This window comes from Pseudomonas sp. Z18(2022) (genome assembly GCF_036346535.1).
Classification (GTDB): Bacteria; Pseudomonadota; Gammaproteobacteria; order Pseudomonadales; family Pseudomonadaceae; genus Aquipseudomonas; species Aquipseudomonas yamanorum_A.
The window spans coordinates 1-57671 of sequence record NZ_JAOTOA010000013.1 but is presented as its reverse complement, the minus strand read 5'-3'; the positions used below and the strand labels follow the sequence as shown (position 1 = coordinate 57671).

Annotated in this window: 52 protein-coding genes (1 of these 52 running past the window's edge); 22 read left to right on the top strand and 30 right to left on the bottom strand. The window is 61.8% G+C overall.

The features are described 5' to 3' along the window. From lysS to V3W39_RS22725, 10 genes are all read right to left on the bottom strand, one after another. Window positions 1-1036, bottom strand: partial view of a lysine--tRNA ligase gene (gene lysS, locus V3W39_RS22770; RefSeq protein WP_177047403.1) — the 5' portion only. It extends 464 nt beyond the left edge of the window; only the first 1036 of its 1500 coding nucleotides appear in the window; its start codon is at window positions 1034-1036; its stop codon lies off the left edge, out of view. Window positions 1037-1113: 77 nt separating this feature from the next. Then, window positions 1114-2209 (bottom strand): peptide chain release factor 2 gene (gene prfB / locus V3W39_RS22765; protein WP_177047404.1). Its coding sequence is split into 2 segments (ribosomal slippage): window positions 1114-2136 and window positions 2138-2209, totalling 1095 coding nucleotides; the frame shifts between segments, so codons are not numbered across the junction. Window positions 2210-2480: 271 nt separating this feature from the next. Further along, the gene (locus V3W39_RS22760) at window positions 2481-3482 is read right to left on the bottom strand and encodes a diguanylate cyclase (RefSeq protein WP_177047405.1); all 1002 of its coding nucleotides are present in this window, start codon (window positions 3480-3482) and stop codon (window positions 2481-2483) included. Between the two features lie 51 nt (window positions 3483-3533). Continuing rightward, the gene (locus V3W39_RS22755) at window positions 3534-4544 is read right to left on the bottom strand and encodes a chemotaxis response regulator protein-glutamate methylesterase (protein WP_330213374.1); all 1011 of its coding nucleotides are present in this window, start codon (window positions 4542-4544) and stop codon (window positions 3534-3536) included. After that, window positions 4541-6832, bottom strand: a complete 2292-nt coding sequence (locus V3W39_RS22750) for a hybrid sensor histidine kinase/response regulator (protein WP_259201212.1) — start codon at window positions 6830-6832, stop codon at window positions 4541-4543. The genes V3W39_RS22755 and V3W39_RS22750 overlap by 4 nt, the downstream gene beginning before the upstream one ends. Further along, the gene (locus V3W39_RS22745) at window positions 6829-7515 is read right to left on the bottom strand and encodes a chemotaxis protein CheW (protein WP_177115540.1); all 687 of its coding nucleotides are present in this window, start codon (window positions 7513-7515) and stop codon (window positions 6829-6831) included. The genes V3W39_RS22750 and V3W39_RS22745 overlap by 4 nt, the downstream gene beginning before the upstream one ends. Further along, entirely contained in the window at window positions 7512-8774 is a 1263-nt protein-coding gene (locus tag V3W39_RS22740) for a CheR family methyltransferase (protein ID WP_177115541.1), read from the bottom strand. Before V3W39_RS22740 ends, V3W39_RS22745 begins: the two co-directional genes overlap by 4 nt. After that, window positions 8774-9286 (bottom strand): chemotaxis protein CheW, encoded by a 513-nt coding sequence (locus V3W39_RS22735; protein ID WP_177130776.1) that lies wholly within the window; start codon window positions 9284-9286, stop codon window positions 8774-8776. The genes V3W39_RS22740 and V3W39_RS22735 overlap by 1 nt, the downstream gene beginning before the upstream one ends. Beyond that, the gene (locus tag V3W39_RS22730; RefSeq protein ID WP_177047411.1) at window positions 9286-10908 is read right to left on the bottom strand and encodes a methyl-accepting chemotaxis protein; all 1623 of its coding nucleotides are present in this window, start codon (window positions 10906-10908) and stop codon (window positions 9286-9288) included. The genes V3W39_RS22735 and V3W39_RS22730 overlap by 1 nt, the downstream gene beginning before the upstream one ends. 951 nt (window positions 10909-11859) lie before the next feature. Continuing rightward, a complete protein-coding gene (locus V3W39_RS22725; protein ID WP_330213373.1) occupies window positions 11860-12573 on the bottom strand; it encodes a tellurite resistance TerB family protein in 714 nt (237 codons plus the stop codon). A gap of 168 nt (window positions 12574-12741) precedes the next feature. Here V3W39_RS22725 and V3W39_RS22720 point away from each other — a divergent pair, with 168 nt between their 5' ends. From V3W39_RS22720 to V3W39_RS22680, 9 genes are all read left to right on the top strand, one after another. Further along, window positions 12742-13653, top strand: coding sequence for a LysR family transcriptional regulator (locus V3W39_RS22720; protein ID WP_003209548.1), 912 nt, complete (start codon window positions 12742-12744; stop codon window positions 13651-13653). Window positions 13654-13786: 133 nt separating this feature from the next. Further along, on the top strand, window positions 13787-15244 hold the full coding sequence (locus tag V3W39_RS22715) for a gamma-aminobutyraldehyde dehydrogenase (protein WP_177046928.1): 1458 nt from the start codon (window positions 13787-13789) through the stop codon (window positions 15242-15244). Between the two features lie 72 nt (window positions 15245-15316). Continuing rightward, the gene (ydcS, locus tag V3W39_RS22710) at window positions 15317-16468 is read left to right on the top strand and encodes a putative ABC transporter substrate-binding protein YdcS (RefSeq protein WP_177046930.1); all 1152 of its coding nucleotides are present in this window, start codon (window positions 15317-15319) and stop codon (window positions 16466-16468) included. A 194-nt stretch (window positions 16469-16662) separates the two neighbouring features. Then, on the top strand, window positions 16663-17697 hold the full coding sequence (locus tag V3W39_RS22705; RefSeq protein WP_177046932.1) for an ABC transporter ATP-binding protein: 1035 nt from the start codon (window positions 16663-16665) through the stop codon (window positions 17695-17697). A 1-nt stretch (window position 17698) separates the two neighbouring features. Continuing rightward, window positions 17699-18628: an ABC transporter permease gene (locus V3W39_RS22700; RefSeq protein WP_003209552.1), complete on the top strand. Its 930-nt coding sequence runs from the start codon at window positions 17699-17701 to the stop codon at window positions 18626-18628. Continuing rightward, a complete protein-coding gene (locus V3W39_RS22695) occupies window positions 18618-19427 on the top strand; it encodes an ABC transporter permease (protein ID WP_063032954.1) in 810 nt (269 codons plus the stop codon). The genes V3W39_RS22700 and V3W39_RS22695 overlap by 11 nt, the downstream gene beginning before the upstream one ends. A gap of 149 nt (window positions 19428-19576) precedes the next feature. Further along, window positions 19577-21001, top strand: a complete 1425-nt coding sequence (locus V3W39_RS22690; protein WP_177077449.1) for a gamma-aminobutyraldehyde dehydrogenase — start codon at window positions 19577-19579, stop codon at window positions 20999-21001. Window positions 21002-21179: 178 nt separating this feature from the next. Continuing rightward, window positions 21180-23042: an NAD(P)-binding protein gene (locus V3W39_RS22685; protein ID WP_330213372.1), complete on the top strand. Its 1863-nt coding sequence runs from the start codon at window positions 21180-21182 to the stop codon at window positions 23040-23042. A 307-nt stretch (window positions 23043-23349) separates the two neighbouring features. After that, window positions 23350-24975 carry a glucan biosynthesis protein D gene (locus tag V3W39_RS22680; protein ID WP_177046938.1) on the top strand — a complete coding sequence of 542 codons (1626 nt, stop codon included), beginning with the start codon at window positions 23350-23352 and terminating at the stop codon, window positions 24973-24975. Window positions 24976-25020: 45 nt separating this feature from the next. On the opposite strand, the gene V3W39_RS22675 is transcribed toward V3W39_RS22680, so the two are convergent. The 5 genes from V3W39_RS22675 to V3W39_RS22655 all read right to left on the bottom strand — a co-directional run bounded on the left by V3W39_RS22675 (window position 25021) and on the right by V3W39_RS22655 (window position 29694). Further along, window positions 25021-25206 (bottom strand): hypothetical protein, encoded by a 186-nt coding sequence (locus tag V3W39_RS22675; RefSeq protein ID WP_177046940.1) that lies wholly within the window; start codon window positions 25204-25206, stop codon window positions 25021-25023. Window positions 25207-25408: 202 nt separating this feature from the next. Next, entirely contained in the window at window positions 25409-25900 is a 492-nt protein-coding gene (locus V3W39_RS22670; protein WP_330213371.1) for an AAA family ATPase, read from the bottom strand. 80 nt (window positions 25901-25980) lie between these two features. Beyond that, the gene (locus V3W39_RS22665) at window positions 25981-27087 is read right to left on the bottom strand and encodes an NADH:flavin oxidoreductase/NADH oxidase (protein WP_330213370.1); all 1107 of its coding nucleotides are present in this window, start codon (window positions 27085-27087) and stop codon (window positions 25981-25983) included. Window positions 27088-27238: 151 nt separating this feature from the next. Beyond that, entirely contained in the window at window positions 27239-28948 is a 1710-nt protein-coding gene (gene recJ / locus V3W39_RS22660) for a single-stranded-DNA-specific exonuclease RecJ (protein WP_330213369.1), read from the bottom strand. Window positions 28949-29151: 203 nt separating this feature from the next. Then, a complete protein-coding gene (locus V3W39_RS22655) occupies window positions 29152-29694 on the bottom strand; it encodes a YaeQ family protein (protein ID WP_177046948.1) in 543 nt (180 codons plus the stop codon). A 147-nt stretch (window positions 29695-29841) separates the two neighbouring features. Here V3W39_RS22655 and V3W39_RS22650 point away from each other — a divergent pair, with 147 nt between their 5' ends. Together V3W39_RS22650 and V3W39_RS22645 are read left to right on the top strand one after the other, a co-directional pair. Next, on the top strand, window positions 29842-31041 hold the full coding sequence (locus V3W39_RS22650) for a CaiB/BaiF CoA transferase family protein (protein ID WP_177121214.1): 1200 nt from the start codon (window positions 29842-29844) through the stop codon (window positions 31039-31041). Continuing rightward, complete coding sequence (locus tag V3W39_RS22645; protein WP_177046952.1) at window positions 31041-31919, top strand: TIGR02285 family protein; 879 nt, start codon at window positions 31041-31043, stop codon at window positions 31917-31919. Before V3W39_RS22650 ends, V3W39_RS22645 begins: the two co-directional genes overlap by 1 nt. 171 nt (window positions 31920-32090) lie before the next feature. On the opposite strand, the gene V3W39_RS22640 is transcribed toward V3W39_RS22645, so the two are convergent. Beyond that, window positions 32091-32375, bottom strand: a complete 285-nt coding sequence (locus V3W39_RS22640) for a DUF3509 domain-containing protein (RefSeq protein WP_003209570.1) — start codon at window positions 32373-32375, stop codon at window positions 32091-32093. Window positions 32376-32676: 301 nt separating this feature from the next. Here V3W39_RS22640 and V3W39_RS22635 point away from each other — a divergent pair, with 301 nt between their 5' ends. Continuing rightward, entirely contained in the window at window positions 32677-32898 is a 222-nt protein-coding gene (locus V3W39_RS22635; protein WP_177046954.1) for a hypothetical protein, read from the top strand. 87 nt (window positions 32899-32985) lie between these two features. Here the strand turns inward: V3W39_RS22635 and thrC are convergent, their stop codons facing one another. The 9 genes from thrC to ffh all read right to left on the bottom strand — a co-directional run bounded on the left by thrC (window position 32986) and on the right by ffh (window position 41645). Next, window positions 32986-34395 carry a threonine synthase gene (gene thrC / locus V3W39_RS22630; RefSeq protein WP_330213368.1) on the bottom strand — a complete coding sequence of 470 codons (1410 nt, stop codon included), beginning with the start codon at window positions 34393-34395 and terminating at the stop codon, window positions 32986-32988. Window positions 34396-34462: 67 nt separating this feature from the next. After that, on the bottom strand, window positions 34463-35767 hold the full coding sequence (locus tag V3W39_RS22625; protein WP_003209580.1) for a homoserine dehydrogenase: 1305 nt from the start codon (window positions 35765-35767) through the stop codon (window positions 34463-34465). A gap of 126 nt (window positions 35768-35893) precedes the next feature. Then, window positions 35894-36625: a bifunctional protein-disulfide isomerase/oxidoreductase DsbC gene (dsbC, locus tag V3W39_RS22620; protein WP_003209582.1), complete on the bottom strand. Its 732-nt coding sequence runs from the start codon at window positions 36623-36625 to the stop codon at window positions 35894-35896. A 154-nt stretch (window positions 36626-36779) separates the two neighbouring features. Then, on the bottom strand, window positions 36780-37676 hold the full coding sequence (gene xerD / locus V3W39_RS22615; RefSeq protein WP_010176826.1) for a site-specific tyrosine recombinase XerD: 897 nt from the start codon (window positions 37674-37676) through the stop codon (window positions 36780-36782). A gap of 397 nt (window positions 37677-38073) precedes the next feature. Beyond that, window positions 38074-38424, bottom strand: coding sequence for a 50S ribosomal protein L19 (rplS, locus tag V3W39_RS22610; protein WP_003175895.1), 351 nt, complete (start codon window positions 38422-38424; stop codon window positions 38074-38076). Window positions 38425-38469: 45 nt separating this feature from the next. Beyond that, complete coding sequence (gene trmD, locus V3W39_RS22605) at window positions 38470-39180, bottom strand: tRNA (guanosine(37)-N1)-methyltransferase TrmD (RefSeq protein ID WP_237151084.1); 711 nt, start codon at window positions 39178-39180, stop codon at window positions 38470-38472. 43 nt (window positions 39181-39223) lie between these two features. Beyond that, on the bottom strand, window positions 39224-39760 hold the full coding sequence (rimM, locus tag V3W39_RS22600; protein WP_003175898.1) for a ribosome maturation factor RimM: 537 nt from the start codon (window positions 39758-39760) through the stop codon (window positions 39224-39226). Between the two features lie 5 nt (window positions 39761-39765). Then, the gene (gene rpsP, locus V3W39_RS22595) at window positions 39766-40017 is read right to left on the bottom strand and encodes a 30S ribosomal protein S16 (protein ID WP_003209587.1); all 252 of its coding nucleotides are present in this window, start codon (window positions 40015-40017) and stop codon (window positions 39766-39768) included. 251 nt (window positions 40018-40268) lie between these two features. Next, a complete protein-coding gene (ffh, locus tag V3W39_RS22590) occupies window positions 40269-41645 on the bottom strand; it encodes a signal recognition particle protein (protein WP_177046972.1) in 1377 nt (458 codons plus the stop codon). Between the two features lie 219 nt (window positions 41646-41864). Here ffh and V3W39_RS22585 point away from each other — a divergent pair, with 219 nt between their 5' ends. The 3 genes from V3W39_RS22585 (at window position 41865) to V3W39_RS22575 (ending at window position 45461) form a co-directional block, all read left to right on the top strand. Next, window positions 41865-42677 (top strand): cytochrome C assembly family protein, encoded by an 813-nt coding sequence (locus tag V3W39_RS22585; protein WP_026078135.1) that lies wholly within the window; start codon window positions 41865-41867, stop codon window positions 42675-42677. Window positions 42678-42689: 12 nt separating this feature from the next. Beyond that, window positions 42690-43928 carry a transporter associated domain-containing protein gene (locus V3W39_RS22580; protein ID WP_330213367.1) on the top strand — a complete coding sequence of 413 codons (1239 nt, stop codon included), beginning with the start codon at window positions 42690-42692 and terminating at the stop codon, window positions 43926-43928. 222 nt (window positions 43929-44150) lie between these two features. After that, complete coding sequence (locus V3W39_RS22575; protein WP_177046983.1) at window positions 44151-45461, top strand: MFS transporter; 1311 nt, start codon at window positions 44151-44153, stop codon at window positions 45459-45461. A 96-nt stretch (window positions 45462-45557) separates the two neighbouring features. On the opposite strand, the gene purT is transcribed toward V3W39_RS22575, so the two are convergent. The 5 genes from purT to V3W39_RS22550 all read right to left on the bottom strand — a co-directional run bounded on the left by purT (window position 45558) and on the right by V3W39_RS22550 (window position 48877). Beyond that, window positions 45558-46739 (bottom strand): formate-dependent phosphoribosylglycinamide formyltransferase, encoded by a 1182-nt coding sequence (gene purT, locus V3W39_RS22570; RefSeq protein WP_169387190.1) that lies wholly within the window; start codon window positions 46737-46739, stop codon window positions 45558-45560. A gap of 70 nt (window positions 46740-46809) precedes the next feature. After that, window positions 46810-47277, bottom strand: coding sequence for a hypothetical protein (locus V3W39_RS22565; RefSeq protein WP_003209599.1), 468 nt, complete (start codon window positions 47275-47277; stop codon window positions 46810-46812). 221 nt (window positions 47278-47498) lie between these two features. Further along, window positions 47499-47714: a DUF1289 domain-containing protein gene (locus V3W39_RS22560; RefSeq protein WP_177046985.1), complete on the bottom strand. Its 216-nt coding sequence runs from the start codon at window positions 47712-47714 to the stop codon at window positions 47499-47501. After that, on the bottom strand, window positions 47711-48235 hold the full coding sequence (locus V3W39_RS22555) for a gamma carbonic anhydrase family protein (RefSeq protein WP_177046987.1): 525 nt from the start codon (window positions 48233-48235) through the stop codon (window positions 47711-47713). Before V3W39_RS22555 ends, V3W39_RS22560 begins: the two co-directional genes overlap by 4 nt. Before the next feature lie 39 nt (window positions 48236-48274). After that, the gene (locus V3W39_RS22550; RefSeq protein WP_177046989.1) at window positions 48275-48877 is read right to left on the bottom strand and encodes a CoA pyrophosphatase; all 603 of its coding nucleotides are present in this window, start codon (window positions 48875-48877) and stop codon (window positions 48275-48277) included. Window positions 48878-49023: 146 nt separating this feature from the next. Between V3W39_RS22550 and V3W39_RS22545 the strand changes: the two genes are divergently transcribed. The 7 genes from V3W39_RS22545 to nagE all read left to right on the top strand — a co-directional run bounded on the left by V3W39_RS22545 (window position 49024) and on the right by nagE (window position 57538). After that, window positions 49024-49572, top strand: a complete 549-nt coding sequence (locus V3W39_RS22545; RefSeq protein WP_259196352.1) for an NUDIX hydrolase — start codon at window positions 49024-49026, stop codon at window positions 49570-49572. Between the two features lie 43 nt (window positions 49573-49615). Continuing rightward, entirely contained in the window at window positions 49616-50119 is a 504-nt protein-coding gene (locus V3W39_RS22540) for a L,D-transpeptidase family protein (protein WP_177114775.1), read from the top strand. A 263-nt stretch (window positions 50120-50382) separates the two neighbouring features. Further along, window positions 50383-51141 (top strand): GntR family transcriptional regulator, encoded by a 759-nt coding sequence (locus V3W39_RS22535; protein ID WP_076017517.1) that lies wholly within the window; start codon window positions 50383-50385, stop codon window positions 51139-51141. A gap of 10 nt (window positions 51142-51151) precedes the next feature. Then, complete coding sequence (gene nagA / locus V3W39_RS22530; RefSeq protein WP_330213366.1) at window positions 51152-52258, top strand: N-acetylglucosamine-6-phosphate deacetylase; 1107 nt, start codon at window positions 51152-51154, stop codon at window positions 52256-52258. After that, window positions 52239-53261, top strand: a complete 1023-nt coding sequence (locus V3W39_RS22525; RefSeq protein WP_330213365.1) for an SIS domain-containing protein — start codon at window positions 52239-52241, stop codon at window positions 53259-53261. Before nagA ends, V3W39_RS22525 begins: the two co-directional genes overlap by 20 nt. 36 nt (window positions 53262-53297) lie before the next feature. Continuing rightward, a complete protein-coding gene (gene ptsP, locus V3W39_RS22520) occupies window positions 53298-55805 on the top strand; it encodes a phosphoenolpyruvate--protein phosphotransferase (protein ID WP_177129098.1) in 2508 nt (835 codons plus the stop codon). A 74-nt stretch (window positions 55806-55879) separates the two neighbouring features. Next, on the top strand, window positions 55880-57538 hold the full coding sequence (nagE, locus tag V3W39_RS22515) for an N-acetylglucosamine-specific PTS transporter subunit IIBC (protein WP_442968422.1): 1659 nt from the start codon (window positions 55880-55882) through the stop codon (window positions 57536-57538). Window positions 57539-57671 lie beyond the last annotated feature (133 nt).

The window sequence follows — 57671 nt, the reverse complement described above, 5'->3', positions numbered from 1 at the left end:
GAGCCTTGTCGATGTCGTTCAGGTCGTCGGCGGTCAGCTCAGGGTTGTACTTGAGGATCGAGTCGAACACGGACAAACGTACGAACGGCTCGCCGAAGTGGAATACCTTGTCGCCGTACGGCACGTCGGTAGTCCCGAGAACAAGCTGCGCCAGCTCGCGGAACAGTTCTTCGGTGAGGTCCATGTTGTCTTCGTAGTCGGCGTAGGCCTGGTAGAACTCCAACATGGTGAATTCAGGGTTGTGACGGGTCGAGACGCCTTCGTTACGGAAGTTGCGGTTGATCTCGAACACTTTCTCGAAGCCGCCAACCACCAGGCGCTTGAGGTACAGCTCAGGCGCGATACGCAGGAACATTTCCATGTCCAGCGCGTTGTGGTGGGTTTCAAACGGCTTGGCCGCAGCGCCGCCCGGGATGGTTTGCAGCATCGGCGTTTCCACTTCCAGGAAGTCACGCTTCATCAGGAAGCTGCGGATGTGCGCGATAACCTGCGAACGCACGCGGAAGGTCTGGCGCACTTCTTCGTTGACGATCAGGTCAACGTAGCGCTGGCGATAGCGCTGTTCGGTGTCGGTCAGGCCGTGGTGCTTGTCCGGCAGCGGGCGCAGGGATTTGGTCAGCAGGCGCACGCTGGTCATTTCGACGTACAGGTCGCCCTTGCCGGAACGGGCCAGGGTGCCTTCGGCTGCAATGATGTCGCCCATGTCCCAGGTTTTCACCGAGGCCAGGGTTTCTTCAGACAGGGTTTTACGGTTGACGTAGACCTGGATGCGACCGGTCATGTCCTGGATCACCATGAACGAGCCACGGTTGAGCATGATGCGACCGGCAACCTTGACCGGGATTGCAGCCTCTGCCAGCTCTTCCTTGGTCTTGTCCGCGTACTGTTTCTGCAAGGCATCGCAGTAGTTTTCGCGGCGGAAGTCGTTCGGGAAGGCATTGCCCTTGGCGCGCTCGGCAGCAAGCTTTTCCTTGCGCAGGGCGATCAGGGAGTTTTCTTCCTGTTGCAGGGCCTGGTCGAGTTGTTGGTCGCTCATGTCTTTAATTTTCCATCAGGTTCGTTGTCCCCGACCTGCGGCCGGGGATCGCCGGCAAGCCGGCTCCTACAGTCTTTTTACAGGCCCGATTTCAGGCTGGCTTCCAGGTATTCGTCGATATCACCGTCGAGCACCTTGTCGCAGTCGCTGCGTTCGATGTTAGTGCGCAGATCCTTGATCCGCGACGCATCGAGCACGTACGAACGGATCTGATGACCCCAGCCGATATCCGACTTGGTGTCTTCCAGCGCCTGGGACGCCGCGTTGCGCTTCTGCATTTCCTGCTCGTACAACTTGGCCCGCAGCATTTTCATGGCGGTGTCCTTGTTCGCGTGCTGGGAACGTTCGTTCTGGCAACTGACCACGGTGTTGGTCGGTACGTGGGTAATCCGTACGGCCGAGTCGGTGGTGTTTACGTGCTGACCACCGGCACCGGAGGAACGGTAGGTGTCGATGCGCAGGTCTGCCGGGTTGATCTCGATTTCCACCTTGTCGTCGATCTCTGGCGAGACGAACACCGCGCAGAACGAGGTGTGGCGACGGTTGCCGGAGTCGAACGGGCTCTTGCGCACCAGGCGGTGCACGCCGATCTCGGTACGCAGCCAGCCAAAGGCGTATTCGCCCTTGATGTGCACGGTCGCGCCCTTGATGCCGGCGACTTCACCGGCTGACAGCTCCATGATGGTCGCGTCGAAACCGCGTTTGTCAGCCCAGCGCAGGTACATACGCAACAGGATGTTGGCCCAGTCCTGGGCCTCGGTGCCGCCGGAGCCGGCCTGGATGTCCAGGTAGGCGTTGTTCGGGTCCATTTCGTGGCTGAACATGCGGCGGAATTCTAGCTTGGCGAGGTTTTCCTCGAGACGGGCCAGCTCGGCGACGACATCGCCCACTGCGCCTTCGTCGTCTTCCTCGACGGCCATGTCCAGCAGGTCGCGGCAATCGCCCAGACCGGTGTTCAACTCGTCGAGGGTCTCGACGATCTGCGCCAGCGCAGCGCGCTCGCGGCCCAGTTCCTGGGCGTATTCAGGTTTGTTCCAGACAGCCGGATCTTCAAGCTCGCGATTGACTTCGGTCAGACGCTCATGCTTTTGATCGTAGTCAAAGATACCCCCGAATAGTTTCGGAGCGCTCGGACAGGTCCTTGATGGTGTTAAGGATCGGGTTGATTTCCATGGCGGGCAGCACTCGTTGGCGAACTTTTGAAAGCCGACGAGTATAACGACAAACGGCTGATAACGGCAGTCCGCTTGGCCGAAAAGGCGGGGTCGCATCCGCAAATACGCGTTCAAGAGCCCCTGTGGCGAGGGAGCTTGCTCCCGCTGGGCTGCGCAGCAGACCCTTGTAATGTCACTGTGGTGTGTCAGGCAATGCCCGGTTGATGGTTTGGGGCTGCTTCGCAGCCCAGCGGGAGCAAGCTCCCTCGCTACAGCAAGCCTTGCCGTCGTTACTCGATACCCACCTGATTGCGCCCATTGTGCTTGGCCAGGTACAAGCCCTTGTCCGCTGCCGAGATCAACTGCCGGCAATCGGTGCCCTGCACCGGGGTCATGGTCGACAGGCCGATGCTGATGGTCAGGCTCGCCCCTTCAGCCGGGCTGATGTGCGGGATTTTCAGCGCCGCAACCGCCTGGCGCAGCTTCTCGGCCACCAACCGTGCCCCACCCGGCGAGGTGTTCGGCAGCACCAGGGCAAACTCTTCACCGCCGTAACGCGCCGGCAGGTCCGAAGGCCGACTGCTGGCATCACGAATGGTCGCGGCCACCTTGCGCAGGGCCTCGTCGCCTTCCAGGTGGCCGAAGCTGTCGTTGTAGGTCTTGAAGAAGTCCACGTCGATCATCAACAGCGACAGCTGGGTCTGGTCACGCATGGCACGGCGCCACTCCAGCTCCAGGTATTCGTCGAAATGCCGGCGATTGGACAGCCCGGTCAGGCCGTCGGAGTTCATCAGCCGTTGCAGCACCAAATTGGTGTCCAGCAACTGCTGCTGGCTGACCCGCAGTGCGCGATACGCCGCGTCCCGCTGCAACAAGGTCATGTAGGAGCGCGAGTGGTAACGGATGCGCGCCACCAGTTCGATGTTATCCGGCAGCTTGACCAGGTAATCGTTGGCCCCGGCGGCAAAAGCCGCGCTCTTGATCAGCGGGTCTTCCTTGGTGGAGAGCACGATGATCGGGATGTTCTGGGTCGCCGGGTGGTTGCGGTATTCGCGCACCAGGGTCAGGCCGTCGAGGCCCGGCATCACCAGGTCCTGCAGGATCACCGTCGGCTTGATACGCACCGCCTGGGCAATGGCCTGGTGCGGGTCGGCGCAAAAATGGAAGTCGATATTGTCTTCATGGGCCAGGCCCCGGCGCACGGCTTCGCCGATCATGGCCTGGTCGTCGACGAGCAACACCATGGCGGCATTTTCGTCGGTCTTGAAGTCGTCCAGCTGTAAATCATTCATTTGCAGTCACCTGAATTACTACCTGCAGGCCAGGACAGCGTGTGATATCGGTCATTTTGCGAACACCTCCAGCAATCGTGGCGCAATTCTGTCCAATGGGCGAATTTCAACAGCCGCGTCGATCGCCGCTGCCGCTTTGGGCATGCCGTAAACGGCACAGCTTTGCTGGTCCTGCGCGATGGTCAGGTAGCCTTGCTGACGCATCGTTTTAAGTCCCTGGGCGCCGTCACGGCCCATGCCGGTCAGCAGCACGCCGACGGCATCGCCGTTCCAGTAACTGGCGACGCTCTCGAAAAATACGTCGATGGACGGCCGGTAGATCTCGTTCACGGGCTCGGCGGTGTAGGCCAGCGTGCCGTTCTTCAGCAGGCGAATGTGATGATTGGTGCCGGCCAACAGCACCACGCCGCTTTGTGGCGGCTCGCCTTCCCGGGCCAGGCGCACCGGCAGGCCCGAGGCACTGCTCAGCCATTCGGCCATGCCCGCGGCGAACACCTGGTCCACATGCTGCACCAGCACAATGGCCGGCGAAAAGTCCCGGGGCAAGCCCTTGAGCAGGGATTCCAGGGCAGCCGGCCCACCGGCAGACGAACCGATGGCCACCAGGCTCTGGCGTTTGCCCATGGCTCGCTGGGGCGCCGGCTCGGCCCGCACGCGGTTGCCGCGCTGACCAATCAGCCAGCCGATATTGAGGATCTTGCGCAGCAGCGGCGCAGCGGCGTCCTTGGGATTACCCACGCCCAGCGCGGGCGTGTCGACCACGTCCAGGGCGCCATGGCCCATGGCTTCGAACACCCGACTGACATTGGCCTGACGGTCGACGGTCACGATCAGAATGGCGCACGGGCTCTCGGCCATGATCTGCCGGGTGGCTTCCACACCATCCATTACCGGCATGATGAGGTCCATCAGAATCAGGTCGGGGGTGAGTTCGGCGCAACGCTGCACCGCTTCCAGACCGTTGTTGGCCACCCACACCACTTCATGGGCCGGCTCGAGACTCAGCGCCCGGCGCAAGGCCTCCACGGCCATGGGCATGTCATTGACGATCGCGATCCTCATGCCCGGGCGCCTCCAATCAGCTCCACTACCGCATCCAACAGCGCGTCGTCATGGAAGCTGGCCTTGGCCAGATAATAGTCGGCACCGGCGTCCAGCCCACGGCGGCGGTCTTCTTCCCGATCCTTGTAGGAAACAACCATCACCGGCAGCGATTGCAGGCGAGTATCTCGGCGCAAGAGTGTGACCAATTCAATACCGTCCATGCGAGGCATATCAATGTCAGTGATCAACAGGTCGAAGTCTTCGGAGCGCAGCGCGTTCCAGCCATCCATGCCATCGACCGCCACGGCCACTTCATAACCGCGATTAAGTAACAATTTGCGTTGCAGCTCACGCACGGTCAGTGAGTCATCCACCACCAGAATACGCTTGCGCGGGGCTTCCAGGGTTTGCTGGGTGCGTCGGGCGATGCGCTCCAGACGACCGGTATTCAGCAGTTTGTCCACCGAACGCAGCATGTCTTCAACATCGACGATCAACACCACCGAGCCGTCATCGAGCAAGGCCCCGGCGGAGATATCCTGGACCTTGCCCAGCCGGTCATCCAGGGGCAGCACCACCAGCGTGCGCTCGCCGATAAAACGCTCCACGGCAATCCCGTAGACCGCGTCGCGCTCGCGGATCACCACGACCTTGAGGGTTTCCTGATTGCCCTGCCCCGGCGGGCGCTGCAGCAATTGGCTGGCGGCCACCAGCCCGACATGCCGGCCTTCGTGCCAGAAATGCTGGCGGCCTTCCAGTTGCACGATGTCGTCGGGTTCCAGGTCGCACATACGCTCGATGTGGGCCAGCGGGAAGGCGTAGGCCTCTTCGCCCACTTCCACCACCAGGCTGCGCACCACCGACAGGGTCAACGGCACTTCCAGATGGAAACGGCTACCCTGCCCCGCCGTCTGCTCCAGCACCACCGCGCCGCGCAACTGGCGCACCATATGCTGCACCGCGTCCAGGCCCACACCACGCCCGGAGACCTCGGTGACCTTGTCCCGCAGGCTGAAACCCGGCAGGAACAGGAACGTCAGCAACTCCTCTTCGCTCAGGCGCAGGGCGGTTTCCACCGGCGACAAATGCCGGTCGACGATGGTGCCGCGCAGGCGCTCAAGGTCGACTCCGTTGCCGTCGTCGCTCAACTCCAGCACCAGCAACCCGGCCTGGTGCGATGCCCGCAGGCGGATCAAGCCTTCCGCCGGTTTGCCCGCCAGCAGCCGCTGCTCGGGCATTTCAATGCCGTGGTCGACGGCATTGCGCAGTAAATGGGTCAGCGGCGCTTCGAGCTTTTCCAGCACGTCGCGGTCGACCTGGGTTTTTTCGCCTTCGATTTCCAGGCGTACCTGTTTACCGAGGCTGCGGCCCAGGTCACGCACCATGCGCACCTGGCCGGCCAATACGTCGGCAAACGGACGCATGCGGCACGCCAGGGCGGTGTCATACAAGACCTGGGCGCGCTGCCCGGCCTGCCAGCCGAACTCATCGATCTCAGCGGTCTTTTCCGCGAGCAACGCCTGGGCTTCGCTCAGCAAACGGCGGGTGTCGGCCAGGGCTTCCTGGGCTTCCAGGCTCAGGTCGACGGTCTTGAGGTGGCCGTCGAGGTTTTCCAGGGCGCGGGCGCTGTTGCTCTGGATGCGCTTGAGGCGCTGCAGACTGGCGAGGTAGGGCTTGAGCCGCTGGGTTTCCACCAGGGATTTGCTGGACAGGTCCAACAGGCTGTTCAAGCGCTCGGCGGTGACCCGCAGTACACGCTCGCCGCCTTCGGTCATGCGCTTGTTCTGGCGTGGCAGCTCCGCGCTGACCGGCGGCGCGGGTTCGGGCTCCGGCGGCAAGGTCAGCAGCGCTTCCATCGACACTTCAGGTTCTGGCGCAGGTGCTGGCGGTGGCGCAGCGGGCGGCGCGATTTTCTGCGACGGGTCGAGCAAACGCTCCATCAGCGCCACATAGGCTTCAATGTCCGTCGGGCCCACGGTGTTGCCCGGCGTGGCGATGCGCATCAGCAAATCGGTGCCTTGCAGCAGTGCGTCGATATGCTCCGGCAGCAGGTACAGCCGGCTTTCCTGGGCGCTGACCAGGCAATCTTCCATCACGTGGGCGACGCTGACACCGGCGTCCACCCCGACAATCCGCGCCGCGCCCTTTAGGGAGTGGGCGGCGCGCATGCAGGCTTCGAGCTGATCGGCCTGGGTCGGGTTGCGCTCCAGGGCCAGAAGGCCGGCGCTGAGCACCTGGGTCTGGGCGTCGGCTTCCAGGCTGAATAGCTCCAGCAGCGAGGCGTCGCGCATCTGGTCGGGGGTCATGTGAGGCTCCGGGTCACGGCAGACAACAATTGCGCCTCGTCCAGCCAGCGCAGGCTGCGGCCTTTCCACTGCAACACGCCTTGGGTGTAGCGGGCGCTGGCCTGGGTGCCGGAGGCGGACGCCGCGTTCAAGGTGCGTTCATCAATGGCATGGATGCCGTCCACTTCATCCACCGGCACCACCACCGGGCCGTCCAGCGCCGCGATAATCAGCATGCGCGGCATGATTCGCCCGCCACTTGGGCCATTGCTGGCGCTGTCCAGCCCGAGCAATTCCACCAGGGACAGGCACGCCACCAGCGCGCCACGCACGTTGGCCACACCCAATAACGCGCGGGAGCGCTGGTGCGGCAGGGAATGGATCGGCTGCAACGGCGCCACTTCCACCAGGCAACGGGTGGCGATGCCCAGCCACTCTTCGCCGAGCCGGAACATCAGCAGCGAACGGGTGGCGACATCGCCCTCGACGTCCGGCGTCGCCACCGGCCGGTGATCGTCCTGCTGCAAGGCATAGCGGTCGAGCAGGCGCGTGGCGGCGGCGGAATACACCGAGCAATTGCGGCAGTGGATGTGTTCGGCCAGCAACGGGCAGGACTTGTCACCGTGGATGCCGATGCGGTTCCAGCAGTCGTCGATGGCCTGGGTGTCGGCCAGGGTCAGGTTCAGCGCGGGATCCAGGGTCATGATTTACGCTCACTGTCAGCGCGCTCGCTGCGCGCGGCACGGGCCTGCAAACGGCGGGCGCCGGCGACATCGCCCTGGGACTCGAGCAACGCGGCCAGGTGCATCAAGGCCTGCGGGTGCTGGGGTTCCAGGTACAAGGCTTTACGATAATAGCCCTGGGCTTCCAGGGCGCTGCCGGCCACATCGCTGAGCAGGCCCAGCCAGTAAAACACCTGGGCTGCCGGCGGGTGGCTGTGTAAATAACGCTCACAGGCCGCACGGGCTTCCAGGCTTTTGCCTTCATTGGCCAGGGTCGCGATCTGGCTGAGCAGATCGGCGGCGTCCGACTGTGGGGGCGGCGGCTTGATCGGCACCACTTGGGCGCCGACCGTGCTGAACGGCCGGGGCCGGGTCGGAATAGGCGCGGCACTGCGCTGGGGGATCGGCGCGGGCATCGGCACAAACACCGGTTCAGGCGCAGGTTCGGCATGACGACTGAAGGCAAACGACTGCGGCACCCCAATCGAACGCATGCCCAGGCGCCCCAGCAAACTGCCTTCGGCAGGCCCGATAAACAGCACGCCATCGACGTGGGTCAGGCCCTTGAGCACTTCAAACACCTGCTTCTGGGTCGGCTGGTCGAAGTAGATCAGCAGGTTGCGGCAGAACACAAAATCGTAGGCAGGCTCGTTGGCCAGCAGCCTGGGGTCCAGCAAGTTGCCCACTTGCAGGCGCACTTGCTCACGCACCCGCTCGGCAATGCAGTAGCCATCGCTTTGCTCGCTGAAGTGGCGCTCGCGGAACTCGATGTCCTGGCCGCGAAATGAATTCCTGCCGTACACCCCACGTCGGGCGCGCTCAACCGATAGCGGGCTGACGTCCATGCCCTGCACCTTGAACTGATGCGGCGCCAGGCCGGCGTCGAGCAAGGCCATGGCAATCGAATAGGGTTCTTCGCCGGTGGAACATGGCAGGCTGAGGATCCGCAGGGCGCGCATGTGCTTGATTTCGGCCAGGCGGGCCACGGCCAGCCGGGCCAGGGTGGCGAAGGATTCGGGATAACGGAAAAACCAGGTTTCGGGGACGATCACTGCTTCGATCAGCGCTTGCTGTTCGTCCGCCGAGGCCACCAACTGCTGCCAGTATTCGTCTGCCGTCTGCGCGTTGAGGGCCAGGCTGCGCTGGCGCACGGCGCGCTCGATGATCGCTTCGCCCACCGAGGCCACGTCCAGGCCGATGCGTTCCTTAAGGAAGTCGAAAAAGCGTTGATCGCTGCTCATCAACCCTCCTCGCCAGCGGCAAACAGCAGCGCCTGCACGTCGGCGGTCAACAGGTCGGCCACGCCGATCCACTGCATCAGCCCGCGCTCGTCTTCACGCACCGGGCCCAGGTACGGTGCCTGGCGGTTGTCCAGGCCATAAGGCTGGAACTGCGCAGGATCACACCGCAGGGTGTCCGTGGCTTGCTCAAGGATCAGCCCCAGCCAGCGTGCCGGGACAAGCGCATCCGGCTGATAATTGACCAGCACCAGGCGCGTGCTGGTGCGGGCCTGGGCCGGTGTGCCGAAGGTCAGGGCACTGAGGTCGATCACCGGCACCATCGCCCCGCGATGGGCAAAAATCCCCGCGACCCAGACAGGTGCATGGGCGATGGGCTTGAGCGGCAGGCGCGGCAGCACCTCGGCCACTTCCGTGGCCTTGAGGGCATACCGTTCGTTGCCGATGTGAAACACCAGGAACAGCGCTTTTTTCACTGCCGCAACGGCACCGCGTTTAGCCGCGAGGTCGCTCATCAGACTTTGAAACGCGACACGCCGCTGCGCAGGCCGACCGCGACCTGGCTCAGCTCATCGATGGCAAAGCTGGCCTGGCGCAAAGACTCGACGGTCTGGCTGCTGGCATCGCCCAACTGCACCAGCGCATGGTTGATCTGCTCGGCGCCGGTGGCCTGGGCCTGCATGCCCTCGTTGACCATCAACACCCGCGGCGCCAGCGCCTGCACCTGATGGATGATCTGCGACAGCTGCTCGCCCACTTGCTGCACTTCGAACATGCCGCGGCGCACTTCTTCAGAGAACTTGTCCATGCCCATCACCCCGGCCGACACCGCCGACTGGATCTCGCGCACCATCTGCTCGATGTCGTAAGTGGCCACGGCGGTCTGGTCGGCCAGGCGCCGCACTTCGGTGGCCACCACGGCAAATCCGCGGCCGTACTCACCGGCTTTCTCGGCCTCGATGGCGGCGTTGAGGGACAGCAGGTTGGTCTGGTCGGCCACCTTGACGATGGTGACCACCACCTGATTGATGTTGCCGGCCTTCTCATTGAGGATCGCCAGCTTGGCGTTCACCAGGTCGGCGGCGCCCATCACCGAGTGCATGGTTTCTTCCATGCGGGCCAGGCCTTGCTGGCCGGAACCGGCGGCCACCGATGCCTGGTCGGCGGCGGTGGACACTTCGGTCATGGTGCGGACCAAGTCCTTGGACGTGGCAGCGATCTCCCGGGAAGTGGCGCCGATCTCGGTGGTTGTCGCGGCCGTTTCAGTGGCGGTGGCCTGTTGCTGCTTGGAGGTGGCGGCAATCTCGGTGACCGAAGTGGTGACCTGTACCGAGGAGCGCTGGGCCTGGGACACCAGGGCGGTGAGCTCGGTCATCATGTCGTTGAAGCCGGTTTCCACTGCGCCGAATTCGTCTTTGCGTTCCAGGTTCAGGCGCTTGCTCAAGTCACCGGTGCGCATGGTTTCGAGGATATCGACGATGCGTTTCATCGGCGCCATGATCGCGCGCATCAGCAGCAGGCCGCAGAGGCCGGCGGCCAGGATCGCGAGGATCAGCGAGACACCCATGCTGATTTTTGCAGCGGACACTGCGTCGTCGATGGCGTTGGTGGCGCGGTCGGCGACGTTTTTGTTTTCGGTGATGATGTCGTTGAGCTTCATGCGGCCTGCGGTCCAGGTCGGGGTCAGCTCGGCGTCGAACAGCTTGCGGGCGCCGGCCACGTCGCGGTTCTGCAGGTGGTCGAGGACGCCAAACAGGGCCTTGTTGTAGGACTGGTGCAGGGCCTCGAATTTATCGAATTCGGCCTGATCGTCGCCGCCGTTGATGGTTGCTTTGTAATTGGCCATCTGGGTGAGGATGCGGGCTTCGAAAGACTTGAAGTCGGCCTTGTCGGCGTCGGTGAGGCCCTTGTCTTCCCGCAGGCCGATGATGTCGAGGGTTTGCAGGTAGCTGTCGACCCAGGCGCTGCGGATCATCGAGCTCAGGTACACCCCGGGGACTGCGTCGTCGCGGACCGATTCTTCGCTGAGTTCGATCTTCAGCAGGCGTGAGTACGAGACCACTACCATCAGCAGCATGATCGCGATGATGACCGCAAAGCTCGCCAAAATCCGTTGGCGCAAGGTCCAGTTCTTCACAGTAATTCCTCGAGGGCCATTCAAATGGAGGGGAGTATAGCTGAGCGGGTGCCATCATTAATCAATGGGTTGTGGGATCGGGGGGGGCTCGGGGTGAAAAGCTTTTCGGGAGGGGGGGCATATCCGTTGCTGCGGTAACGGCCGCTATTGGTTCCGCTCTTACAGCGGCTCACTTTTGAACAGCGCAAAAGTAAGCAAAACGCTCTTGCCCCACCACTCGGCACCTCGCTAATGCTCGGTGTGCCCGCACTCCGGCATTACTCCGCGGGCCGCCGCGACGGGGCGTCCCTGCCCCGTCGCGGCTAAACCGGCGTCCTGCCGGTTTACCCGCTCCGTAATACCTGCGTTCGGCCAGCGTGGTTTAACGGGGCGCCTAAGATCAAGATCAAAAGCCAGAGCACAGCGGCCTACAGGCCGGCTTGAGTGTGGTGAAGCAAAGGCAACATCAAAATCTAAAGCGAGCACGGTCCACTGTAGGAGCTGGCTTGCCGGCGATGGCATCACCTCGGTGTATCTGATGCACCGAGTCGCCTGCATCGCAGGCAAGCCAGCTCCCACAGAAAAGCAAAGCCACCCCGTAGCAGCTGTCGAGCGCCAGCGAGGCTGCGTGCTTTTGATCTTGATCTGCTTTTGATCTTGATCTGCTTTTGATCTTGATCTGCGGGCCCCGTTAACCATGATGGCCGCAAGTAGGCACGGTGGAGCGGGTAAATCGGCAGGGATGCCGATTTAGCCGCGACGGGCCAGGGACGGGCCGTCGCGGCGGCCCGCGGAGACGGGCCGGAGTGCGGGCATGCCGAGCCTAAGCGAGGCACCGAGTGGTGGGGCAAAGACCTTTTGGTTACTTTTGGGGCGTTTGCCAAAAGTGACCCGCTGTAAGAGCGGAACCCTAAGTAGCCGTTACCGCAGCAACGGATATGTACTCAATCAATCAATCAATCAATCAATCAATCAACCAGCCACCACCTGCCGAACCTGCTTCTCAAGCTCAACCTTCAACCCCGGCTCCAACTTAAGCTGCCGCGCCAACTCATCGAGATAAGCCTTCTCCATGAAGTTCTCCTCATCCACCAACATCACACTGGCGATATACATCTCAGCCGCCATCTCCGGCGTACTGGCCGCCCGGGCAACATCAGCCGGATCCAGCGGCTTATTCAGCTCGGCATGCAACCAATGCTGCAACTCCTGATCATTATCCAGCTTCACAAACTCCCCTTCGATCAACTCACGCTCACGCTCATCCACGTGCCCATCCGCCTTGGCCGCCGCCACCAACGCCTTGAGAATCGCCTGGCTATGCAGCTCAACCTGAGCGGCCGGCAAGCGATCAATCGTCTGCGGCTCACCCCGGGGCGCACTGGCCTGCTGCGCCTGCCAATTGCCGTAAGCCTTGTAGGCAATCACACCCAGCGCGGCCAATCCGCCGTACGTCAGCGCCTTGCCACCAAACTTGCGAGCTTTCTTGTTCCCCAACAAAAGCCCCATAGCGCCGGCTGCCAAGGCGCCCCCGCCCGCACCACCGAGCAAGCTGCCCAACCCACCGCTGCCGAGCAGGCCGCCAAGGGACCCTTTATCCTCACCTTTCCGCTGCCCGCCAGCCTTGTTCTGCAACATGTCCTGGCCAGATTTGAGCAGTTGATCAAGCAATCCACGAGTATTCATTAACAGCCTCCAGAAACGCAGGTTCATAGGACCAATAGGCCCCCAGCGTAAAACTAAGTGCCAAAAACCCCCGATCTAGAGTGCTTCCAGATGTAACGCCCCTACCCCTCAATTAAAACGATATACACTCGAACAAATCTATAAAAACACCCCACTGGTAATTCCAGCATGATGACCTTGCGTCAAATCCGTCATTTCATCGCCGTGGCCGAGACCGGCTCGATCTCCGCCGCCGCCCAGACCGCCTTCATCTCCCAATCCACCCTGACCCTGGCGATCCAGCAACTGGAGCAGGAAATCGGCGTCAACCTGTTCAACCGCCACGCCAAAGGCATGACCCTGACCCACCAGGGCCACCAGTTCCTGCGCCAGGCGCACCTGATCCTGGCCACCGTCGACAACGCCAAGCGCAGCCTGCAACAGAGCACCGACCAGGTAGCCGGGCAGCTGATCATCGGCGTGACCAGCCTGGTGGCCGGCTATTACCTGGCCGATCTGCTCACCCGCTTCCAGCGCGCCTACCCCAATGTCGAAATTCGCGTGATGGAAGACGAACGCCCCTACATCGAACACTTGCTGGTCAGCGGCGAAATCGACGTCGGCGTGCTGATCCTCTCCAATCTCGAAGACCGCCACGCCCTGCAGACCGAAGTGCTGACCCACTCACCCCATCGCCTGTGGCTACCGGCCCAGCACCCGCTGCTGGAACACGACAGCATCAACCTCGCCGATGTAGCCCGCGAGCCACTGATTCAGTTGAACGTCGACGAAATGGGCCACAACGCCCAGCGCATGTGGACCGGCGCCGGCCTGCAACCTCGCGTCACATTGCGCACAGCCTCGACGGAAGCCGTGCGAAGCCTGGTCGCCGCGGGCCTGGGCGTGTCGATCCAGCCGGACATGACCTACCGTCCCTGGTCGCTGGAAGGCGACATCATCGAGGCCCGGCCGATCGCCGATCTCAGCCAGACCCTCGACGTGGGCCTGGCCTGGCGCCGGGGCACGGCACGCCCGGCGCTGGTGGACCCGTTCCTGACGGTGGCGCGCGAACAGCCCCACCCACGCAAGCCATCTATTTAATCGAATGCTGCTTTCAGTATTTAGTATTTGTTGACCTCGCGCCTGACCTCTAGTCTCTGCTCATCCCATAAGAGAAGGTCAGGCGCCTCGTACGAGAACAGCCATGACCACACAAGAAAAGAGATCGCGAAAAATGTCTGGCGCGCCCACACCGCTGCTCACTGCGTTGCTGATCGACGGCGAACTGGTCGCAGGCGAAGGTTTTGTCGAGCCGATCATCAACCCGGCCACCGGTGAAATCCTCACCCACATCGCCGAAGCCAGCACCGAACAGGTTGAAGCCGCGATCCTGGCCGCCCACCGCGCCTTTGCCGGCTGGTCACGGACCACGCCCCAGCAGCGTTCGAACATTCTCCTGGGCATCGCCGATGCCATCGAAAAACAAGCCGACTACCTCGCCCGCCTGGAGTCGCTGAACTGCGGCAAGCCGTTGCACCTGGCGCGCCAGGACGACTTGAGCGCCACCGTCGATGTGTTCCGTTTCTTCGCCGGCGCCGTGCGCTGCCAGACCGGGCAACTGAGCGGTGAATACCTGCCGGGCTACACCAGCATGGTGCGCCGCGATCCGATTGGCGTGGTCGCCTCGATCGCGCCATGGAATTACCCGCTGATGATGGCCGCCTGGAAAATCGCCCCGGCCCTGGCCGCCGGCAATACCCTGGTGTTCAAGCCGTCGGAACACACGCCGCTGTCGATCCTGGCCCTGGCCCCCGCGCTGAGCCAACTGTTGCCGCGCGGGGTGATCAACATTCTGTGTGGCGGCGGCGAAGGCGTCGGCAGCCATTTGGTCAGCCACCCGAAAGTGCGCATGGTCTCGTTGACCGGCGATATCGTCACCGGGCAGAAAATCCTCCAGGCCGCCTCCAAGACACTTAAGCGCACCCACCTGGAACTGGGCGGCAAGGCCCCGGTGATCGTGTGCAACGACGCCGACCTGCAAGCCGTGGTCGAAGGCGTGCGCGCCTACGGTTATTACAACGCCGGCCAGGACTGCACCGCCGCGTGCCGCATCTACGCCCAGGCCGGCATCCACGACAAATTGGTGGCCGACCTCGGCGCCGCCGTCAGCAGCCTGCGGTTTGCCGGCAAGCGTGATGCCGACAACGAACTCGGCCCGCTGATCAGTACGCGCCAGCGCGACCGCGTGGCCAGTTTTGTCGAGCGTGCCCTCGGCCAGCCGCATATCGAACGCATCACCGGTGCCGCCGTGCATTCCGGCGCCGGGTTCTTCTACCAGCCAACGTTGCTGGCCGGTTGTAAACAGAATGATGAAATCGTGCAGCGCGAAGTGTTCGGCCCGGTGGTCACCGTGACCCGCTTCGATGAACTGGAACAGGCTGTGGACTGGGCCAACGACTCGGAATATGGCCTGGCCTCTTCCGTCTGGACCCAGAACCTGGACAAGGCCATGCAGGTTGCATCGCGCCTGCAATACGGCTGCACCTGGATCAACAGCCATTTCATGCTGGTCAGCGAAATGCCCCACGGCGGCTTGAAGCGCTCGGGGTATGGGAAAGATCTGTCCAGCGATTCGCTACAGGACTACAGCGTGGTGCGGCACATCATGGCGCGCCACGGCCAGCATCTTTAAAACAACAACTACGCTCATGCACCACCTGCTGCAAAAACTGCCCCGACCATAATTAAAGAAGAGGGAACCCCCATGTCTGCGCACAAGACCGCACTGCTCAGTGCCCTGACCACCGCGCTGCTGGCCAGTGTCAGCATCCAGGCCGCCGAACCGCTCAAGGCGGTGGGTGCCGGTGAAGGCCAGTTGGATATCGTCGCCTGGCCCGGCTATATCGAACGTGGCGAAAGCGACAAGAACTACGACTGGGTCACCGGTTTCGAGAAAGAGACCGGCTGCAAGGTCAACGTCAAGACCGCCGCCACCTCCGACGAGATGGTGAGCTTGATGGCCAAGGGCGGCTACGACCTGGTCACCGCGTCGGGCGATGCCTCGCTGCGGCTGATCGGCGGCAAGCGCGTACAGCCGATCAACACCTCGCTGATCCCCAACTGGAAGAACATCGACCCGCGCCTCAAGGATGCGCCGTGGTACGTGGTGGGCCAGCAGACGTACGGCACGCCGTACCAGTGGGGCCCGAACGTGTTGATGTACAACACCAACGTGTTCAAGACCGCGCCCACCAGCTGGAACGTGGTGTTCGACGCGCAGAACCTGCCGGACGGCAAGCCGAACAAAGGCCGCGTGCAGGCCTATGACGGCCCGATCTACATCGCCGACGCGGCGCTGTACCTCAAGGCCACCAAGCCGGAACTGGGCATCCAGAGCCCGTACGAGCTGACCGAAACCCAGTACAAGGCCGTGCTCGACCTGTTGCGCGCCCAGCAGCCGTTGATCCACCGCTACTGGCACGACACCACCGTGCAAATGAGTGACTTCAAGAACGAAGGCGTGGTGGCCTCCAGTGCGTGGCCGTATCAGGTCAACGGCCTGGTGAACGAAAAACAGCCGATCGCCTCGACCATTCCGAAGGAAGGCGCCACCGGCTGGGCGGACACCACCATGTTGCACACCGACGCCAAGCACCCGAACTGCGCCTACAAATGGATGGATTGGTCGCTGCAGCCGAAGGTCCAGGGTGACGTGGCCTCGTGGTTCGGTTCGTTGCCGGCGGTGCCTGCCGCGTGCAAGGAAAGCGAATTGCTCGGCGCCGAGGGTTGCAAGACCAACGGTTTCGACCAGTTCGAGAAGATCGCCTTCTGGAAAACCCCGCAGGCTGAGGGCGGCAAGTTCGTGCCGTACAGCCGCTGGACCCAGGATTACATCGCGATCATGGGCGGCCGCTAAGCCCTTGGGGCCGCTTCGCGGCCCAACGCAGCCTCGTACCTCGGCAGCTGCTACGCGACCTCAATAAAACATCGCCTGCGCTCGACAGCGCCTACGCCGAATGTAGGAGCTGTCGAGTGAAACGAGGCTGCGAATTTGCGCACCGCCTCGGATTTGATTTTTATCCAAAACGCGCCTTTTTGGAGCACCGCACCATGACGCTTGCAGTCCAATTCACCCACGTTTCCCGTCAGTTCGGCGAAGTGAAAGCCGTTGACCGGGTTTCCATCGATATCCAGGACGGCGAGTTCTTCTCCATGCTCGGCCCTTCCGGCTCGGGCAAAACCACGTGCCTGCGCCTGATAGCCGGTTTCGAACAACCGAGTGCCGGTTCCATCCGGATTCACGGCGAGGAAGCCGCCGGCCTGCCGCCGTATCAGCGCGACGTGAACACTGTGTTCCAGGACTACGCGCTGTTCCCCCACATGAACGTGCGGGACAACGTGGCCTATGGCCTGAAAGTCAAAGGCGTGGCCAAGACCGAACGCCTCAACCGCGCCGAAGAGGCCTTGGGCATGGTGGCCCTCGGCGGCTACGGCGACCGCAAGCCGGTGCAACTCTCCGGCGGCCAGCGTCAACGTGTGGCCCTGGCCCGCGCACTGGTCAATCGCCCTCGCGTTTTGCTGCTCGACGAGCCCCTTGGCGCACTCGACCTGAAACTGCGGGAACAGATGCAAAGCGAGCTGAAGAAGCTGCAACGCCAGCTCGGCATCACCTTCATCTTCGTGACCCACGACCAGACCGAAGCGCTGTCGATGTCCGACCGCGTGGCGGTGTTCAACAAGGGCCGCATCGAACAGGTCGACACCCCGCGCAACCTGTACATGAAGCCCGCCACCACCTTCGTCGCGGAATTCGTCGGCACCTCCAACGTGATTCGCGGTGAACTGGCGCAACGCTTGAGCGGTAACCCGCAGCCGTTCTCGATCCGCCCGGAACACGTGCGTTTCGCCGAAGGCCCGCTGGGCACTGGCGAAGTGGAAGTCAGCGGCCTGCTGCATGACATCCAGTACCAGGGCAGCGCCACGCGCTATGAACTGAAACTGGAAAACGGCCAGGCCCTGAACATCAGCCAGGCCAACAATCAATGGCTGGACACCACCGCCGGGCATCAGGTCGGCCAGTCCATCACGGCACGCTGGGCGCGGGAAGCCATGACGCCGCTGACCGACATCGCAGGCGAGGTGTGACATGAGCCTGGCCCTGTCCCAACCCCCGATGCGCAGGTTTTCCAACCTGCTGTACAAGAAGCCCAACCTGTACCTGTCGCTGCTGCTGGTGCCGCCGCTGATCTGGTTCGGCGCGATCTACCTGGGTTCGTTGCTGACCCTGCTGTGGCAAGGCTTCTACACATTTGACGACTTCACCATGGCGGTGACGCCGGACCTGACCCTGGCCAACTTCGCCGCGCTGTTCCAGCCGTCGAACTTCGACATCATCGTGCGCACCTTGAGCATGGCGGTCGTGGTGTCCATCGCCAGCGCCATCGTCGCGTTCCCCATCGCCTACTACATGGCGCGCTACACCACGGGCAAGACCAAGGCGTTTTTCTACATCGCGGTGATGATGCCGATGTGGGCCAGCTACATCGTCAAGGCCTACGCCTGGACCCTGCTGCTGGCCAAGGGCGGCGTGGCGCAGTGGTTCGTGCAGCACCTGGGCCTGGAGCCGGCGCTGCAATTCATCATGGGCATTCCCGGCGTGGGCGGCAGCACCTTGAGCACCTCGCACCTGGGGCGGTTCATGGTGTTTGTGTACATCTGGCTGCCGTTCATGATTCTGCCGATCCAGGCCTCGCTGGAGCGTTTGCCGCCGTCGTTGCTGCAAGCCTCGGCAGACTTGGGCGCCAAGCCGCGCCAGACCTTCATGCAGGTGATTCTGCCGCTGTCGGTGCCAGGGATTGCGGCGGGTTCGATCTTCACGTTCTCGCTGACCCTGGGGGACTTCATCGTGCCGCAACTGGTGGGCCCGCCAGGCTACTTCGTCGGCGGCATGGTGTACGCCCAGCAAGGTGCCATCGGCAACATGCCCATGGCTGCGGCGTTCACCCTGGTGCCGATCGTGCTGATCGCGGTTTACCTGTCCATCGTCAAACGTCTGGGGGCCTTCGATGCACTCTGAAAAAGCTTCATGGAGTCTCAAGATCGCGGCCTGGGGTGGGTTGGTTTTCCTGCACTTCCCGATCCTGATCATCTTCCTCTACGCCTTCAACACCGAAGAAGCGGCGTTCAGCTTTCCGCCCCAGGGCTTCACCCTGAAGTGGTTCAGCGTGGCCTTCTCGCGGCCGGACGTGCTGGAAGCGATCAAGCTGTCGCTGCAAATCGCGGCCATTGCCACGCTGATTGCGATGGTGCTCGGCACCCTGGCCTCGGCGGCGTTGTATCGCCGAGAGTTCTTCGGCAAGCAGGGCATCTCGCTGATGCTGATCCTGCCGATTGCGCTGCCTGGGATCATCACCGGTATCGCCTTGCTCGCGACCTTCAAGACGCTGGGCATTGAACCAGGGATGTTCACCATCATCGTCGGCCACGCGACCTTCTGCGTGGTGATCGTCTACAACAACGTGATCGCCCGTTTGCGCCGCACTTCCCACAGCCTGATCGAAGCCTCGATGGACCTCGGTGCCGACGGCTGGCAGACCTTCCGCTACATCATCATGCCCAACCTCGGCTCGGCATTGCTGGCCGGCGGCATGCTGGCGTTCGCACTGTCGTTCGACGAAATCATCGTCACCACCTTCACCGCCGGCCACGAGCGCACCTTGCCGCTATGGCTGCTCAACCAGTTGAGCCGGCCACGGGATGTGCCGGTTACCAACGTGGTGGCGATGCTGGTGATGATCGTGACGATGTTCCCGATCCTGGGTGCCTATTACCTGACCCGCGGCGGCGAAAGCGTGGCCGGTAGTGGCGGTAAATAATTGCCACTGACGAAACCGGATCCACTGTAGGAGCTGGCTTGCCAGCGATGGCGGTATCACCTGACACACCGCCATCGCCGGCAAGCCGGCTCCTACAAGTGACGCTGGTTTCGGCAGGGGAAACGATGCAGCTTTAAGAGGACTGAACCATGCAAACCAAACTGCTGATCAACGGCCAACTGGTCGAAGGCGAAGGCCCGGCGCAGCCGGTGTTCAACCCGGCACTGGGCCGGGTGCTGGTAGAGATCAAGGAAGCCAGCGAAGCCCAGGTCGACGCAGCCGTGCGCGCCGCCGACAGCGCCTTTGAAGGCTGGTCCCAGACCCCGCCCAAAGACCGCTCGCTGCTGCTGCTCAAACTCGCCGACGCCATCGAAGCCCATGGCGAAGAACTGGCCAAGCTGGAGTCGGACAACTGCGGCAAGCCCTACAGCGCCGCGCTGAACGACGAGATCCCGGCGGTCGCCGACGTGTTCCGCTTCTTCGCCGGCGCCAGCCGCTGCATGAGCGGTTCGGCCGGCGGTGAATACCTGCCGGGCCACACCTCGATGATCCGCCGCGACCCGGTGGGCGTGATTGCCTCCATCGCGCCGTGGAACTACCCGCTGATGATGGTCGCCTGGAAAATCGCCCCGGCCCTGGCCGCCGGGAATACCGTGGTGCTCAAGCCGTCGGAACAAACCCCGCTGACCGCGTTGCGTCTGGTGGAACTGGCCGCTGAAATTTTCCCGGCCGGTGTACTCAACCTGGTGTTTGGCCGTGGGCCGACCGTGGGCAGCCCGCTGGTGAATCATCCGAAAGTGCGCATGGTGTCGCTGACGGGTTCGATTGCCACCGGTGCCAATATCATTTCCAGCACCGCCGACAGCGTCAAACGCATGCACATGGAACTGGGCGGCAAGGCACCAGTGATCATCTTCAACGACGCCGATATCGACGCGGCGGTTGAGGGCATTCGTACCTTTGGTTTCTACAACGCCGGCCAGGATTGCACCGCGGCCTGCCGGATTTATGCACAGGCCGATATCTACGATGCCTTCGTCGAAAAGCTCGGCGCGGCCGTCGCCAGCATCAAGTACGGTTTGCAGGATGACCCGGCCACCGAGTTGGGCCCGCTGATCACCGCGCAGCATCGCGACCGTGTCGCCGGCTTTGTGGAGCGTGCCGTGGCGCAATCCCACATCCGCCTGATCACCGGCGGCAAGGCGGTGGAAGGCAACGGGTTCTTCTTTGAGCCGACGGTATTGGCCGATGCGCAGCAGGACGATGAAATCGTGCGCCGCGAGGTGTTCGGGCCAGTGGTTTCGGTGACGAAGTTTAATGACGAGGCCCAGGTATTGGGCTGGGCCAATGATTCGGACTACGGCCTGGCCTCATCGGTGTGGACCGCCGATGTCGGCCGCGCCCACCGCCTGGCTGCCCGCCTGCAATACGGCTGCACCTGGGTGAATACCCACTTCATGCTGGTCAGCGAAATGCCTCACGGCGGTCAGAAACTGTCTGGCTATGGCAAGGACATGTCCATGTATGGCCTGGAGGACTACACCACCGTTCGCCATGTGATGTTCAAGCACTGACCCATAACCCCTGTCGAAGCGAGCTCACTGTGGCGAGGGAGCTTGCTCCCGCTGGAGTGCGCAGCGCTCCCAGGATTTTTGGGGCCGCTACGCAGCCCAGCGGGAGCAAGCTCCCTCGCCACAACGGCCCGCCCCCACAGGGGATCTCCTCATAACAATAAATAATTCGCAGGTTCCCATGGATATCACCCGCCGCGACTTCCTCAACGGCGTCGCCATCACCATTGCCGCCGGCATGACGCCCCTGCAACTCCTCCAGGCCGCTCCCGATGGCCGCTACTACCCGCCCGCCCTCACCGGCTTGCGCGGCAGCCATGTCGGCTCATTCGAAATCGCCCACCAGATGGGCTGGGAAAAGAAGGCCTTCGACACCGATAAACTGCCCATTACCGAAGACTACGACCTGGTGGTGGTCGGCGGTGGCTTGAGCGGTTTGTCGGCGGCGTGGTTCTACCGTGAGAAGCACCCGAAGGCGAAGATCCTGATCCTGGAAAACCACGACGACTTCGGTGGCCACGCCAAGCGCAATGAATTCCAGGCCGGTGGCCGGATGATCATCGGTTACGGCGGCAGCGAAGCGTTTCAGTCGCCGAATCATCTTTACAGCAAAGAAGTAAACGGACTGTTGAAGAAACTCGGGGTAAACATCAAGCGCTTCGAGACCGCGTTCGACCGCCAGTTCTACCCGGGCCTGGGTTTGTCCCGCGGGGTGTTCTTCGACAAGGAAAACTTCGGCGAAGACAAACTGGTCACCGGCGACCCGACACCGATGGTCGCCGACGACATCGCCCCGGACCAACTGCACGCGCGCTCCATCAGCGACTTCATCAATGACTTCCCGTTGCCGCAGGCCGACCGCCAGGCGCTGATCGCCCTGCACGTCGCGCCCAAGGATTACCTGCCGGGCAAATCCGCCGAGGAAAAGGAAGAATATCTCGCCGCCACCAGCTACCGCGATTTCCTGCTCAAGGACGTGGGATTGTCGGAAGGTGCGGTGAAGTACTTCCAGAGTCGCACCAACGACTTCATGGCCTTGAGCATCGATGCCGTGGCGTCGGCCGATGCCTACAGCGTGGGTTTCCCGGGTTTTGGCGGGATGAATCTCGCGCCCATCAGCGAAGAAGCTGCAGCGGAAATGGAAGAGCCTTACATCTACCACTTCCCCGACGGCAACGCCTCGCTGGCACGCTTGCTGGTGCGCAGCCTGATTCCGGCCGTGGCGCCCGGACACACCATGGACGACATCGTGCTGGCACCGTTTGACTACGCCAAGCTCGATCAACCCAAGACACCGGTGCGGGTACGCCTTAACAGCACGGCGGTGAGTGTGCGTAACGTCGGTGACGGCGTGCACATCGGCTACAGCCGTGGCGGCCAACTCGCACAGGTGCGTGGCAAGCGCTGCATCCTGGCCTGCTACAACATGATGGTCCCGTACCTGCTGCGGGACCTGCCGGCGCCACAGGCCCAGGCCCTGAGCCAGAACGTGAAGTACCCGCTGGTTTATACCAAAGTGGTGGTGCGCAACTGGACGTCGTTCCAGAAGCTGGGGGTGCATGAGATCTACGCGGCCACCCAGCCCTACAGCCGGATCAAGCTCGACTACCCGGTGAGCATGGGCGGTTACGAGCACCCGCGTGACCCGACGCAGCCGATCGGTTTGCACATGGTGTACGTGCCCACCAGCCCCAACAGCGGCATGAACGGCCGCGACCAGGCCCGCGCCGGGCGGGGCAAGCTGTACGGGCAGACGTTTGAACAACTGGAAGCGCAGTTGCGAGATCAACTGCAACGCATGCTCGGCCCGGGCGGTTTCAACCACCAGACCGACATTCTGGCGATCACTGTCAACCGTTGGTCACACGGTTATGCGACCTTCTCCAACAGCTTGTTTGACGATGCCGATGAAAGCGAAAAACTGAAGAACCTGGCGCGCAAGCCGGTGGGGCATGTGAGCATCGCCAACTCGGATGCGGCGTGGAGTGCGTATGCCCATGCGGCGATTGATGAGGCATATCGGGCGGTAGGTGAAGTGGGCTGAAACACCCATCCCTGTAGGAGCTGGCTTGCCAGCGATGAGGCCCTCACCCCTTGTGCTGTCAGTGCGAGCGCCATCGCTGGCAAGCCAGCTCCTACATTTAGTCCAGGTTCAGTCCATGGAAACGTCTTGTTTCATATGCAACGCCATCAACCCGCCATCAATCATTTTTCCTTCCGCACCGAACCGCTTAAGCTATTTGGCATCTGTTTAATGTCCGTTGCGTTTGGCCGAAGGCATGTCCGAACCGTTTTTCTTGATCCAGCACGTGCCAGGAACGGCGCGGGATTGTTCACGACAGGTTGTATTTATGCACCGTAGGAATTTGCTCAAAGCGTCCATGGCCATTGCGGCTTACACCGGTCTGTCGGCCAGTGGCCTGCTGGCCGCTCAAGCCTGGGCGGGCAATCGCGCTGCCGATGGCGAGGCTCAGGCTTTCGATTTCGAAGCCCTGAAGATCCAGGCCAAGCAACTGGCCAGCAATCGCTACCAGGACACCAAGCAGGTGCTGCCGCCGACCCTGGCGACCATGACCCCGCAGAATTTCAATGCCATCGGCTACGACGGCAAGCATTCCCTGTGGAAAGAGTTGAACGGCCAACTGGACGTGCAATTCTTCCACGTCGGCATGGGTTTCAAGACGCCGGTGCGCATGTACAGCGTCGACCCGAAAACCCGCCAGGCCCGCGAGGTGCACTTTCGCCCTTCGCTGTTCAACTATGAAAAAACCACGGTGGACACCAAGCAGCTGACCGGCGACCTGGGTTTCTCCGGCTTCAAGCTGTTCAAGGCCCCGGAACTGGACCGTCACGACGTGCTGTCCTTCCTCGGCGCCAGCTACTTCCGGGCGGTGGATTCCACCGGCCAGTACGGCCTTTCCGCACGCGGCCTGGCCATCGACACCTACGCGAAAAAGCGCGAGGAGTTCCCGGACTTCACCAAGTTCTGGTTCGAAACCCCGGACAAGGACAGCACCCGTTTCGTGGTCTACGCCCTGCTGGACTCGCCGAGCGCCACCGGTGCCTACCGCTTCGATATCGACTGCCAGGCCAACCAGGTAGTGATGGCTATCGACGCCCATATCAATGCGCGTACCGCTATCGAACAGTTGGGCATCGCCCCGATGACCAGTATGTTCAGTTGCGGCACCGTTGAGCGGCGGATGTGCGACACCATCCACCCGCAAATCCACGACTCGGATCGCCTGGCCATGTGGCGCGGCAATGGCGAGTGGATCTGCCGCCCGCTGAACAACCCGGCCACCCTGCAATTCAACGCCTTTGCCGACACCGACCCGAAAGGCTTCGGCCTGGTGCAGACCGACCATGAGTTCGCCAGCTACCAGGACACCGTGGACTGGTACAGCAAGCGTCCAAGCCTGTGGGTAGAACCGACAACTGCGTGGGGCGAAGGCTCGATCGACCTGCTGGAAATTCCTACAACCGGCGAGACCCTGGACAACATCGTGGCCTTCTGGACCCCGAAAAAGCCCGTGGCGGCCGGCGAGTCCCTGAACTACGGCTACAAGCTCTACTGGAGCGCCCTGCCGCCGGTCAGCACGCCGCTGGCACAGGTCAACGCGACCCGTTCAGGCATGGGCGGCTTTACCGAAGGCTGGGCACCGGGCGAGCATTACCCCGAGGTGTGGGCGCGGCGTTTTGCCGTGGACTTCAACGGCGGCGGGCTGGATCGGTTGCCTGAAGGCACCGGGATCGAACCGGTGGTGACCTGCTCCCATGGTGAGGTCAAAGACTTCAGTGTGTTGGTGCTGGATGCCATCAAGGGCTATCGGATTCTGTTTGACTGGTACCCCACCAGCGACAGTGTCGAGCCGGTTGAACTGCGACTGTTCATCCGCACCCAGGACCGCACCTTGAGTGAAACCTGGCTGTACCAGTACTTCCCACCCGCGCCAGACAAGCGTAAGTACATCTGATAGCGAACGTTCCCACGCGTGCGTGGGAATGCCCCTTCGGCGTGCTCAGAACCGCGAAATACTTTTCATCGCCCCAATCAAGTACCGCATCGCCACCTGATCACTCTCGGTGAGGGCGCGGTACTGCTCCAGCAATTGCTCCTCGTCCGAACTCAAGCGCCTGCCTCGCAACGACAGCCTTCGGGCCAGAAAGGACGATAAAACCCCCGCTACACCATAAGACTTGGCCATGGACTGTCTCCTCGTGTCAGTCAACTGCTCCTGGTTGCCCATAACCTTGTCCCGCGATGTGCGATGCCAGCGACGGCCCCACAGACTGACTTCCTGGGCCAGAAATCAGACTTACTGTAAGCGTAGAAACTATCTTGCCGGGCGTGAGAGTTTTTTAGAGTAATCACTTAAAAAACTGCTTACAGGGCAATGACCTACAGCCTTATCCCACATTATTTTGCGACGCCTCATGGCGAATGACGCTGAACCCCTCTTCTACACGGGGCGCTTCGAAATAGCCGGTGATCAGGTCAAACTGGGCGTCACTGGTTTCAAATGCGTGGGTGCCGGCGGCATTGCGCGCACGCAGACGTGCCTTGCAGACCGCGTCCGGCACATCCAGGTAATGCAATTGGTGGTCAACGCCTGCGCCTTCGAACAAGGAGCGCATCCAGCGGCGACTGGCCAAGGTGTTGGCGGGAAAATCCAGCACCACCGAAACACCGGCTTTGAGCAAGGAAATGATATGCGCCGTCAACGCATCACGCAGGAGGCCAGTGCAGCGCACATAGTCGCCAAGGGCCTGGATCTGCCCGGGATAGAGCCGAGCCAGCCACTCATCCTCGCTGATCAATACCGCCTGGGGTCCCTGGGACAATTGCTGGGTCAGGGTCGATTTGCCGGATGCGATTTTGCCGCAGATCAGGTGCAACATAGGTTTCTCCGGTGTGAGGCCAATAAAAAACCCGCCGGATCAACGGCGGGTTTTCATGTTTACCACGATTGCCGTACAGATCAATCCCGCAGATCCGACTCATGAATCGGCTGGTCCCTGTGGGTCGCCCGCTGGTATTGCGCCGGCCAGATCGCCTTGCGCCCACCGAGGTCATCGTCGGCATGCAGTGGCCAGTAAGGATCACGCAACAGTTCACGGGCGAGGAAAATGATATCGGCCTGGCAGGTGCGCAGGATGTGCTCGGCCTGAGCCGGCTCGGTAATCATGCCCACGGTGCCGGTGGCGATCCCTGACTCTTTGCGCACACGCTCGGCGAAGCGGGTCTGGTAACCGGGGCCGGTAGGAATTTCCGCATTGGCGGCGGTGCCACCGGAAGAGACGTCGATGAGGTCCACGCCCAGATCTTTCAGGCGACGCGCCAGTTCCACGGTTTCATCCGGGTTCCAGCCGTCTTCGACCCAATCGGTGGCCGACACCCGCACAAACAGCGGCAGCTCCTGCGGCCAGGCTTCACGCACCGCCGTGGTCACTTGCAGCACCAGGCGGATACGGTTTTCGAACGAGCCGCCGTACTGGTCTTGGCGTTGGTTGCTCAGGGGCGAGAGAAACTGATGCAACAGGTAGCCATGGGCCGCATGGATTTCCGCCACTTTAAAACCGGCGGTCAGCGCTCGCTTGGCGGCCGCGACAAAGTCAGCGATCACTTGCTGGATCTGCCCTTCGTCCAGTTGCTTGGGTGAGGTGTGCTGCGGGTCGAAGGCAATGGGCGATGGACCCACCGGCACCCAGCCGCCGTCTTCCGGCTTGACGCTGCCGTGCTTGCCGATCCACGGCCGGTGCGTACTGGCCTTGCGCCCGGCGTGGGCCAGTTGGATGCCCGCCACCGCGCCCTGGGCGTTGATAAAACGGGTGATGCGTTGCAGGGGTTCGATCTGTTCGTCGTTCCACAGCCCAAGGTCTTGGGCGGTGATGCGGCCATCGGCGGTCACGGCGGTGGCTTCGGTGAAGATCAGCCCGGCGCCGCCGACGGCACGGCTGCCGAGGTGCACCAGGTGCCAGTCATTGGCCAGGCCATTGACGCTGGAATACTGGCACATCGGCGACACGGCGATGCGGTTGAGCAGGGTCAGTTGGCGCAGGGTATAGGGTTCAAGCAGCAGACTCATGGGGCACCTCTTTTATGCAGTGGGCAGGCTCCAGGGTTCTGTTTGAACGGTCGACGAAAAACCCGTCCCCGGCGGGCTGAAATAAGACAAGGTCACAAGACCGATCACACAGTGCTTAGAGACTAGTCGACAACAGAGGATTGCACAGGGTTCAGCGCGGCTCGATGTGGGCAATCATCAATTGCACGGTTTCCTGGCCACGGAACTCGTTCACGTCGAGCTTGTAGGCCAGTTCCACCCAGCGAATGGTGGGGTTGGGCCAGATTTCACGGTCGATACCAAACGCGATGCCATCCAGTTTCACCGAACCGCATTCACTCTTGAGCACCACTTTCAGGTGACGCTCGCCGACCACCCGCTGCTCCACCAACTGGAACACCCCGTGGAACAACGGCTCGGGGAAATGCTGGCCCCACGGCCCGGCGTTGCGCAGGGCGCGGGCCAGTTCCAGGTGAAATTCTTCAACCGCCAGGGTGCCGTCGGACAGCAGCCGGCCCGTCAGGTCTTCTTCACGCAGTTGCCGGCGCACTTCGGCGTCAAAGGCTTCGGCGAACAGCGGGAAATTGGCCTCGGGCAACGTAAGACCTGCCGCCATGGCGTGACCGCCGTACTTGGCGATCAGTGTCGGATGCTGGCTGGCCACCACGGCCAGCGCGTCACGGATATGGAAGCCCGGCACAGAACGCCCGGAGCCCTTGAGCAAGCCGTCGCCGGCATCGGCAAAGGCGATGGTCGGGCGGAAGTAGCGCTCTTTCATCCGCGAGGCGAGGATGCCGATGACGCCCTGGTGCCATTCCGGGTCGAACAGGCACAAGCCATACGGCATCGACTCCACCGGCAAGTCCTTGAGCTGGGCCAGGGCCTCGCGCTGCATGCCTTGCTCGATGGATTTACGGTCCTGGTTCATGCCATCCAGTTGCGCGGCCATTTCCCGGGCAGCGGCGAAATCCGTGGTGAGCAGGCATTCGATGCCCAGGCTCATGTCATCCAGGCGACCGGCAGCGTTCAGGCGTGGGCCGAGGATAAACCCGAGGTCGGTAGAGGTGATGCGGGCGTGATCGCGCTTGGCCACTTCGAGGATCGCCTTGATCCCGGGCCGTGCGCGACCGGCGCGAATGCGTTCCAGGCCCTGGTAGACGAGGATGCGGTTGTTGGCGTCCAGCGGGACCACGTCGGCCACGCTGCCCAGGGCAACCAGATCCAGCAGTTCGCCGATGTTCGGCTGCGGCTTGTTCTCGTACCAGCCCAGGCTGCGCAAACGCGCGCGCAGGGCCATCAGTACGTAGAAGATCACGCCGACACCGGCCAGGACCTTGCTGGGAAATTCACAGCCCGGCTGGTTCGGGTTGACGATGGCGTCGGCCGCCGGCAATTCATCGCCCGGCAAGTGGTGGTCGGTGACCAGCACCTTGAGCCCCGCCGCTTTCGCCGCCGCCACGCCTTCGACGCTGGAGATGCCGTTGTCCACGGTGATCAGCAGCTGTGGCTGGCGCTGCAGGGCCACGGCGACGATTTCCGGGGTCAGGCCGTAGCCGTATTCGAAGCGGTTGGGCACCAGGTAGTCGACATGCGCGGCACCCAGCAAGCGCAGGCCCAGGGTGCCCACGGTGCTCGCGGTGGCGCCGTCGGCGTCGAAGTCACCCACGATCAGGATCCGCTGGCGCTGCTCCAAGGCCGTCACCAGCAGGTCCACGGCGGCATCGATACCCTTGAGCTGCTGATACGGGATCAGCCGCGCCAGGCTTTTATCCAGCTCGGCTTCCGATTGCACCCCGCGTGCGGCGTAGAGACGGGTCAACAACGGTGGCAATTCACCGAGGAATGGCAGGACGGCGGGCAACGGGCGAGGATCGATACGCATGGGGTGACGGAAGCTTCTCTTTAATACAGCGTTGAAAATTAATGCTGAAAACAGCGGTGGTCCCTTGTGGGAGCTGTCGAGCCCCGGCGAGGCTGCGATAGGGTCACCTCGGTGTACCTGTCAGACCGCAGCGCCTGCATCGCAGCCTCGCTAAAGCTCGACAGCTCCCACACTCGACCAGCGTCCAATCAGTTATCGACGTTTCAGTCGCGCTCGCCGACCAGCCATTCCAGCTGGACTTCGTGCTGGCCACGGTCGTCGGTCACGAAGATAGTGCCCTCGCTGATCATCACGTCCCACTTGATCACCCGTGGCATGTCCTTGGCCAGGACTTCCAGGATTTCCTGGGGGACGGCGGCGATGCTCACGTTTTTCAGGTTTTTCGCCACCGGCACCACTTTGCCTTCCCAGACGCGCAAGCTGCCGTAGGCCAGCAACGTGGTGCGTTCGGTACGGCGCGAACACCAGGTCAGGCGGTCGGCATCCGGCTGGCCGACTTCGATCCAGTGCAGGACGCGATCATCCAGGCTTTTTTCCCACAATGCCGGCTCGTCTACATCTGACAGGCCACGACCAAAAGACAACTGCTCGTTGTAGAAAAGGGCGTAGGCCAGCAAACGCACGGTCATGCGCTCTTCGGTTTCCGAAGGATGGCGGGCAATGGTCTGCTTGACGCTCTCGTACACCGAACGATCGAGGTCGGTGAGGTTGAGTTCAAACTTGTAGGTCGTGGACGGCTGGGCCATGAACGGACTTCTAGAGACAGGGAAAGGCGGCAAGTCTAACCGATGGCGAGGTGATTCAACGAATCCTGCGCTGCATCATCCTTATCACTGCGCCACTCGCCTATGTTAAAAGGCATCACATCCCCGTACCGCGCTTGAAGGATCCTCATGTCGTTTACCGCCAAACCGCTTGCCGGCCTGAAAGTCATCGAACTCGGCACCCTGATTGCCGGCCCGTTCGCGTCCCGCATCTGCGCCGAGTTCGGCGCCGAGGTGATCAAGGTCGAATCCCCCGACGGCGGCGACCCGTTGCGCAAGTGGCGCAAGCTGTATGAAGGTACTTCGTTGTGGTGGTTTGTGCAGGCGCGCAACAAGAAATCCCTGACCCTGAACCTGAAACACCCGGACGGCCTGGCGATCCTCAAGCAGTTGCTGGCGGATGCCGACATCCTGATCGAGAATTTTCGCCCTGGCGTGCTGGAAAAGCTCGGCCTGAGCTGGGAAACCTTGCACGCCCTGAACCCGAAACTGGTGATGGTGCGCCTCTCGGGCTTCGGTCAGACCGGGCCGATGAAGGATCAACCCGGGTTTGGCGCGGTGGGTGAGTCCATGGGCGGCCTGCGCTATATCACAGGCTTTGAGGATCGCCCGCCGGTGCGCACCGGGATCTCCATCGGCGATTCAATCGCGGCGTTGTGGGCGGTGATTGGGGCGCTGATGGCCCTGCGGCATCGCGAGGTCAACGGTGGCGTGGGGCAGGTGGTGGATGTGGCGCTTTATGAAGCGATCTTCGCGATGATGGAGAGCATGATCCCGGAGTTCGACGTCTTCGGCTTTATCCGCGAGCGCACCGGCAACATCATGCCGGGCATTACGCCCTCCTCGATCCACACCAGCCAGGACGGCAAGCATGTACAGATCGGCGCCAATGGTGACGCGATCTTCAAGCGGTTCATGTCGGCCATTGGCCGGGAGGACCTGGCCAATGACCCGGCCCTGGCCAGCAACGATGGCCGCGACAGCCGTCGCGATGAGTTGTACGGGGTGATTGATCGCTGGGTCAATTCGCTGCCGCTGGAGCAAGTGGTCGAGCAACTGAACAAGGCCGAAGTACCCGCCAGCCGCATCTACAGTGCTGAAGACATGCTGGGCGACCCGCAGTTTCTCGCCCGCGAGATGTTCCTCAAGGCGCAGCTCCCCGGCGGCAAGGACTTCAAGATGCCGGGCATCGTGCCCAAACTTTCAGACACCCCGGGCAGCTGTGAATGGGTCGGGCCGCAGTTGGGCGAGCACAACGCCGTGGTGCTCAATGAATTGGGCTACGACGCTGCGGCCATTACGCGCCTGCGCGAGGATGGCGCAATCTGATGGCCCGGCGCTTCATCATTCGACTCTGCCTCCTGGGCTCGCTGCTCGGGGGGTGGCCGCTGTCGAGCCAGGCCCAGGAAACCCTGATCTGGCTGTTGCGTGACCTGCCGCCGGTGACGATTTTCGAAGGCCCGCAAAAAGGCCAGGGCGTGCTCGACCAACTGCTGCCGATACTCGCCGACCATATGCCGGAATATAAGCACCAGATTCTCCACGTGAACCGTGCGCGGGGCATGCAAATGCTCCGCGACCCCGGCACGCTGACGTGCGACCCGTCCCTGCTGTGGACGGCAGAGCGCGCGAAAACCATCGTTTTTTCCACCCAGGCCTTTGCGTCAGCGAGCAATGGGGTAACGATCCGCCAGAGTCAGCGGGCTCTGCTGGCGCCGTTTGTAGTGGATGGCCTGTTTGACCTGGAGGCGTTTTTGAATGCCCGGGATGCCCGCCTTGGCATCATCGCCGAACGCAGCTATGGCCCCATCATCGATGAAGCGCTGAAGCACGCCAGCACTCACAAGCTGGCACCGCACTACGGCAATGACGCCCTCGGCAGCCTGCTGCAAATGCAACGCAAGGGACGACTGGAAGCGGTGCTGGGTTACGGGACAGAAGTTCGCTATCAGGCGCTGCAACAGGGCATTGATCCCCAGGACCTGATCTTCTACCCCATCAAAGGCACCGCGCCCTATCAACTGACCCGCATTGCGTGCACCGACAACGCAGCGGGCCGCAAGGCCATCGAGCGGATCAATCATGTGCTGCACGAGATACCACAGGAGCAACTGCGACAGTCCTACGCCTCCTGGCTCGACCCGGTCATGCGTGAGCAGTACCTGAAAGACAACCCGACGTTTTTCCAGGATGCCCCTCTCCCCTGACAAATCGCGGGCAAAAAGAAACCCCGAGCAGTGGGGAGACAACTCGGGGTTAATAAGGGCCTAAAAAGACCAGTAACAACGAGCCACAAGCACCGGAGCACAATGCTTGATCTCGCTGTTACAAAATCTGACTCGCCTTGCCGTAGGAAGGTTCCCAACAAAAATAAATCTTCATGCGCAGGCAATCGGCCGGGTCAGGGCCGCGTTGCGCAGAGCCGCCATGACCGAGGGCTCCAGGCGTCCTTCGGCAATCATCAGGTCGCGGTGCAGACAGTCCACCACATCCACTAACGCACGCTTGTCGGTCAATTGCGCCTGGTCGACTTCACGCTCGACCACGATGGCACCCGCAGGATTCTTTACGGTTACCAGGCATTCGCCCTGCACACCCGAGGTGGTCAGCGTGACCTGGTAAGGGCTCAGTGCTTCACCGAGCAATAGGCTGATACTTTCCATCTCGATCACCACTCAATAGTTCGGGAACAATCGTGTAAACGGGAGCTGCATCTATCCTAAGTGACTATTTGCGTCGTAGGAAAGTTCGCTTTTTCGTCTTTCAAGGGTTGCCGGGGATGACGTGACCAGCATGCGCTTGCAACATGACAACCAGAAAACGGCGGCACATAACTGCTTACTCAATGGGTCGCTGTTTTGGCGCTGCTGCGAGAGGTGAATCCTATACTCGATGAGCGCTGACCACTTTGCCCTGCAGGCAAAAGTGCATGTCGAAGGGCCCTTATTGCGAAGGATAAAGACGATGTTGGAACAGAACGAACAACAGGCAACGATAGAGAAAATGCACGCTGATGTATCACGCATCTATGCTGAAATATCACGGATCTACGCCGAACAACGCAAGCTGAACGCGGAAACCCATAAGATAACCCGTGAAAACTTCTGGTACCCCATGGGCGTCGCAATGGCTGTTGTTGCGACAATTTCCTCGATCACAGCAATGGCAATCAAACTGTTCCTATAACCGCCAGGCCTTCAAGAAACGAAAAACGCCGCTGACCCAAGGATAGGAAAGCGGCGTTTTTGTGTGCGCCGAAGCGCAGCGCGTTCTTTACAACGGCTTGCCACGATTCCCGTGCTGGCTGACAAACGCCTGCACAGCTTTCAGGTCATTGGCCAACACTGTGCAACGCTCTTCACGCTCAAACAGGTCGGTGAGGTGCGGTGGCAATTCCAGCGCCTTGCCAACACCGGCCTTCTCCACCGCTTCCGGGAATTTGACCGGGTGCGCAGTGCCGAGAATCACCATTGGGATGTCCAGGCTGCGACGGCATTCGCGCGCGGCCTTGACGCCAATGGCGGTGTGCGGGTCCAGCAGCTCGCCGGTCTGGGCGTAGACTTCGGCGATGGTCTCGCAGGTTTCTGCGTCGTCCACGGCCAGGGAATCAAACAGCTTGCGGGTTTCGGTCCAGCGCTCTTGCTCGACGCTGAAGCCGCCACCTTGCTTGAAACTGTCCATCAGGCCGGCCAGTGCCGCGCCATTGCGACCGTGCATGTCGAACAGCAGGCGTTCGAAGTTCGACGAGACCATGATGTCCATCGACGGCGACAGCGTGGCGTGCAGGGTTTCCTTGACGTACTGGTTGCCGCTCATGAAGCGGTGCAGGATGTCGTTGCGGTTGGTGGCGACGATCAACTGGTTGATCGGCAGGCCCATGTTGCGCGCCAGGTAACCGGCGAAGATGTCGCCGAAGTTGCCGGTTGGCACCGAGAACGACACCGAACGCGCCGGGCCGCCCAGCTGCAGGGCTGCGTGGAAGTAGTAGACGATCTGGGCCATGATCCGCGCCCAGTTGATCGAGTTCACCGCTACCAGGCGCGTGCCCTTGAGGAAGCTCTGGTCGGCGAAGCTGGCCTTGACCATTTCCTGGCAGTCATCGAAGTTGCCTTCGATGGCGATGTTGTGGATGTTCTCGCCGAAGATGGTGGTCATCTGCCGGCGCTGCACTTCCGACACACGGTTATGCGGGTGCAGGATGAAGATGTCGACGTTTTCGCAGTGCTTGCAACCTTCGATCGCCGCCGAGCCGGTATCACCGGAGGTGGCGCCGATGATCACCACGCGCTCGCCGCGCTTTTCCAGCACGTAATCGAGCAGGCGACCCAGCAGTTGCAGGGCGAAATCCTTGAACGCCAGGGTCGGGCCGTGGAACAGCTCCAGCACCCATTCGTTACCGTTCAGCTGGCGCAACGGCGCGATGGCGCTGTGGGAAAACACTCCGTAGGTTTCTTCCAGGATCTTCTTGAAGTCGGCATCCGGGATGCTGCCAGTGACGAACGGGCGCATGACCCGGAATGCCAGCTCGTGATACGGCAGGCCGGCCCAGGAGGCGATTTCTTCCTGGGTGAAGCGTGGCAGGTTTTCCGGCACATACAGGCCGCCGTCAGTGGCCAGACCGGCCAGCAAAACGTCTTCGAAATTCAGGGCCGGTGCCTGGCCGCGGGTGCTGATATAACGCATGACTGGCTCCTCTAGAGCATGCTTGAACAAGGGCCGCCGAACGTGTGGGGCCCTTGCCGCAAAACGATTAGTTCAGGTGTTCGACGCGAATCCGCACCACCGGCCCAACCACACCCTGCAACGCTTCAAGCGCGGCAATGGCATCGTTGATGTGCTGTTCCAGCACGCGGTGGGTCAGCAGGATCATGGGCACCAGGCCGTCTTGTTCTTCGACTTCCTTCTGCATGATCGATTCAATGTTGATGCCGCGCTCCGACAGGATGCTGGCCACCTGGGCCAACACGCCCGGATGATCCTTGGCCTGGATGCGCAGGTAGTAGGCGCTTTCGCAGGCTTCGATCGGCAGGATCGGGTGGGCCGACAGCGAGTCCGGCTGGAAGGCCAGGTGCGGTACGCGGTTTTCCGGGTCGCTGGTCATGGCGCGAACCACGTCCACCAGGTCGGCGATCACCGACGAAGCCGTAGGCTCCATGCCGGCGCCGGCGCCGTAGAACAGGGTCGAACCGGCAGCATCACCATTGACCATCACGGCGTTCATCACGCCATTGACGTTGGCGATCAGGCGGTCAGCCGGGATCAGTGTCGGGTGCACACGCAGCTCGATGCCGGCCGGGGTGCTGCGCGCCACACCGAGGTGCTTGATGCGGTAGCCCAGGGCCTCAGCGTAGTTCACGTCGGCCGTGGTCAGTTTGGTGATGCCTTCGGTGTAGGCCTTGTCGAACTGCAGCGGGATGCCAAAGGCGATGGACGCCAGGATGGTCAGCTTGTGGGCCGCGTCGATGCCTTCCACGTCGAAGGTCGGATCAGCTTCGGCGTAACCCAGTGCCTGGGCTTCGGCCAGCACGTCTTCGAAGGTACGACCCTTCTCGCGCATTTCGGTGAGGATGAAGTTACCGGTGCCGTTGATGATGCCGGCCACCCAGTTGATACGGTTGGCGGACAGGCCTTCACGGATCGCCTTGATCACCGGGATGCCACCGGCCACGGCCGCTTCGAACGCCACGATCACGCCCTTCTCGCGGGCCTTGGCGAAGATTTCGTTACCGTGCACGGCGATCAGCGCCTTGTTGGCGGTAACCACATGCTTGCCGTTTTCGATGGCCTTGAGCACCAGCTCGCGGGCCACGGTGTAGCCGCCAACCAGTTCGATGACGATATCGATTTCAGGGTTGGTGGCGACTTCGAAGACATCGTTGGTAATCGCAATACCGGTCGTTTGGAACTGAGGCTTTGGCGTACGCGTGGCAATTTGTGCCACTTCAATCCCACGCCCTGCACGGCGGGAAATTTCTTCAGCGTTACGCTGAAGTACGTTGAAGGTGCCGCCACCGACGGTCCCTAACCCACAGATGCCTACTTTGACCGGTTTCACTGAAGAACTCCCCATGAAACGGCCGACTCAAGGTCGGCCGTGAAAACAGCCGCACAACTGCGGCTCTCTATTAATGACCCACCGAATGGTCGGCGAATCATGATCGTCAAGGCTCGACGATAGTGCTTACTTTGCGTTCAGTGCCAGTTTGGCAACTTGCGGCGCAGGCTGGTAGCCCGGAATCACCTGACCATCAGCCAAAACGATGGCCGGCGTACCGTTCACGCCAATCGACTGGCCGAGGGCGAACTGCTTGGAAACCGGGTTGGCGCACTTGGCGGCCTTGATTTCCTTGCCATCGACCATCTTGTCCATGGCGGCTTTCTTGTCGGCCGAACACCAGACGGCCTGCAACTGCTCGTCACCCGGAGAACCCAGGCCCTGGCGCGGGAACGCTACGTAGCGCACCTCAACACCGAGCTTGTTCAGCTCAGGCACTTCGGCATGCAGCTTGTGGCAGTACGGGCAGGTGGTGTCGGTGAAGACGGTGATGTGGGTCTTGGTTTCGCCGATGGCCGGGTACACCACGGTTTCAGCCACCGGGATGCCGTTGATCAGCTTGGACACGCCCAGGCGCTCGGCTTTCTCGGTGAGGTTCACCGGCTTGCCATCTTTCAACTGGAACAGGTAGCCCTGGACGATGTACTGGCCATCGGCGCTGGCGTACAGCACGCGGCTGCCCTTGAGTTTGACTTCATAAAGGCCGGCCATCGGGCTGGCATTGATGCTTTCTATCGGGGTGTCGAGCTGGAGGGCTTCCAGGCTCTTGCGGATAGTCTTCTCGGCGGCGTCGTCGGCGACGGCAAAGGTTGAGACCAACGCAATGGCTGCGATGGCAAAAATCTGGGTCAAGCGCATGGGAACTCCTGAAGGCAGATGCAGGGACGGGAGCAGGAACACCGATCTTCAAACACGGGTTTGGGCCGTCCCCTTTGCGAACCGGCAAAGCCTACCACAGTTGGGCCGCAGGGCAGCCAGTCGCGGGGAAATTGGGCTTTTTCCGATGGGTTTTTCATCCACGGGGATGGTGCTTGGCGTGCATGTCCTGCAAACGTGCGCGCGCGACGTGGGTGTAGATCTGGGTGGTGGACAAGTCGCTGTGCCCCAGCAGCATTTGAACCACGCGCAAATCCGCACCGTGGTTGAGCAAATGCGTGGCGAAGGCATGGCGCAGGGTGTGGGGCGACAGCGACTTGCCGATGCCGGCAACCTTGGCCTGGTGCTTGATGCGATGCCAGAAGGTCTGGCGGGTCATCTGCTCGCCACGCTGGCTGGGAAACAGCACATCGCTGGGGCGACCGTTGAGCAACTCGCTGCGGGCGTCACGCATGTAGCGCTCGATCCACACGATCGCCTCCTCCCCCATGGGCACCAGGCGCTCCTTGCTGCCCTTGCCCATCACCCGCAACACACCCTGGCGCAGGTTGACCTGCTCCAGGGTCAGGCTGATCAGCTCGGTGACGCGCAGGCCGCAGGCATACAGCACTTCCAGCATGGCGCGGTCGCGCTGGCCGATGGCTTCGCTCAGGTCGGGTGCTGCCAACAGGGCTTCGACGTCGGCTTCCGACAGGGATTTGGGCAATGGCCGGCCCAGCTGCGGCATGTCGATTTGCAGGGTTGGGTCGATGGCAATCAGCTTTTCCCGCAGCAGGTAGCGATAAAAGCCACGTACACCCGAGAGAAACCGCGCAGTGGAGCGAGGTTTGTAGTTCTGCTCCAGGCGCCAGGACAAATGGTCAAGGATCAGCTCACGACCGGCGTTGAGCAGCTCCAGGTTTTTCTCCTGCAGCCAGCCATTGAACAACGCCAGGTCGCTGCGGTAGGCCTGACGGGTGTTGTCCGACAGGCCTTTTTCCAGCCAGAGAGCGTCGAGGAAGCGGTCTATCTGGGGGTGATCGATGGCGGGCATGGGGGCTCAAGCTGGGAAGGTGGCGATGTCGGGTAGATCCTATCGCAGCACAGGCATCTACACATCAATGAAGGCGGGCAAATAATCTATGGCGAGGGAGCTTGCTCCCGCTGGGGCGCGAAGCGGCCCTGATTGACCATTGAAGTCCAACAGAAAGACTTCTATTGCAGGTTTCAGGACTGCTGCGCAGCCCAACGGGAGCAAGCTCCCTCGCCACAAAAGCGACTCGATTCAGGATCAGTCGGCAAACCCTGGATGGCCTTTTCTCGGACAGGTCGGCACGGCGCTGGATTTCTTCGAGGCGGGTGGTCATGAACAGGTACCAGGGAAATAGACAAATTTCAGGCAACAAAAAAGCAGCCCGTAGGCTGCTTTTTTCTGCATCGGGAAGCTGGACTTAAGCCAGTTTTTCCTTGATGCGAGCTGCTTTACCGGACAGGTCACGCAGGTAGTACAGCTTGGCTTTACGTACGTCACCGCGACGTTTAACGGCCATGCTGTCGATTTGCGGGCTGTAGGTCTGGAAAGTACGCTCTACGCCAACACCGTTGGAGATTTTACGAACAGTGAAAGCACTGTTCACACCACGGTTACGCTTGGCAATTACCACGCCTTCGAACGCTTGCAGACGCGAACGGTCGCCTTCCTTCACTTTCACCTGAACGACAATGGTGTCGCCCGGGGCAAAGGTAGGGATCTCTTTGGTCATCTGCTCTGCTTCGAGTGCAAGGATGATTTTGTTAGTCATGCTGTGCTCCTAAGGTAAGTCGTCGGACCTACCATCGATACGTTGTTAACTATCGTCCCGCGCGAGGATGTATTCCTCGAGCAGCTTCTTCTCTTCTCCAGAAAGCGAGCGGCTTTCCAGAAGATCGGCGCGTCGTTCATAGGTCCGCCCGAGGGACTGCTGTAAACGCCAACGCCGGATGTGTGCGTGATTGCCACTTAGCAATACGTCGGGAACACGCTGATCCGCATACACCTCCGGTCGGGTGTAGTGCGGGCAATCCAGCAAACCATCCGTGAAGGAATCTTCCTCCGCGGAGTCCGCATGCCCTAAAGCTCCAGGCAGCAGTCGTGTAACCGCATCTATCAGGACCATCGCCGGCAGCTCGCCGCCAGACAGGACATAGTCCCCAATCGACCACTCTTCATCGACATGAGCATCAATAAAACGCTCGTCAATGCCTTCATAGCGACCGGCAATCAGGATTAATGCTTCCAGATTCGCCAACTCGCGTACCGCCGACTGATTCAGCTGACGGCCTTGAGGGGACAGGTAAATTACCTTCGCCTTCTCCCCGGCGGCTGCCTTGGCCTGAACCAACGCGTCTTCCAGGGGCTTGATCTTCATCACCATGCCCGGGCCACCGCCAAATGGGCGATCGTCCACAGTGTGATGTCGATCCGTCGTGTAGTCTCGCGGGTTCCAACAGGTGAGCTGCAAGAGCCCCTGTTTCACCGCCCGACTGGTGATGCCGTACTCGCTGATGGCGGAAAACATCTCGGGAAACAAACTGATCACTTCAACGCGCAGGTTAGCCACGTTAGAAGTCCGCGTCCCATTCCACCTTCATCTCGCCCGCTGCCAGGTCGACGGCCAACACGCATTGCTCGGTATAGGGCAACAGGCGTTCGCGATCATCCAGGCTGCCAGCGCAAGGCTTGACCACCATTACATCATTGGCGCCGGTTTCCAGAAGATGATCGATTTTCCCGAGCAATTGCCCGAGTTGATCAATAACCTTCAGACCTTCCAGCTGGTACCAGTAGTACTCGCCGTCGGTCAATTCAGGGAACAGGTTGCGTGGCACGCAGATCTCATAACCGGCCAGAAGACGAGCTTCTTCACGATCATCAAGACCCTTGAGCTTTGCGACCAGGAACTTGTCGCTCCCGCGTCCACTGACCAGCTCTACCTGTTTCACACTACCTTCGCGCTTGAGCGTCCAGGTCTTGTACTGCAACAGGTTTTCAGTCGGATCAGTAAAGGAATACACCTTCACTTCGCCGCGAACGCCATGAACAGAGTAAATCTTGCCGATAACGATCAAATCATCAGCAACCGCTGGCGTCGCGTTCATATTGCTCAGGCCGCAGCCTTAGATGCATCCTTCAACAACTGAGCAACGCGCTCAGAAGGTTGTGCACCAACGCTCAGCCAGTAGGCTACGCGCTCTTGGTTCACGGACAGACGGACTTCTTGACCACGAGCGATCGGGTTGAAGAAGCCTACTTGTTCCTTGTGAGAGCCGTCACGTGGGTTGCGGCTGTCAGTTACGGTCAAGTGGTAAAACGGGCGCTTTTTGGAGCCGCCAAGGGCAAGACGGATTGTTAGCATGTGAACATCGTTCCTGTAGTCGGTGCTGCAAATCTAAATGCACAGCGGGCATAGGTGCCCGAAAGGCCGCATATTCTAAGGAATATCCGGACTTTTGCAAATGTCTTTTTCTGGCGCCTATCAGCGTGCCATTCAGATCTGCTATAGAGCCGTCGGTTAAAACGGCAAGTCAGCTCCCGCCAATGGCGGGTTTGCTGGAGATCCCGCATCCCTGCGGGTCGGAGCAGGAGCAAAGCTCCCGCTCGAATTCTTTACATTTTCGGCATGCCGCCGCCGGGCAACATACCGCCCATGCCGCGCATCATCTTGGCCATTCCGCCTTTTGCGGAGAATTTCTTCATCATCTTCTGCATCTGCTTGTGCTGCTTGATCAAGCGACCGATGTCCTGCACCTGGGTGCCGGAACCCATGGCGATCCGACGCTTGCGCGAACCGCTGATCAGCTCAGGGTCGCGGCGCTCGGCCGGGGTCATGGAATTGATGATGGCTTCCATCTGCTTGAATTGCTTCTCTGCCGCACCCTGGGCATTGCCCATTTGCGCCAGGTTCACGCCACCCATGTTCGGCAGCTTGTCCATCAGGCCGCCAAGGCCGCCCATGTTCTTCATCTGTTGCAGCTGGTCGCGGAAGTCTTCGAGGTCGAAGCCCTTGCCCTTCTTCAGCTTTTTGGCCAGCTTGTCGGCCTTGTCCTTGTCGAGGGTCGCTTCCGCTTGCTCGATCAGGCTGAGCACGTCGCCCATGCCGAGGATACGCGAGGCGATCCGCTCAGGGTGGAACGGCTCGAGCGCTTCGCTCTTCTCGCCCATACCGATGAACTTGATCGGCTTGCCGGTAATCGCACGCACCGACAGCGCGGCACCGCCACGGGCGTCGCCGTCGACCTTGGTCAGGATCACACCGGTCAGCGGCAGCGCATCACCAAAGGCCTTGGCGGTGTTGGCCGCATCCTGGCCGGTCATGGCGTCGACCACGAACAGGGTTTCTACCGGGTTGATCGCGGCATGCAGCGCCTTGATCTCGCCCATCATCTCTTCATCGATGTGCAGGCGACCGGCGGTATCGACGATGACCACGTCGATGAATTTCAGCTTGGCTTCTTTAATAGCGGCCTGGGCAATGTCGACCGGCTTCTGGCTCAGGTCGGACGGGAAGAAGGTCACGCCCACTTCACCCGCGAGCATTTCCAGCTGCTTGATGGCGGCCGGACGGTAAACGTCCGCAGACACCACCATCACCGACTTCTTCTTGCGCTCTTTAAGGAAGCGCGCCAGTTTGCCTGCGGTGGTGGTTTTACCCGCACCTTGCAGACCGGCCATCAGCACCACGGCCGGCGGTACGGCGCTGAGGTTCAGGTCTTCGTTGGCCGCGCCCATCAGGCTTTCGAGTTCGGCCTGGACGATCTTCACAAACGCCTGGCCCGGCGTCAGGCTGCGGGACACTTCGGTGCCCACCGCGCGCTCTTTGACCGAGTTGACGAAGTCCTTCACCACCGGCAAGGCGACGTCGGCTTCCAGCAACGCCATGCGCACTTCACGCAGGGTGTCTTTAATATTGTCCTCGGTCAGCTTGGCCTTGCCGGTGACATGGCGCAGCGTCTGCGAGAGACGGTCAGTCAGATTTTCAAACATGCGCGATCCTTTCAGGCCCTATGTTAGACCGAGGTAATGGCGGCCCAGGCTGTGGTAAATCGCTATTAAAAACAGCGCTCGGCGAGCCTGCGGCGTGGGCAGGTCGCGGATTATAGCGAAGACTGTCGCCATGCACACCCGCTGTCTGGCCTGAGAGTCTTTCGTGTTACGCGGGTGTATGCCAAACTCAGCGCCTTTCGGGCCTGCTTAACAGGATTTATGCTCCCTTTGTCACCCAGTTTGCTACCCAGCCTCGCCGCCGCCATCTTGTATGCCGCTGCGACCCTCTATCAGGGCACTCGTCTGGCCCAAGGCGCCAAGGCCGACAAACGCCTGTTGGTAGGCCTTGGCGTTCTCGCCCTGCTGGCTCACGCCGCCAGCCTGTTCACGCATTTGATGACGCCGGTGGGCCTGGGCCTGGATTTCTTCAGCGCCGCCAGCCTGATTGCCGCCGCCGTGATCGCACTGACCCTGATGGCCTGCTACCGGATCCCGGTGGAGAACCTGCTGGTGCTGTTGTTCCCGCTTGGGGTGCTGACAGTGCTGCTGGCGCAATTCACCCCGACCGGCACCGTGCAGGTCATTGACGAAGAGCCGGGCATCCTCGCCCACATCCTGCTGTCGATCCTCGCCTACGGCATGTTCACCATCGCGGTGTTCCAGGCCTTGCTGCTGCTGTTGCAAGACCACCAGCTCAAGCACAAGCACCCGTCCGGGCTGATCAAGAACTTCCCGCCGCTGCAAACCATGGAAAGCCTGCTGTTCGGCTTCCTCTGGGCCGGCTGGACGCTGCTGTCGCTGTCTCTGATCTCCGGCTGGCTGTTCGTCGAGAACCTGTTCGCCCAGCACCTGGTGCACAAAACCCTGCTGGCGTGCCTGGCCTGGGTAGTGTTCAGCGTGCTGCTGTGGGGCCGCAACCGCCTCGGCTGGCGCGGGCACAAGGCGATCCGCTGGACCCTGGCCGGTTTCTGCCTGCTGATGCTGGCCTATTTCGGCAGCAAGCTGGTTCGCGAATACATCCTGCATATCTGACGGGCAGCCGACATGGACAACTTGCCCTTGGGGCCGATGCTTGCGGTAGTAGCCTTGCTGGTTTTATGGTCGGCGCTGTTTACCGCCATCGAAGCCGCCCAGCAACATTTGCTGGCCCTGCGCCCCGGCACCCGCCAGGGTGACAAAGCCGCCGCCCGCCTGAATTTCCCGCGCAACAGCCTGATCCTTTGCAACACCCTGTGCCGTGCCGTGGTGGTGATTCTCTGCACGTTGCTGGCGATCTACGCCTGGGCAGAAAACGGCCCGTGGCTCGGCTGGGTGATCTCCAGTGCCGTCCTACTGGTGCTGGCGGACTATCTGCCGCGCGCCCTGGCCACTCGCCACCCGCAAACCATCCTTGGGTTTGGCAACACCCTGCTGAGCGTGCCGTTGAAAATTCTGTACCCGCTGGCCTGGCTGCTCAACGGCATCAGCCTTGTGCTGCTGCGCCCGTTCGCCCGCAAGGCCGGCGTGGTCAAGAAGAGCGACGAACCACAGCCGGACCAGGACGACGAACCGGAAGCCGAAATCCCCAACACCCGCGCGCCGGGCATGCCAGGCATCCACGCCCTGGACAACATCACCGTGAATGACATCCTGGTGCCCCGCAGTGAAGTGGACGGCATCAACCTGGATGACCCGATCGAGGAAATCATCGAGCAACTGCGGGTTTCTACCCGCACCCGGTTGCCGGTGTTCCACAGCGATATCAACCAGGTCGAAGCCGTGCTCAATACCCGGCAGATCCGCCACCTGCTGCCGGACGCCAGCCTGACCAAGGAAGCGCTGCTGGCGGCCTGCCACGAGCCCTACTTCGTCCCGGAAAGCACGCCGCTGCAGCTGCAATTGCTGAACTTCCACAAGCAACAGCGTCGCCTGGGCATGGTGGTGGACGAATACGGCGAAGTGCTGGGCATCGTGACCCTGGAAGACATTCTTGAAGAAATCGTCGGTGAGTTCGAAAGCGAGCAGCACCTCGACAACCCCCACATCCAGCCGCAACTGGATGGCCGCTACGTGATCGACGGCGCCGCCTCGATCCGTGATTTGAACAAAACCCTCGGCTGGCACCTGCCCAGCGACGGCCCCAAGACCCTCAACGGCCTGGTGACCGAAGCGCTGGAAACCATCCCGGACTGCGCCGTGTGCCTGAAAATCGGCCGCTATCGCCTGGAAATCCTCGAGACCGAGGACAACCGCGTGGCCAAGGTGCTGATCTGGCACACCAGCACGGTGCCGGTCGCCGCTTAAGCCCCTTGTTGGATCCACAAACCCCTTCCTATAATCGGGGCGGCTTACCCAAGCCCCGCCCGACCGCGTGCTACCCGCACTGAGCGCGTCCAGGCACCGCCTTATCGTGTCTGAACGGTGTTTGCTCCCATCCCGAGCCGCCCCGCGCACAACCCTGATCCATGGGTGTTCGACCAATAATAATCCGCGTCCAAACGCGCAATGACCGTCAGGGATACCTTCATGAGCACCACCTATAACGAGGCAGCGACCGCCGCCCCGACCAACTCGACGGCCCGGGTCGCCACCGCGAGCATCATCGGCACCGCCATCGAGTTCTACGACTTCTATATCTACGCGACCGCCGCAGCACTGGTGATCGGCCCGGTGTTCTTCCCGCAAACCTCCGGCACGGCGCAGATGCTTGCCTCGTTCCTGACCTTCGGCATTGCGTTTATCGCCCGGCCGTTGGGTTCGGCGCTGTTCGGGCACTTTGGTGACCGGATCGGCCGTAAATCGACGCTGGTCGCCTCCTTGCTGCTGATGGGCGTGTGCACCACGCTGATCGGCTTGCTCCCCGGCTATGACAGCATCGGGGCCTGGGCGCCGATCCTGCTCTGCGTGCTGCGTTTCGGCCAGGGCCTCGGGCTTGGCGGCGAATGGGGCGGCGCGGCGTTGCTGGCCACCGAGAACGCGCCGAAGGGCAAGCGCGCCTGGTTCGGCATGTTTCCGCAACTGGGGCCATCGATTGGCTTTCTGGCGGCCAACGGGTTGTTCCTGATCCTGGCCATGAACCTGAATGACGAGCAGTTCCGCAGCTGGGGTTGGCGCATTCCATTCATCCTCAGCGCGGCGCTGGTGATGGTCGGCCTGTATGCGCGGCTCAAACTGCATGAAACCCCGGTGTTCGCGAATGCGGTGGCCAAAGAAGCGCCGGTGAAGGTGCCGCTGGTGGAGCTGTTCAGCCAGCATTGGCTGCCGGTGCTGCTGGGCGCGGCGTCGATGGTGGTGTGTTATGCGCTGTTCTATATCACCACGGCGTTTTCCCTGAGCTATGGCGTGTCCACCCTGGGCTACAGCCGTGAAACCTTCCTCGGGTTGCTGTGCTTCGCGGTGCTGTTCATGGGCGCGGCGACCCCGCTGGCGGCGTGGGCAAGCGACCGTTACGGGCGTAAGCCGGTGCTGATTGTGGGGGCGATCCTGACCATCCTTTCCGGCTTCACCATGGAACCGTTGCTGACCCACGGTTCAACCTGGGCCGTGGCACTGTTCCTGGCGCTGGAGCTGTTTTTGATGGGCGTGACGTTTGCCCCGATGGGCGCGATGTTGCCGGAACTGTTTCCGACCCGCGTGCGTTATACCGGCGCTTCGGCGGCGTATAACCTGGGTGGGATCGTGGGTGCGTCGGCGGCGCCCTTCTTCGCGACCAAGCTGGTGGCGATGGGCGGTTTGAGTTATGTCGGCGGGTATGTGTCGGCGGCAGCGGTGATCAGCTTGATTGCTGTGTTGTGCCTGAAAGAGACGCGCAATAACGATTTGAATCGCGTTAGCTGATAGACCGCCATCGCGGGCAAGCCCGACTCCCACATTTGAATGTATTCACAAATCAAAATGTGGGAGCCGGGCTTGCCCGCGATGGGCGCGACTCGGTTACAGCTCTACAACAACCGCCTTCGAAGCACGAGTGGCCTTAGCCCGGGCAGCCTCAATCGACTCATCCCGCGCCAACGCCACGCCCATGCGGCGCTGACCGTTCACTTCCGGTTTGCCAAACAGGCGCAACGCCGTATCCGGCTCGCTCAAGGCTGCGCCCAGGTTGGCAAACGCAGTCTGGGTCGACTGCCCTTCCACCAGAATCACCGCCGAAGCCGAAGGCCCGAACTGACGGATCAACGGGATCGGCAGGCCAAGAATCGCCCGTGCATGCAGGGCAAACTGCGACAAGTCCTGGGAAATCAGGGTCACCAGACCAGTGTCATGGGGGCGTGGCGAGACTTCGCTGAACCACACTTGATCGCCTTTGATGAACAGCTCGACACCAAACAGGCCACGACCACCCAAGGCCTCGGTTACCGCTTTGGCAACGCGCTCGGATTCGGCCAGGGCAATCGGGCTCATGGCCTGTGGCTGCCAGGATTCCTGGTAGTCGCCCTTCTCCTGACGGTGGCCGACAGGCGCGCAGAAGGTGGTGCCGCCGATGTGGCGCACGGTCAGCAGGGTGATTTCGTAATCGAAGTCGATAAAGCCTTCGATGATCACCCGGCCCTTGCCGGCTCGCCCGCCTTCCTGGGCGTAATCCCAGGCTTTCTGCACGTCATCCGCGCTGCGCAGCAGGCTCTGGCCCTTGCCCGAAGAACTCATTACCGGCTTGACCACACATGGGAAACCCAAATCGGTGACGGCCTTGCTGTAGTCCTCGAAGGTGTCGGCGAAGTGGTACGGCGAGGTCGGCAGGTCCAGCTCTTCAGCGGCCAGGCGACGGATGCCTTCGCGGTTCATGGTCAGCAAGGTTGCGCGGGCGGTCGGGATCACGGTGAAGCCTTCGGCTTCCAGCTCAACCAGGGTCGCGGTGGCGATCGCTTCGATTTCCGGCACGATGAAGTGCGGCTTTTCGGCTTCGATCACGGCACGCAGGGCGGCGCCATCGAGCATGTTGATCACGTGACTGCGGTGCGCGACCTGCATGGCCGGCGCGTTGGCGTAGCGATCCACGGCAATCACTTCAACGCCCAGGCGTTGCAGTTCGATTACCACTTCCTTGCCCAGCTCACCGCAGCCACACAGCATTACGCGGGTCGCGGTTGGCGACAATGGAGTTCCGATTCGGGTCATCTCAGGTCCTCAGGGGAGCGGATCATGGTGGAGAAAGGCCGGCATTTTACATGAACTGTAAAGATTGGCTTCAGTTGGCGACGCGCTGCCGGCGCAAACGCCAGGCCATGGCCAGCCACACCACGGTGACGCCGGCGAATTTCGAGACCAGCGCAGTGCCGGCCACGGCAGGCGTGAGCGCGCCGATCAGGCCGAAAAAGATGAAGGTATCGAGGGGGATGCTCAGCGCCGAACTTATCCACAGGCGATCATGGAGCGGACGCTTGGTGATGCTGAACACCAGCCAGTCGATGCACTCGGACACCGCAAACGCCGTGGCGCTGGCCAGGGCGATGGAAGGATCGGAGGTGATATAGGAGAGCACCAGCGCCGCCAGCATCGCGATGATCGCGCCATGGCCGAAGCGGGTTTGCACCATGTCCCGCAGGACAAACACCAAACCACCCCAGGCAGACCAGATGACGTCCAGGTGCGGGGCGGTGGAAAAGGCAAAGTTGATCAGCACGACGCTGCTGATGTAGGCAATCAGGAAGAACATGGGGCGAGGGACCTGTGAACAAGGGGCACAGGGTACTGCACAACCCATCAATGTGGCGAGGGCGCTTGGTGGCGAGGGAGCTTGCTCCCGCTGGGGCGCGAAGCGGCCCTGAAATGGGCGAGCCTGGTGTATTTGAAGGAAGGCAGTCGTCTGATTTGGGGCTGCTTCGCAGCCCAGCGGGAGCAAGCTCCCTCGCCACAGAAAAGCAGTCCACCTACAGATCAGGCGCCGGACTTTCCCGGAATCATCCACATCAACCCACTCGCCTTCGCCCGCTCATGACACAACCCCAGCACCACCCGGCGCTCGGTGTTGTCCATGCGACTCCAGCGGGTGATTTCATCCACCGTCCGCTGGCAGCCCGTGCAGATATCATCGTCATCCAGCGCACAAATGCTCACGCACGGCGACGCTACCGGCCGTTCAGATAAGGTCATTCTTCCTGCTCAACCAGGTCACGGGCATAACGCTGCGAGTTATGCACATAGTGCGCGGCACTGGCCTCGAGCATTTTCTTCTGCACATCGGTCAGCTCCCGAACCACCTTGCCCGGCGACCCCATCACCAGCGAGCCATCCGGAATTTCCTTGCCCTCGCCAATCAGCGAATTGGCGCCGATGATGCAGTGCTTGCCGATCTTCGCCCCGTTGAGGATCACCGCATTGATGCCGATCAGGCTGTAATCGTCGACGGTGCAGCCATGCAGCATGGCGTTATGGCCAATGGTCACGCCGGTGCCGAGGGTCAGCGGGTAGCCCATGTCGGTGTGCATCACGCTGCCGTCTTGCACGTTGCTATTCTTGCCGATCAGGATCAGTTCGTTGTCGCCACGCAACACCGCGTTGAACCAGACGTTGGCGCCCTCCTCCAGCTTGACCTTGCCCACCAGCGTGGCATTCGGGGCCACCCAGCTGTCGGGATGGGTTTCGACTCGGGCGTCGCCCAGGCGGTATTTCATAGGTTGTTCCTCACGGCGGAAACGATGGCCATCTGGCTCTTAGGTATTGATGAAGCTTTTCGGTGGTCGATGCAGGCTGATGTCGGCATCGTCATAGAGCAGATTGATCAGCTCTACAATCATGATCGCCGTCAGGCCCCAGATCTTGTACTCGCCAAACCGGTAACTGGGCACGTACCAACTGCGGCCCTGGTAATCGATACGGTGGGTATGTTCGCGCGGGTCCTGGCGAAAAAACTCCAGGGGCACGCTGAAAACAGCGGCGATCTCGGCGTCATTCGCCAGGTATTCAACGTAATCGGGGATAACGCCTACATAAGGCGTGACACGGATACCGTGCAGGGAAATCAGCGGGCTCAACGGGCCGATAACTTCCACCAGGCCCGGCGGCAGGCCGATCTCTTCTTGCGCTTCGCGCAGCGCGGTGAATATCAGGTCGGGATCGTCGGGGTCGCGGCGCCCGCCAGGGAACGCCACTTCGCCGCCATGGGTGGATAACCCACTGGCGCGCAAGGTCAGGATCAGCTCGGGTTCGTCACTGCGGGTGATCGGCACCAGTACCGCCGCTTCCGGGAAACGACCGTCGGTCTCCAGCGTGTGGGGCGTATGATTGCTTACCCGGCGAAGTAGCTCGTCCAGCATGAGTCATCTCGGTCTGTTGGCTACCTTGCATCATGCACCAAACCTTGCGCACGCCCAACCCCAAAACCCTGGTCATGTCGCTAAACGACAACTTGCAGCCCATACCCGGTCACGCCAAGATAGGCGCACTCTCCAGGAACCCCAGCATGAACTTCTGCAGCCAGTGCGGTAAACCGGTCACCCAGCGCATTCCCGAAGGCGACGCACGCCTGCGCTATGTCTGCGATCACTGTCAGACCATTCACTACCAGAATCCCAATATCGTCGCGGGCACCGTGCCGGTGTGGGGCGATCAGGTGTTGCTGTGCCGCCGCGCGATCGAGCCGCGCCTGGGTTTCTGGACCCTGCCCGCCGGCTTCATGGAAAACGGCGAGACCGTCGAGCAAGCCGCCATACGCGAAACCATGGAAGAAGCCTGCGCCCGGGTGCGCAACTTGAGCATCTATACCCTGATCGACGTGCCGCACATCAGCCAGGTGCACATCTTCTACCGCGCCGAGCTGATCGACCTGGACTTTGCCGCAGGCCCCGAAAGCCTCGAAGTGCGCTTATTCGATGAAGCCGACATCCCTTGGTCAGAGCTGGCTTTCCGCACGGTCGGGCGTACCTTAGAATGCTTTTTTGCTGACCGCCGCCAACAGTCGTATCCGGTGCGCAGCGAGTCGGTGCCGCCACTGACCCAACTGGCCAAATAACAACTCCAGGCGGCACGTAGTCTTCTCAGGGGATACCGTTTTAATGCGTTGGTTGCTTGCTCTGATCTGTCTGTCGTTTGCCACGCTGTCGCCAGCCTCCACCCAAGTGATCCTGGGCGGCAAACCCGTCGAGAAAATCCTGGTGCTCAAGTCCGCCCATCAGTTGCAACTGATCAACGACGGCAAGCCGATCAGAACCTATCGCATCTCCCTGGGCAAAAACCCCAAGGGCACCAAGCTGATGGAAGGCGACCGTCGAACCCCGGAAGGCTTCTACTGGATCGACTGGCGCAAGACCAGCGACCGCTTCAACCTGGCCATGCACATCTCCTACCCCAACATCAGCGACTCCGCCCGCGCCCGCCGCGAAGGGGTCAAGCCCGGCAGCATGATCATGATCCACGGCACCCCCGACGCCGAGGACTACCCCGAAGAGCTGTTCCACACCCTGGACTGGACCGACGGCTGCATCGGCATGCGCAATGTCGACATGCGCGAAGTCTGGAACCTGGTCAAAGACGGCACCATGATCGAGATTCGTCCGTAAATTCCCGCCTCCCGTAAAATAATTCGAAAAAAAATCCTGCCCCGCGCAGCGCTTGCCGGTGAATACCAGTTCACCCCGGCAAGCTGCGCGCTTCTGCTCGCGATAAAGACCTCTCTAATACCACTTGATCTGGCGCACTATTAAGGCGCCCGCAAACGCTCGTCTGCACCGTTTTCGCTGCATTGACATGGTATTTAAGTGGTATTAGCTTGCGATCACTACCGGGCGACAACACTCCAATAACCGCATCGGAAACCGACACAATGAACCCCATCCTGGCCCTGCGCCCCGACGATAAACAATCGACGCCGCTGTACCTGCAACTGGCCCGCAACCTGGAAGCCGCGATTCATGCCGGCCAGTGGAAATCCGAGCAGGCATTGCCCTCGGAGCGCGCCCTCAGCGAGCAACTGAGCATTTCCCGGGTGACTGCCCGCAAGGCGCTGGAAGTGCTGTTCGAACAAGGCCTGATCCGTCGCAGCCAAGGCTCCGGAACCTTCATCACGCCGCGCCTGGAACAGCCGTTGTCGCGCCTCTCGGGCTTCAGCGAAATGCTCCGGCTCAAAGGGTTTGTGCCGACATCCCAATGGCTGGAGCGCGACATCACCCAGCCCACCCATGAAGAATTGATCCGCCTGGGCCTGTCGCCCAGCGACAAGGTCGCGCGCCTCAAGCGTTTACGTAAGGCCGACGACACGGTGATGGCGATTGAAATGACTGCCATGCCCGCCTCTGTCCTCCCGCACCCGCAGGCCATCGGCAATTCGCTCTACGAATACCTGGAAAGCATCGGCAAACCCATCGTGCGCGCCCTGCAACACATCCAGGCAATCAACGCCTCGGACGAGTTCGCGGCCCTGGTGGGCATCGCCCCCGGCACCGCCATGCTGCTGATGACGCGGGTGGGCTACACCGCCGACAACACCCCGATTGAAATCACCGACACCTACTGCCGCAACGACTACTACGACTTTGTCGCAGAACTGCGCCGCCACGACTATTCCGCTGAACTGCGAATTTAGAGAACTGCCCATGTCCGAAGACAACATCCTCACGCCCCACGGCTGGATTCGCGGCCGCCTGGTGCACCAGCACGGCAAGGTGACTGCCGTTGAAGGCAGCCCGTGCGACCCGGCTGACAACGACCTGCCCTACCTGCTGCCAGGCTTTATCGACCTGCACGTACACGGCGGTGGCGGCAAAGACATCATGGAAGGCAGCGACGCCTTTCAGACCATCACCCGCACCCACGTACGATTCGGTACCACCTCGCTGCTGGCCACCACCATGACCGCGCCGGTGGACGAAATTTCCCGCGTGCTCGGCGAGATCGGCACCTATTGCGAAAGCCGCCCCACCGGCACCGCCCGAGTGCTCGGCGTGCACCTGGAAGGCCCCTACATCAACCCCGGAAAACTCGGCGCGCAACCGAACTTCGCTCACACGGCGTTGATGGCCGAAGTCGAGGAATACCTGCGCCTGGCGCCGATCCGGGTGATCACCATTGCCCCGGAAATCGCCGGCCACGACGGCCTGATCCGCGCCCTCAGCGAACGCGGCGTGCGCATGCAGATCGGCCACACCCTGGGCAGCTATGAAGAAGGCGTCGCCGCCCTCGCCGCCGGTGCCACCAGCTTTACCCACTTGTACAACGCCATGAGCCCGCTGCATCACCGCGAGCCCGGCATCGTCGGCGCGGCCCTGGCCCATGCGAAATACGCCGAACTGATTCCCGACCTGCTGCACGTGCACCCCGGCGCCATGCGCGTGGCGCTGCGCTCGATCCCGTGCCTGTACTGCGTCACCGATTCCACCGCCGCCGCCGGCATGCCCGACGGCGAATACAAGCTGGGCAGCCACACCGTGACCAAATGCCTGGGCGGCGTACGCCTGGCCGATGGAACCCTGGCCGGCAGCACCCTGACCATGGACCAGGCGCTGCGCAACCTGGTGAAGATCGGCCTGCCCATCAGCGAAGCCTCACAACGGTTGTCGCAATTTCCTGCGGACTACCTGGGCCTGGAAGAGCGCGGCCGCCTGCATCCCGGCAGCTTTGCCGACTGCGTGCGCCTGGACCGCTCCCTGCACCTCACCGACGTAATGGTCGAAGGAGAAACCATTGACTTCAAAAATGCTTGAAGAGGCCCTGACCTCCTGCGAGGCCGTCGAGGCTCAACTGCAACGCCTGGACCCGCTGCTGGAGGAAGTCGCCGGCCGCCTGCGCCGCCAGCCGCCACAAGTGGCGATGACCATCGCCCGCGGCAGTTCGGACCACGCCGCCAGCTACTTCGCCTACCTGACCATGCAGCACCTGGGGATTCCGGTGGCGTCGTTGCCGATGTCGGTGGTGACCATGCTGCAATCGCCACTCAAGGTCAGCGGGCAAGTGGCGTTCGGTTTCTCCCAGTCGGGGCAAAGCCCGGACCTGGTCAACAGCCTGCGCCTGTTGCGCAAACGCGGCGCCTTGAGCATCTCGATGGTCAATGCCGAAGACTCACCGCTGGAAGCCGCCTGCGAATTCCACGTGCCGCTGTGCGCCGGGCCGGAACGCAGCGTCGCCGCCACCAAAAGCTTTATCGCCACCCTGAGCGCCAGCGCTCAATTGATTGGCCACTGGAATCAGGAAGACGAGTTGCTGCAAGCCTGTAAGGCATTGCCCGACGGTTTGCGGGTAGCCGCCAAGCAAGACTGGAGCGTGGCCATTGACGCCCTGCGCGATTGCCAACAACTCATGGTGATCGGCCGTGGCGCCGGTTTTGCCATCGCCCAGGAAGCCGCGCTCAAGCTCAAGGAAACCTCGGCGATCCAGGCCGAAGCCTTCAGCAGTGCCGAAGTGCGCCACGGCCCGATGGCCCTGATCGACGACAACTACCCGCTGCTGGTCTTCGCCCCCCGTGGCGCCGAACAAGCCGGCCTGCTGAGCCTGGCCGCCGACATGCGCCAGCGTGGCGCCCGCGTGCTGCTGGCCGCTCCCGACGACATCGCCGAACGCGACCTGACCCTGAGCCGCGCCGAACACCCGGCCCTGGACCCGATCCTGGCGATCCAGAGCTTCTACGTGATGGCCGCAGGTTTGGCCGAGGCCCGGGGCATGGACCCCGACCAGCCACGTCACTTGAGCAAAGTGACCCGCACCCACTGAGTCGATTGCAGCGTTTTCCTGATGAGTACCGTGCCCATGTCCAACAACAATAAAGACCTCACCCTCAGCGCTCCCCTCAGCGGGCCGGTGCTGACCCTGGGCAACGTTCCCGACGAAGTGTTCGCCAGTGGCGCCATGGGCGACGGCATTGCCATCGACCCGCTCAATGATTGCCTGCACGCGCCGTGCGATGGTGTGATCATCCATGTCGCCCGCACCGGGCATGCGCTGACCATTCGCGCCGACAACGGTGCCGAATTGCTGATGCATCTGGGCATCGACACGGTGGAACTGAATGGCGAAGGTTTTGCGCTGCTGGTCAAGCAAGGCGCGCGGGTCAGCAAGGGCCAGGCGCTGGTGCAGTTTGACCTGGACCTGATCGCGCGCCGGTGCAAAAGCCTGGTCAGCCTGATCATCCTGACCAACAGCGAGTTATTTGAGTTACGGCCGATCACCCTGAAGTCGGTGAAGGTCGGCGAGCCGCTGCTGCACGTGGTTGCGCGGCTGGCCGGGGCCGCGAAAGTGCTTGATGAGTCTGTCACTGAAGCCAGCGCGACCCTGCGCATCACCCATCGCGGCGGCCTGCATGCACGCCCTGCAGCCTTGGTGCGCAAGACGGCGCAGGCATTCAGCAGCCAGTCACAGGTGCATTTCGCCGGCAAGACAGCGTCGTGCGACAGCTTGATCGGCTTGATGGGCCTCGGGATTGGCGAGCAGGACGAGGTGCAGGTCACCTGTCGCGGCAAGGATTGTGAAGCGGCGCTGCAAGCCCTGATTGCCGCGCTGTCGGTGGCAGTTGGCGAAGAACATCACGCGCCAGTGGTCATTGCCCCGCGCCTTGCAAATACCGAAGCCGGTGTACTGCAAGGCGTGTGCGCCGCGCCCGGCCTGGTCTGTGGCCCGCTGTTCCGCCTGAACGGAATCGAGCTGCCGGCAGACCCGGGCAGCAACGTCCCGGATGAACAACTGCAGCACCTGGACAGTGCCCTGGAACAGGTGCGCGGCGAAATCCGCCACACCCTGGACCAGGCCCGCCAGCGCAAGGATGTGGAGGAAGAAGAGATCTTCGCCGCCCACCTCGCCCTGCTGGAAGACCCGACACTGCTGGAAGCCGCCACCACTGCTATCGAACACGGCAGTGCTGCCACTCACGCCTGGCGCGATGCGATCCAGGCCCAGTGCGCGGTGCTGCTGGCCCTGGGCAAACCGCTGTTCGCCGAGCGTGCCAACGACCTGCGGGACTTGCAGCAACGTGTGCTGCGGGCGCTGTTGGGCGAGGCCTGGAATTTTGATTTGCCGGCCGGCGCGATCGTGTCCGCCCATGAGTTGACCCCGTCGGATCTGCTGCAACTGAGCAAACAACACGCCGTCGGCATCTGTATGGCCGAGGGCGGCGCGACCTCCCATGTGGCGATTCTGGCGCGGGGTAAAGGCTTGCCGTGTGTGGTTGCGCTGGGCACTGAATTGCTCGACGTGCCCCAAGGCCAGCGGGTGGTGCTGGATGCCGCCAACGGTCGGTTGGAGCTGACGCCGGATGATGCGCGCCACACCCAGGTTCACCAATTGCGCGACGCACAAAAACTGCGGCGCCAGCAGCAACACACCGAGGCTCAAGGTTCAGCCAGTACTCAAGATGGCGTGCGTATAGAAGTGGCGGCGAATGTCGCCTCCAGCACCGAAGCCCAGTTGGCCTTTGAGAACGGCGCCGACGGCGTCGGCCTGCTGCGCACCGAGTTTCTCTTCGTCGACCGCCGCACCGCGCCCGATGAACAGGAGCAGCGCCAGGCCTATCAAGCCGTGCTGGATGCCATGGGCGACAAGTCCGTGATCATCCGCACCATCGACGTCGGCGGCGACAAGCAACTGGACTACCTGCCGCTGCCGTTCGAGACCAATCCGGTGCTGGGCCTGCGGGGCATTCGCATGGCCCAGGTGCGCCCGGAACTGCTGGACCAGCAACTGCGTGCCCTGCTGCAAGTCTCGCCGCTGGAACGCTGCCGGATCCTGCTGCCGATGGTCAGCGAAGTCGACGAACTGCTACAGATCCGCCAGCGCCTCGATGAGTTGTGCACCGAGCTGGAACTGACCCAACGCCCCGAGCTGGGCGTGATGATCGAAGTGCCCGCCGCCGCGCTGATGGCCGAACAACTGGCCGAGCACGCGGACTTCTTGTCCATCGGCACCAACGACCTGTCCCAGTACACCCTGGCCATGGACCGCGACCACGCCGGCCTCGCCGCCCGGGTCGACGCCCTGCACCCGGCGCTGCTGCGGCTGATCGCCCAGACCTGCAGCGGCGCCGCCAAACATGGGCGCTGGGTGGGTGTGTGCGGTGCGCTGGCGTCCGACCCGCTGGCCACGCCGGTGCTGATCGGCCTGGGCATCAGCGAGCTGTCCGTGAGCCCGCCGCAAATCGGAGAAATCAAGGACCGTGTCCGCCACCTGGACGCAGCCCAATGCCGGCAACTGAGCCAAGGCCTGCTTAACCTGAGCAGCGCCAAAGCCGTTCGCCAAGCCTGTCAACACCACTGGCCGCTGAGCTGAAAACAACAAGAATAGGGAGACACGCCGTGTACCAATATTTTATCGAAGGGCTGCAACGCCTGGGCCGTGCGCTGATGCTGCCGATCGCGATTTTGCCGATCGCCGGCCTGCTGCTGCGACTGGGCGACACCGACCTGCTGAACATCGCGGTGATGCACGACGCCGGGCAGGCGATCTTCGCCAACCTGGCGCTGATCTTCGCCATCGGGATTGCCGTGGGTTTTGCCCGCGACAACAACGGCACGGCGGGCCTGGCGGGGGCCATTGGTTACCTGGTGATGGTCTCCACCCTCAAGGTGATGGACGCCAGCATCAACATGGGCATGCTCGCGGGCATCGCCAGCGGCTTGATGGCGGGTGCGCTGTATAACCGCTTCAAGGACATCAAGCTGCCGGAGTACCTCGCATTCTTTGGCGGGCGACGGTTTGTGCCGATCGTCACCGGGTTTTCGGCGGTGGCGCTGGGGGTGATCTTTGGTTTGATCTGGCCACCCGTGCAGCAAGGCATCAACAGCTTCGGTGTGTTGCTGATGGAAAGTGGCAGCTTTGGTGCGTTCGTGTTTGGGGTGTTCAACCGCCTGCTGATCGTCACTGGCTTGCACCATATCCTCAACAACATGGCGTGGTTTGTGTTCGGCACCTTTACCGACCCGACCACGGGCGCGGTGGTGACGGGCGACCTGACCCGCTACTTTGCCGGCGACCCGAAAGGCGGCCAGTTCATGACCGGGATGTTCCCGGTGATGCTGTTCGGCCTGCCGGCGGCGTGCCTGGCGATGTACCGCAATGCCCTGCCGGAACGGCGCAAGATCATGGGCGGGATTTTCCTGTCCATGGCGCTGACCTCGTTCCTGACCGGGGTGACCGAGCCGATCGAATTCGCCTTCATGTTCCTCGCGCCGTTCCTGTACCTGGTGCATGCGCTGCTCACCGGGTTGTCGATGGCGATCACCAACATGCTCAACATCCACCTGGGCTTTACCTTCTCCGGCGGGTTTATCGACATGGTGCTGGGTTGGGGCAAGTCCACCAACGGCTGGCTGGTATTCCCGGTTGGGCTGGCGTATGCGGTGATCTACTACAGCGTGTTCAATTACTGCATTCGCCGGTTCAACTTGAAGACGCCGGGGCGTGAGGATATTCAGGTGGTGCAGGCTGAGGCCATGACTGATAACCAACGGGCCGGGGCTTACATTCGTGCGCTGGGTGGTGCGGAGAATTTGCTGAGTGTGGGGGCTTGCACGACGCGCCTGCGGTTGGACATGGTGGATCGCAACAAGGCGGTGGATGCCGAGCTGAAAGCGCTGGGTGCCATGGCGGTGGTTCGGCCGGGGAATGGCGGGAGTTTGCAGGTGGTGGTCGGGCCGATGGCGGACAGCATTGCCGATGAGATTCGGTTGGCCATGCCTTCGTACGTTGGGGTAACGCCGATCGTTGCTGCGCCGGTTGAGAAGAGCACGCCGGTGAATGTGCACGAGGCCGAGAAATGGCTGAGTGCGCTGGGCGGTCGGGGCAATGTGCTGCAACTGGACGCGGTGGCGATGACGCGGCTGCGGGTGGAGTTGGGGGATGGTTCGGCGTTGTCCGAGTCCCAACTTACTGCACTGGGTTGCCAGGGTGTGAGCCAGCTTGAGAGCGGCGTTTGGCACTTGTTGATTGGTGACAAGGCGTCAGGCTTGGGTGAGGCGCTGGAGCGGTTGGTCAGTGGCCGCGAAGCCGTAACCGGCGCCTGACAACATTGTGGCGAGGGAGCTTGCTCCCGTTGGGCTGCGCAGCAGCCCCAATAAGAGCGCCGCATTTTTTCAGGTAGAACTCTGTGGAAGGTTTTGGGGCCGCTTCGCGCCCCAGCGGGAGCAAGCTCCCTCG

Excerpts from the sequence above, each read along its gene's own strand:
- V3W39_RS22760 (WP_177047405.1), bottom strand. The coding sequence starts at position 3,482 with ATGAATGATTTACAGCTGGACGACTTCAAGACCGACGAAAATGCCGCC.
- V3W39_RS22755 (WP_330213374.1), bottom strand. The coding sequence starts at position 4,544 with ATGAGGATCGCGATCGTCAATGACATGCCCATGGCCGTGGAGGCCTTG.
- V3W39_RS22750 (WP_259201212.1), bottom strand. The coding sequence starts at position 6,832 with ATGACCCCCGACCAGATGCGCGACGCCTCGCTGCTGGAGCTATTCAGC.
- V3W39_RS22745 (WP_177115540.1), bottom strand. The coding sequence starts at position 7,515 with ATGACCCTGGATCCCGCGCTGAACCTGACCCTGGCCGACACCCAGGCC.
- V3W39_RS22740 (WP_177115541.1), bottom strand. The coding sequence starts at position 8,774 with ATGAGCAGCGATCAACGCTTTTTCGACTTCCTTAAGGAACGCATCGGC.
- V3W39_RS22735 (WP_177130776.1), bottom strand. The coding sequence starts at position 9,286 with ATGAGCGACCTCGCGGCTAAACGCGGTGCCGTTGCGGCAGTGAAAAAA.
- V3W39_RS22725 (WP_330213373.1), bottom strand. The coding sequence starts at position 12,573 with ATGAATACTCGTGGATTGCTTGATCAACTGCTCAAATCTGGCCAGGAC.
- V3W39_RS22720 (WP_003209548.1), top strand. The coding sequence starts at position 12,742 with ATGATGACCTTGCGTCAAATCCGTCATTTCATCGCCGTGGCCGAGACC.
- V3W39_RS22715 (WP_177046928.1), top strand. The coding sequence starts at position 13,787 with ATGTCTGGCGCGCCCACACCGCTGCTCACTGCGTTGCTGATCGACGGC.
- ydcS (WP_177046930.1), top strand. The coding sequence starts at position 15,317 with ATGTCTGCGCACAAGACCGCACTGCTCAGTGCCCTGACCACCGCGCTG.
- V3W39_RS22705 (WP_177046932.1), top strand. The coding sequence starts at position 16,663 with ATGACGCTTGCAGTCCAATTCACCCACGTTTCCCGTCAGTTCGGCGAA.
- V3W39_RS22700 (WP_003209552.1), top strand. The coding sequence starts at position 17,699 with ATGAGCCTGGCCCTGTCCCAACCCCCGATGCGCAGGTTTTCCAACCTG.
- V3W39_RS22695 (WP_063032954.1), top strand. The coding sequence starts at position 18,618 with ATGCACTCTGAAAAAGCTTCATGGAGTCTCAAGATCGCGGCCTGGGGT.
- V3W39_RS22690 (WP_177077449.1), top strand. The coding sequence starts at position 19,577 with ATGCAAACCAAACTGCTGATCAACGGCCAACTGGTCGAAGGCGAAGGC.
- V3W39_RS22685 (WP_330213372.1), top strand. The coding sequence starts at position 21,180 with ATGGATATCACCCGCCGCGACTTCCTCAACGGCGTCGCCATCACCATT.
- V3W39_RS22680 (WP_177046938.1), top strand. The coding sequence starts at position 23,350 with ATGCACCGTAGGAATTTGCTCAAAGCGTCCATGGCCATTGCGGCTTAC.
- V3W39_RS22675 (WP_177046940.1), bottom strand. The coding sequence starts at position 25,206 with ATGGCCAAGTCTTATGGTGTAGCGGGGGTTTTATCGTCCTTTCTGGCC.
- V3W39_RS22670 (WP_330213371.1), bottom strand. The coding sequence starts at position 25,900 with ATGTTGCACCTGATCTGCGGCAAAATCGCATCCGGCAAATCGACCCTG.
- V3W39_RS22665 (WP_330213370.1), bottom strand. The coding sequence starts at position 27,087 with ATGAGTCTGCTGCTTGAACCCTATACCCTGCGCCAACTGACCCTGCTC.
- recJ (WP_330213369.1), bottom strand. The coding sequence starts at position 28,948 with ATGCGTATCGATCCTCGCCCGTTGCCCGCCGTCCTGCCATTCCTCGGT.
- V3W39_RS22655 (WP_177046948.1), bottom strand. The coding sequence starts at position 29,694 with ATGGCCCAGCCGTCCACGACCTACAAGTTTGAACTCAACCTCACCGAC.
- V3W39_RS22650 (WP_177121214.1), top strand. The coding sequence starts at position 29,842 with ATGTCGTTTACCGCCAAACCGCTTGCCGGCCTGAAAGTCATCGAACTC.
- V3W39_RS22645 (WP_177046952.1), top strand. The coding sequence starts at position 31,041 with ATGGCCCGGCGCTTCATCATTCGACTCTGCCTCCTGGGCTCGCTGCTC.
- V3W39_RS22640 (WP_003209570.1), bottom strand. The coding sequence starts at position 32,375 with ATGGAAAGTATCAGCCTATTGCTCGGTGAAGCACTGAGCCCTTACCAG.
- V3W39_RS22635 (WP_177046954.1), top strand. The coding sequence starts at position 32,677 with ATGTTGGAACAGAACGAACAACAGGCAACGATAGAGAAAATGCACGCT.
- thrC (WP_330213368.1), bottom strand. The coding sequence starts at position 34,395 with ATGCGTTATATCAGCACCCGCGGCCAGGCACCGGCCCTGAATTTCGAA.
- dsbC (WP_003209582.1), bottom strand. The coding sequence starts at position 36,625 with ATGCGCTTGACCCAGATTTTTGCCATCGCAGCCATTGCGTTGGTCTCA.
- xerD (WP_010176826.1), bottom strand. The coding sequence starts at position 37,676 with ATGCCCGCCATCGATCACCCCCAGATAGACCGCTTCCTCGACGCTCTC.
- rplS (WP_003175895.1), bottom strand. The coding sequence starts at position 38,424 with ATGACTAACAAAATCATCCTTGCACTCGAAGCAGAGCAGATGACCAAA.
- trmD (WP_237151084.1), bottom strand. The coding sequence starts at position 39,180 with ATGTTTTCCGCCATCAGCGAGTACGGCATCACCAGTCGGGCGGTGAAA.
- rimM (WP_003175898.1), bottom strand. The coding sequence starts at position 39,760 with ATGAACGCGACGCCAGCGGTTGCTGATGATTTGATCGTTATCGGCAAG.
- rpsP (WP_003209587.1), bottom strand. The coding sequence starts at position 40,017 with ATGCTAACAATCCGTCTTGCCCTTGGCGGCTCCAAAAAGCGCCCGTTT.
- ffh (WP_177046972.1), bottom strand. The coding sequence starts at position 41,645 with ATGTTTGAAAATCTGACTGACCGTCTCTCGCAGACGCTGCGCCATGTC.
- V3W39_RS22585 (WP_026078135.1), top strand. The coding sequence starts at position 41,865 with ATGCTCCCTTTGTCACCCAGTTTGCTACCCAGCCTCGCCGCCGCCATC.
- V3W39_RS22580 (WP_330213367.1), top strand. The coding sequence starts at position 42,690 with ATGGACAACTTGCCCTTGGGGCCGATGCTTGCGGTAGTAGCCTTGCTG.
- V3W39_RS22575 (WP_177046983.1), top strand. The coding sequence starts at position 44,151 with ATGAGCACCACCTATAACGAGGCAGCGACCGCCGCCCCGACCAACTCG.
- purT (WP_169387190.1), bottom strand. The coding sequence starts at position 46,739 with ATGACCCGAATCGGAACTCCATTGTCGCCAACCGCGACCCGCGTAATG.
- V3W39_RS22565 (WP_003209599.1), bottom strand. The coding sequence starts at position 47,277 with ATGTTCTTCCTGATTGCCTACATCAGCAGCGTCGTGCTGATCAACTTT.
- V3W39_RS22560 (WP_177046985.1), bottom strand. The coding sequence starts at position 47,714 with ATGACCTTATCTGAACGGCCGGTAGCGTCGCCGTGCGTGAGCATTTGT.
- V3W39_RS22555 (WP_177046987.1), bottom strand. The coding sequence starts at position 48,235 with ATGAAATACCGCCTGGGCGACGCCCGAGTCGAAACCCATCCCGACAGC.
- V3W39_RS22550 (WP_177046989.1), bottom strand. The coding sequence starts at position 48,877 with ATGCTGGACGAGCTACTTCGCCGGGTAAGCAATCATACGCCCCACACG.
- V3W39_RS22545 (WP_259196352.1), top strand. The coding sequence starts at position 49,024 with ATGAACTTCTGCAGCCAGTGCGGTAAACCGGTCACCCAGCGCATTCCC.
- V3W39_RS22540 (WP_177114775.1), top strand. The coding sequence starts at position 49,616 with ATGCGTTGGTTGCTTGCTCTGATCTGTCTGTCGTTTGCCACGCTGTCG.
- V3W39_RS22535 (WP_076017517.1), top strand. The coding sequence starts at position 50,383 with ATGAACCCCATCCTGGCCCTGCGCCCCGACGATAAACAATCGACGCCG.
- nagA (WP_330213366.1), top strand. The coding sequence starts at position 51,152 with ATGTCCGAAGACAACATCCTCACGCCCCACGGCTGGATTCGCGGCCGC.
- ptsP (WP_177129098.1), top strand. The coding sequence starts at position 53,298 with ATGTCCAACAACAATAAAGACCTCACCCTCAGCGCTCCCCTCAGCGGG.
- nagE (WP_442968422.1), top strand. The coding sequence starts at position 55,880 with ATGCTGCCGATCGCGATTTTGCCGATCGCCGGCCTGCTGCTGCGACTG.